Origin of the sequence: Salinibacter pepae, from assembly GCF_947077775.1 — a bacterium.
Taxonomy (GTDB): Bacteria; Bacteroidota; Rhodothermia; order Rhodothermales; family Salinibacteraceae; genus Salinibacter; species Salinibacter pepae.
The window spans coordinates 2,217,989-2,275,659 of record NZ_CAMTTE010000001.1; the positions used below are offsets into that span (position 1 = coordinate 2,217,989).

The window sequence follows — 57,671 nt, forward strand, 5'->3', positions numbered from 1 at the left end:
CGACACGAGATCCTGATTCTGTTCCCGCGATCCGTCTGTATCGCGTCGAAGACCGCTTTGTCGCCCGATTCGTCGGCGCGGCGACGTTTTCCATCGGGTCGGAGCGCATCGAATACCTCCTGCACGACGACACGTACGCGTACGCCCTGGAGCTGTGGCTGCTTGGCACCGTGCTCGCGTTTTGGCTGGAGTGGCGGGGCGTGCCGGCCCTCCACGCCTCGGCGGTTGCCCTTGGCGACGGTGCAGTTGGTTTTCTCGCCTCCAAACAGGGGGGGAAGACCACCCTCGCCATGTCGCTCCTGCAACAAGGGCACCCGCTCCTCACCGATGACCTGCTTCCCCTTGGCGTAGAGGGCGACGCGATTCGCGGGCAGCCTGGATATCCGCAGATGCGTATGTGGCCCGCACATGCCCGTCACTTCGTCGAAAATCCCGACGCCCTGCGCCGGGCCCATCCGTACACTTACAAGCGCCGCGTGCCCATCGGAACCGACGGACTCGGCACCTTCTGTGATGATGTCCGCCCGCTGCAGGCCCTTTATCTTCCCGAGCGCACCGACAAGACCTCAATTCAGATCCAGCCGGTCGCCCCAACCGAAGCCCTGAAGGCCGCGCTTCGCCACTCATTCCTCCCCCGGCTCGTTGAGGCGGCCAGCTGGCAGGCCCGTCGGTTGAACGTGCTGTCCCAGCTCGTGGAGCAGATCCCCGTGTGGCAGCTTACGTACCCGGAGGGAATAGAGCACCTTCCTCGCGTCGCGGACGCCATTCTCGACGCTGAAGCGTGAGAGCAGGTGCCCCTCGTCGCAGTCTCCTTTTGGTCTGCCTTTCGTGCCTGTATTTCTTGGAAACGAGGGGTTGACTTCCCCCTCGATGAACCGAGGAAATTATTGCTTGCGAAACAGTGAGCTGGAAATCGCAGGCTCATCCATTGTTCTTTTCACATTGAACGCGTGCTGACGTGAGCAGCACGACTGCCCTACGGGCCTAAGCGGTACGCAATAGGACGTGCCGTGGAGAATCCGGCCCAGGAATGGGGAGACGGGGCTAGTAGCAAGCCCTAAGGTGCTCCCCTTGGCGATGGCCAAACAAGGTCATTTTCAAAGAACCGCCTCAGTTCCATCGGGAAAAAGCACCCCGGACTGAAGCTACTTCAGAGATTGAATCTTTTGGCGGAGTTAAGTCCCGTGAGAGGCAAATTGCCACTGTTATCATGCAGAAACTCTACATGTCTCCTGCCGGGAAGCCAAAAGAGGTCTGCGCGATCACTGAAGGGTTCCTGTTTTACCCAACAGATAGTTTTCCAGTGAGACGGAGACATAGAGCCTGAACCACGCTTTAAGGCTCTAATCGCGATAGCCCGGTTGTTCTGCCGGGTACAAGGGACAAGGAATAGGCGGGACCTACGTTTGGCGAATGTGAATGAACCTGCGAAATCCAGGATACACTTAGCAGGATGTTAAGGTACCTAGATCTACCGATGCCTGCTGGGTGTCGGCGGAGTCCATGTAGTAGCCTTGGAGCAGCCCGAAATGGCTGACACTGGCGAAGATGGATAACGAAGACTCAAATACAAAGTACAGAAGATGACCGACGAAGTCCCAGACACAGTGATTGGAAGTCACGGCAGGAGGGACCGGATAAGTATCCGGGAATTGGTAGGGGATTCTTGCACCCCGAAATTGGAAGCCTGCCCCAGATGGGAAGGGGCTGAAGTAAGCGTTCCTGAATGGGAATGTGGTAGGTCATTGCGGAAACGTGAGGCCGATGTGCCTCAATAGAGACTTCGTAGAGAGCCGAGGTACGCCGAAAGGTGTACGCCCGGTTCGGGAAGAAGAGGTTGGAGACGGCCTTTAAGGTATCTGAAGAGATTAAACGCACCAACCTCTTACTTTCACGGCTCGATTGCCTGTACTCAGAATTGCTCCATCAGCAGAACGACACGTGCGGCGTTTCGGCGGAGAGGACTCACGTCGCACTCGACTTCCCGCCGTGAAGGAGCTGGAGGTTAACAGGTTCAGGTCCCACCATGAGCGGCAGTTCGGTAAAGCCGGAGGGGGCTGTTCCTTCGCTCATGTCCAATGCTTTGAGCCCATGGTCTACTTGAGTCTCCGATCGAAAGTAAACCCGAAGTTTGGTGAACCGTGTCACCATTGCATAATCAAAATGAACCGCTTTCGAAAAGCACGCCACCAGCAACCACCGGTCCGATGGCTTCAATTACGCTGAAAGGCCTTCCCGGCTCTCTCAAAGAGAAAATTGAAGAGATGGCTGACCGAGAGCGGCGCAGCCTCAATCAACAGGCGATTTATCTTCTCGAGCGCGCGGTACGGGAGGAGGTGGAAAGCTTCGGCCGAACGTACCGCCGCTTCCGAGAGAACCGCGGGCCCTCACCGCTTAAGGAAGAAGACCTGGAGGGGCTGCGCAGCGAAGAGGGTAGTCGGGAAGTTGATCTGTGATTTGCTTTGGGACAAGATGTCCTCTGCAGGGAGCTTTGCTGTACTGATGATCCGCTACCTTCTGGATACCAACATTGCTGGATACTAACGTTTTAAGTGAGCCAACGGGGCCCGACCCGTTAGAGGAAGTGCTGACCCGCCCACGGAGGCGAGGCGGGGAGGTGGCCTTGCCATCTGTGGCCCGGCACGAACTGACCTACGGCGCTGAACGAATGGATGATACGGTGGTAGATGGATGATAGGCGTCGATGCTCCTATCTGGCAGGTTGCATTCATGAAGTGGCGGCCCCCCATGCCGCTAGTGCTACCGTATGACACAACGGCCGCTCAGTGGCACGGTTAGGGAAAGTTAGGCGCGGGCACAGGGGCCACTGCCCGATGAAGGATTGGGAGGGCGAAGCGCCGAGACGGCTCCGGGCGCCCCTCCGGCGAGCGGCTACAGGTCGCCGTTGCGCTGCGGAATGGAGTCGGTGCGGCGGTTCTGTTCGTCGGCGCCCTTCTTGCCCCCCAGGTCGCCGACGGCCCCTTCTCCGCTCGTTGTAATGCGGCCGGGCGCGATGCCGTTGTCTTCGTAGAACTCCGCTACCGCCCGGGCGCGGTCCCGAGAGAGCGGCAGGGGCGTTGGTTCGTCCGGAGCCGCAAAGCCCTCCACGCGGACCGACAGGTTCGGGCAGTTGCGGAGCACCTCCGCGTTCTCTCGGAGCTTCTGCCGGGCCGTCGAGTCAAGTGAGCTTGCTCGCCGGGCAAAGTACACTGAGTTGAACTCCTGCACCGTCGTGCAGACGGCCGGGAGCGCACGTTCCACCGGCAGGGTAAGCGAGTCGGTGGCCGTCCCGTCCTCGTTGGACGCGACGAGGCGGACGGTGTACTCCCCAGGGGCGTCGTAGGTGTGGGTGGGAGCGGGTCCCACGCCCGAGCGCCTGTCGCCGAAGTCCCACTTCAGGGTAAGGGGCCCGGCGCCCTCCACTGTGCTCTCAAACTGAACCGGCTCGCCCGGCGAGGCCGGGTCGGGCGTGGCGCCGAGGGACACGATGCGGGGCGGGCGTGGGGGCGGGACCACGCTCACCGTCAGGGAGTCGCGGGCCACGCCGGCCTCGTTGCGGGCAGTGAAGGCGACGGTGTAGGTGCCGGGCTCGTTGTAGACATGCGACGGCGTGAGCCCGGTGGCCGTCCGCCTGTCTCCGAACTCCCACTCGTAGGACAGTGGGCGCGTGGTCTCTTCCTCGTTCACGCGGGCGGCGAAGGCAGCCGACTCGCCGGCGGTCAATTCGGCAGGGCCGCTCAGTTCTAAGATTTGGGGCGGCACCGCGGGTCGGCTGAAGGTGTACCTCAGCCCGACGGCGGGCAGGGCGCTGAGGGCGTCGGCACGGGTTGCACTGCTGATGCCGTCAACGGCGTCGTCCGGGAACGTAAAGTTGAGGCGGCCCTCCAGAAAAAGCGACATGCGGTCGCTCACGGAGGCGTCCACCCCGATCCCAACCAGATGTCCGACTCCTGGTGAGAAGCCCCCTAGTGACACGTTGAGTCCCGCGTCGACGTAGGGACTGAACGTCCACACGGAGGCCCCCACCATGTACCGGGCCAGCAGCTGTACTGTGTGTCGCGACTGGCCGAGGTCGCCGCCCTGACCCGGCGCGCTCGGGGTGGTGGTAAAGGGAATGCCGTTGGCGAAGGGGTATTGCCCAAACTGGTAGCCCAGCCCGAGGCCGAACCCGGGCGAGAACTGGTAGCCCAGCTCTCCGACGAGCACGTACGGAAAGCTCCCTCGGTCGGTAAACTTACGGGTATCAAAAAACTCCCTCAGTTCAGTCGTTTGATCGATGGACAATGTCCCGTCGTTGCCGCCCGCGTAGTCGGACAGCCCCCCACCAAGCTTGATGTAGAACGTATCGCTGGCGCGCTTGCTCTGGGCCTGGTCGGGACTTTGGGCCTGGGCCGGCGGAGAGAAGGCGAGGCCGAACAGCACGGCGGTGAGCAGGAGGCCGTAGAAGCCCTTCCACGAGCCGTCGGGACGACCGGAAGGCAGAGGCGCCTGCACGGTGGGTGAGGACGTAGGAAACGACATGAACGACTGGGGGAGATGAGCGTCGTCCGATGAGCGTGTGTCCCGCGTGGGACGCGATGTCATCGGGGGCGATCCGAGGCCAAGAGAGAGCCGTTTAAATGGCAGAGGCTATAGCAATCAGGTAACACTAACGTTCCATTCGCTCTTCCTCTTGAGCCTCTGGATGAGTTGGGAGAAGAGAGTGAGAAAATGCTAGCGGCAGTGATCTCCAGCAGAGAGCCCCAGTCTGGAAATGAAGCGGGAATAATTGCTGCCCGCAAGGCGCATCAAGATGCCCGAGTGGGCGTGTTTTCGGCCTCAAGCTTTGCCCCGAGGTCCTCAAACCGCTCGTACGTGTCGGGGGCGCCCGTGCCTCCAATCAGCACCTGCCCCCTGTGCTCGACCCAGGCATGCGCCTGGAGGTCTGTGGCCTCGTCCTTCCTCACCCCGATGTGCAGTTCGGCCGCGTCGTCCCCGCGGCGGAGCAAGAGATACTGCAGGACGAGGGCCTGCGTGAGGCAGGGCCGCTCAGGAAGGAGGCGCCGGCCCACCGCATGGGCGGCCCAGGCGGCGCGTAGGCGGTAGCGGGGCGTTGCCGCCGACCGTTGGGGAAGCCCTGTCGCCACGCGCCGTAGGACTCGGGTCATGCGGCTCAGGGAGGTGGCCGAAAGCCCGCCCCGGATGCACGCAGTGAGCGCAGCCGCGTGCAGGAGCAGCCCCCAGTTCTGCCAGGGGTGGCGCCACAGTTTCCGAAATGTGCGCACGAAAGCCCTCAAGACGTTCAGGGGGTTACTTGACAGGAGATCACTTGGCAGGAGGGTACCTGATCAGGTACTTGACCCAAAATGTGAAGAAGTCCAGAGGAGCTGTAGGGAAGTTTAGAGTATTGAGGATGCATGAGGGAGACGGAAACCCTCCGGCTCTGATCGGAAGAGAAGTCAACGCTGCCAAAGATTGGTCTCTGGCAAGTGGACTGTCGAATGTGGATAGTTGGATACCAAACGTGATTCCTTCGGTAGTTGCTCCGACGGAAAAGTCCTTATCTAAAACGACCAGAATCTGGTTCAGTCTGGCGGTTGCCTAAATCCGCGTCTCAAAGAAACGAAAAGCGATGTTCTTTCACGGCACGAACTGCCTTTGCGGGCACAGTCAAAGCCAGCGAGCAGTTTGAAAATTCTCTTCGGAACTGGCTTTGATGCTCGGCTTGTCCCGCGAATCTCCTTCGGCAAGAGTAGTGGCTCCATCTCTTGACTTCTCTTCTGGCCAATCGACTCCTCTGTCAAATCAAGGGAGCGTTCTTCCCGAGTTTAGCTGAAAAGATCAGTCAATCAGTTCAAACAATATATTTGGTTTTGGTAAGTAGAGTATACGCAAGCAAAAAATACTCATTAATGTATATATGAAAAAACTTTTAGATAAAGAAAGCTTTCTTTTCTCCCCGGTGGGTTCGCTTAATCCATAACTATTATGTACGTCAAGAAGGAATTCTTGCATCGATCGAAACGTGCCCGAGCGCGGGCGCTCACCCGCCCGCGGGGAATCCGCGAAAGATGCCGTGTTCGCTTGCAGCATTGAGGAGAGCCTGAGAATTGAGGAGAGCAAGGGCATCAGAGATGCATAGAGGAGATGCGTAGAGGCAGAGAGCGAGGTGCAGCATTAAAGCGGCGAGCCAAGGGCATGAACGAGCAGTGTTCGTTGCAGGCTCGCCTTCAAGGCTTAAATGCTGATTGGCGCTTCAAACCTGATGTTGACCTCCCCTCGCAAGAGAGCACTGTCCCTTAAAAAGAGCACTGTCCCTTGAAAGAGGTCACTGTCTCTTGCAGGAGGGCACTGTCCCTTACAGGAGGGCATTGTCCCGGAGCGTCCGGGAGCCCCGAGAACGCCCGGGTGAGAGGCGCAAATCCTGAGTCCCTCCAGACCAGTGCGGCAATTTGGTTCTGTGACGGCAATTTGGTTCAAAAAATTAATTTGGTTCAAAAACTTGGGGGCTCGGGCCGATGAACTGAGCCAGTAAAAACGCCCTGCACCTCTGAAAGACAATGCGGCAGTGAGGCTGTAGCATGTCCAGCGGGCCTCAGTGGGTACTCCTCAGCGGGTGCTCCTCAATGGGTGCTCCTCAGCGGGGGCTCCTCAGTGCACCCGCAAGGACTTGCGCGTGCCCCCGGCGCTCATGGCGCCCGCCCACCAGCGAGCGCAGGAATGCCATCAATGACAGAAATGACACTCTCCGCACCGGGCAGTCCCTCCGTTCTGGGGGAATCCTTCCGCTCCGGGCGCCGCTTAGCCCACATCCCGCGCTTCGGTTTCCGCAGTAGGCCGGCCTTCCGCCAAGACTTGAGCCACCGCTGTACGCCCCGCTTGCTCGCGCCGAAACCGGAGGCTAAATCCTTCGCCTCCGCTGTCGAGAACGGATCTTCGGGGAGCGCCTCCAGATACTCCCGCTGCCGCTCGGTGAGGTCCCGTTTCCTCTCGTTAAGTTTCGCCTGAGATCTGGCCTTTTCCTGAAGCGCCTTTTCCTGAAGGCATGTGTCCTGTGGGCCGTCGTCTCCTTGAAGGCGAGCCCCGACCTCGATGGCATGGAGAAGGTATGTCAGAGACAGGCGAATACCCGCCTCCATGTCTTCAGCCCCCAGCTCAATGGACTGGGTTGAGGCCGGTGGAACCCCGCTCTCCGCAAGCCGAACGCCCCGGAGGACTACGGCGATTTTCACCGCCTGAAGCCCCGCCCGAGTGAGGGAGGCCTGCATGGAGCGGGGCACGCTCTCGTCTTCACGCCACTTCTTGGTGAGGGAGCGGAACGCCCGGGTATGCGCTTCCTGCAGGGCACCTGGTACGCTCACCCAAAGCGGCGTCTCCCTCGCGCCGAGCTGGCGACGTGCCTCCCGAAATTTTTGCCCGGCGCCCCGGAGGCTCTCTTCCAGGCTTCCTCTTCTTTCTCCAGACTGTAGATCTTCAGACTGTGGGCCCTCAGACTGTGGACCCTCAGACTGTGTACTTTCAGACTGCGGGCTCCGGAACTGCGGGCTCCGGAACTGCGGGCTCCACTCAAACTCCCGGTCAAACCGGTAGAAGAGAAACCGGCTGAAGAGCCCATTTCCCGTGCCGGGCGTGCTGCCACTGCCGGACATGAATCCGCCAAGCGCGGCCGGCGTGCCGGCCAGTGCGATGGAGGGAGCCGGGTGGGGAATGGTCACCGCGCCCTTCGAGGACCGGCTCATCCTGATGGCCTCGTTCTGAAGCCCCTTCAAGAGCACGTCGGTGAACGATCCCCAGGAGCTTCCGAGGGCCCGGCTGAGCGCCTGGAATTCCGTTTCGAAGATGACCCCATGCGGAATCTCCTCAAGCCGCCGCTTGAGGGCAGCGGCGCTGCTGTCCGCGGCGAGGAAGAGTTGCCGTCTGCCAGCCCGAACGCCGGGCCGTTCCCGACCAGGAGGCTCTTCTTCAGGTCCTTCTTGACCAGTGGACGACCCCTGCGGAGAGGCCCTGCCTTCTGGATAGGCCCCGCTCTCCAAGGAGGCCCCGCTTTTCGGGGAGGTCCTGCTTTCTGGGGAAGTCCCGCCACTGGACGTACTGTTGGACGGCCGGCCGTACTTGCGGGCGTGGCGGAGCGCGCTCTTTCCGGATGCCGGCGGGGCGACCACTGCACTGTAGAGATTGGGGCTTACCCCGGTCCCTCCGTAGCGGAACCGGACGTTTGGTAGTGCGCCGGCCCACACCGGAAGCGCGCCGGTGAGGAAGACGTCCCGTTTCCTGAGGTCGCCACGCTGGCCAATACGGAAGGCCGGCTCTGCGAGAAGCTCAGGCAGAAGCTCCAGGATGCGGCGGGAGAGGTATCCCTGGCGGAGACTCTCAAGTTCTCCGGAGCTGCTAGCGTCTCCGGAGCTGTCAGTCCCCCCGAAGCTACTGCTGTCCTCATCATAATCGGCGGCTGACTCAAGGGCTGGGGGCGGAATGAAGGTGTCCGGTGGGCCCTGAGGTTGCGAGGTGTCAGAGAAAAATGGGTTCTCGGAAGAGGTCGTCATAGGTAAACTCGGCTGCTTGAAAAAGACGAACGGGTTGGCGGTCTTGCCATCTGGATGGACCGGCAATCCGGGTGGATTGGCGTTCCGAGTGGCGCATATTCGCTACCTACACCCAAGATCGGAGATGGCAAAGACATCGTTGTTGACCCCCGTTTTTGCTTTTCGGTTACCGATCGCTCAGGCGCCAGCTGAATGTTTCTGCGGGCGGGTGCCGCCTGCACCTCTCATCGAAACTGGCGTGCCGACCGGCGTCCCGCAGTCCTGTACCTGCCGAGAGGCGGTCTTCAAGGATGTCAGATTCGGAAAGGATATCAGATTTGGACAAGTTCTCCCAAGCACCTAAGCGAGAATAAACCCAAGCGAGAACAAGGCGCCCGACAGTCGAAACTCGCGCCATCGGCAAGGACGTGTAGGCAGGAAGGAGGCGGGGCAGAGCCGCCGCTGAAGGTAGGGACGGGGTATCAGGCGCCGCAAAAAATGAATAATAGACAAATACGCGCACGCGCCTTGAAGAGAGTGCTTTTCGCTCTTCCTAGCGAATACCATGGCCTGAGGGTTGAGGAAGCGTGGTGTCCTCTCAAGCCCTCTGAGCTCCGCCTGAGGAGGGGCGTGTGACAAATTTTGCACCTCCCGATAGAAAATACGATTGTTCCGAAGGGCAAATTCGTCCCATCCGCTCCGCTCCCCACTTAAGCTCGTCTCTGACCGGTACGACTGGCCGCCGACACCGGCTCCATTCGGTATAGGCTCCGTGGGATGGTTTCCATGACACGGTCTCCATTCTGCGCGAGCCACGACTGATCCGGCCCAAGCCTGCGTGCCCCGAGCCTGTCCATCACCCCAAGCACCACCATGGTCGGATTGCCTCAGTCGGATTGCCTTGGCCAAACTGCGATGCCGTCCTCACGCCTGATGCTACCGCTGCCACTGTGAATCCTGCCGAAATGCAATTATCAGGAGGGCCCTCCCACCATATCGGTGACAGGAGGCCCCGTGCTCCGGGCAGCTCGGCGCACCTCGGTGCCTCTTGACTCGATACTACCAGTCAATGGACCCATGTTTAGACCAATGAACACCCCAACCGAAAATGACGAAAGCTCTACTCCCCCAAACGGCGGTGGCCCAAATGGTAGCTCGAATAAGAGTGACTTGGAGAAAGAAAATGATTCGGGAAAGGAACGGAGCCCGAGAGAAGAAGGCGCGGGCCCGGGCGCTAAGGAAGTCGCTTCGGGAGCTGGGGGCCTTGCGGCAGAGCGCGAGGTTACCTCAAGAGAGTGGCGCCGCCTGCGCGCTCCTTTCTCCCGAGAAGCTTATGTCGTGGGCAGTCGGGCGACCGGCCGGACCGCGGCGAACCTTCCGTTGGGGGCATACTCCGAGGAATCACAGCCCAACGAATCCCAATCTGGAAGTGGCGGCGGGAGCCCCAACGAGACCCGGAATCAGGCGGTCGTCGACCTATGGCTCCGGGCAGAGGCAATCCGCGACCGGCTCGACCTAGTCCTAGGGCCCGGGCGCTACGGCTACCGCCTGGAGGCGGGGCCGGAGGCAGGCGGTACCTTTTCGATGCGCTGCCATCTCCGGATCGGGCCCGGGCGGCGAACTGGCATCGGAACTGGCCGGAGCCTCCAGCAGGCCGGAAAGGTCGCGCTAGCAAGTGCGGCGGAGGCCTTCGGAATGGGTGCCTCCGGGAAGATCGCCGGGCCGCTCGTGGCCGACAGTGAGAGTTGGCACCAGCTGCCCGGCCCGGTGCTCGAGCGGCTCGAGCGCCGAGAAGAGCTGTCCTCGTGGGCGCCGGGCTCTTCTGGGTCTGAAGACAAAGGACAGGCTTGAAGGCCACAGGCCACGAAGATCACGGGCTAGAACGCCCCGCAGGCCAGAAAGCCACACAGGCCAGAAAGCCTGTAGGCTAGGAGGCCTGAAGCACTGGAGGCGGGCTAGCAAGGGAGAGCCGCAGGCGGGGGCGGCTCTTTTTTTGTCAAAGGCTCTTCTTGTCAGGAATTCTTTTTGTCAGGGGCTCTTTTCGCCGTAGTTCGTCGTTCGCTGCAGTTCGTTGAGGGTTCCGTGCCGCCGGTCACTTCCTTTATCATCGATCCACGACTGGCAACTGAGGAAAAGAGCCCTCAGCCGAAAACAGGCGGCAGCGGCCCGCCCACCAAACAGTGAAATTTTCTGTTTGAGCTGTACTCCGTTTGGTCCACGGCTGTGCCCCGTTTGGTCCACCAGCCTAGCCTGTGCGGCGATCCAAGAGAACCATGAATGTAGAGAGCGGGAGCTCCTCGGGAAATCGCCAAAAAGACATCGCCAAAAAACGGTCACAGCGCCGGTGGCGCCAGCAGCAGGACTGTAAAGAAAGCAGGGCACACGCGGCATCTTGGTCGCGGGCGATACTTATCTTGGTCGCGGGCGATACTCTGAGATGGCCCGCTTCTCACGTCTCCCAAGAACCCACCCTGCCCTTCTCCGTTTTATTTTTGCGCTCAAACAAATTCCTTGGTGCCATGCCTACAACTGCACGAGTAGCAGATCACCAAGAACGCTGGCACGAGATTATCTCCGACCCGGGCCTCCGAGAGCTCCCGTACACTGTAGAGACCAACCACAGAGGCCAGATCGTCTTGAGCCCGCGCAAGAACCGCCACTCCGTCGCCCAGGAGCAGATTCAAGGCCTACTCGATGAACATGCGCCTGGTGGGCTTCAGCCAACTGAATTTGCAATTGCGACGGCTGGGGGCGTGAAGGTAGCCGATGTGATCTGGATGAGCCCAGGCCGATGGGAGCACATGCAAGAGACCGGCGATCCCTCTACCCTCGCACCGGAGATCTGCGTGGAGGTGATGCCTGAGTCCAACGACTGGGAGTCCAACGACTGGGACGAGATGCACTCCAAGCGAACCCTATACCTGGAGGCTGGGGCCGAGGAGGTGTGGGTCGTCACCGAAGAGGGCGCCGTGCGGTTCTTCGCCGACGAAGAGATGGAAGCGTCCGAGGTCCTGCCGGAGTTTCCAGAGCACGTGTAGCGGACCTCGCTCCTGGCCAAGCCGGAGACTTGTTCGTCCGCCGTGGAACGGCGGTGGGGAGGCGGGAGACCAGCCTGCACCGTCTGGCGGATGCCCGGAGGTCTTGATGGAGGATGGCGGGCTGCCCCGGCTACCCCTGCAGGAACGAACCCGCGCCGCCGCACCTCCGTTTCATTAACACTTTGAACAGACGCAGCTGCCCCCCATGCCAACGACTACAACACGAGCTGAGAAGCACCAAAAGCGGTGGCAGGAGATCGTTGCCGACCCAAGTCTGCAGGAGCTCCCTCACAAAGTCGAAACCAACCAGAGAGGCCAGATCGTCTTGAGCCCGCACAAGAACCGCCACTCCGTCGCCCAGGAGCAGATTCAAGGCCTACTCGATGAGCATGCGCCCGACGGGCTTCAGCCGACTGAATTTGCAATTGCGACGGCTGGGGGCGTGAAGGTAGCCGATGTGATCTGGATGAGCCCAGGCCGATGGGAGCACATGCAAGAGACCGGCGATCCCTCTACCCTCGCACCGGAGATCTGCGTGGAGGTGATGCCTGAGTCCAACGACTGGGAGTCCAACGACTGGGACGAGATGCACTCCAAGCGAACCCTATACCTGGAGGCTGGGGCCGAGGAGGTGTGGGTCGTCACCGAAGAGGGCGCCGTGCGGTTCTTTGCCGACGAAGAGACGGAAGCGTCCGGGGTCTTGCCGGAGTTTCCGGAGCACGTGTAGCTGGCTTTTCCCGTGGCCGAGCCGGAGACTTTTTCGTCCGCCGTCTCCAGGGCAGAAGAATTCCGTAGAATCCCGAGCGCGAGCCTCAACTCGACCTCGACGAAATATGCCGAGTGAAAGTAAGAGGTTGGCGCGTTTAATCCCTTCGGATACCTTAGAGGCCGTTTCCAACCTCTCCTTCCCGAACCGGGCATACACCTTTCAGCGTACCTCGGCTCTCTACGGAGTCTCTCTAGAGGCGCATCGGCCTCACGTTTCCGTGATGCATCTACCACGTTCCCATTCAGGAACGCACACTTCCGTCCTTTCCCATCTAGGGCAGGCTTCCATCTTCGGGGAAGGTCAGTCCCCTACCGGTCCCCGGATACTTATCCGGTCCCTCCTGCCGTGGGTTCGAACCACTTTGTCAAGGACTCGTCGATCATCCTTTGTACTTTGTATTTGAGGCTCCGCTGTCCACCTTCGCCAATGGCAACCATTTTCGGGTTGCTCCAAGACTACTACGCAGGCTCCGCCAACATCCGGTGGGCATCGGTAGGTCTAGGTACCTTCACATCCCATCGGATGCATCCTGGATTCGCAGGTTCATTCACATTCGCCAAACGTTAGGTCCCGCCTCCCACATGTCCCTTGTACCCGGTAGTACAACCGGGCTATCGCGACCGGAGCCTTAAAGCGTGGTATAGGCCCCGTGCCTCCTTCAAAAGGAGACTATCTGTTGGGCACCCTGATTACGCCCTTCAGTAGTCGCGCAGACCTCTTTTGGCGTCCCGGCAGGAGACATGTAGAGTTTCTGCATGATAACAGTAGCAATGTGCCTCTCACGGGACTTGTCTCCGCCAAAAGATTCAATCTCTGGAGTAGCTTCAGTCCGGGGTTTCTTTTCCCGATGGGACTAAGGCGGTTCTTTGGGAATGACCTTGTTTGGCCATCGCCAAGGGGAGCACCTTAGGACCTGCTACTGGTCCCGTCTCCCCCTTCCTGGGCCGGATGCTCCACGGCACGTCCTATTATGTGCCGCCTCAAGCCCGTAGGGCGATTGTGCTGCTCACGTCAGCACGTGTTCAGTGCGAAAGAACAATCTCTGAACCTGCGATTGTCCAGCTCACTCAGGGGTTGAAAAACCACATCGCCGCAGGCGGCTTGAAGAAAGGCGTAACCAATATCTTTCTACTCAGCCGCCCTTGGCGACATGGACGCTATTTCTACACCTGTTCGGATCTACCTGTTCATCTGCCAGCGCAAGAACCTGTCGGTTCGGAGGCCGACTCGCTGCGGGGGCCCAGCGGCAGAGCAACAATAGCGGTCCGGAGTTTACCGACGAGGAGGTACTGACGATTTACGTGTTTGGGCCCGTCGAAAAGCGCTCGACCATCAGCGAGATTCACGAGTACGTGGAAGATCACTTTTCGGGCTGGTTCCCTAATCTGCCCATGCAGAAGAGCTACAATCGGCGTCTGGGTTGGCTGAGCGCCGTTTTTGCTCCACTGGCCCGAGAGGCTCTCTCGATGATCGATTCCGAGAATACCCGTGGCAAGGCGCTTCGCATCGCCGATTCCATGCCGACCTGTGTGGCAAAAGGACAGCGATCTTCACAGGCGGAGGTTGCCTCCGATCGGCTCGCTTCGGTCGGCTACTGCTCCTCGAAATGTGTCTCCTTTCACGGCGCGGGAGCTCCACCTTGTCGTCGAGCACAGGTCCGAGCAGCTTCCCGTTCCGGAGCGGGCTGGGCTGACGCCGGGAAGCGAAAACGACCTCCGCGCTCTTCGGCGCGTGTTGTCGACGATCGAAGGTGGAGTCCTCTGTGGGGACAAGGCCTACTGTGACGGCCCTCTCAAGGAGAGGCTCGCCGAAGACCAGGATCTCGACCTGCTGACGCCAGTCAAGAAGGAAAAGGGTCAAAAGACTCTCTCGGCGGCTGATAAGCTCTACTCGGAGGCCGTAAGCCGGCTTCGACAGCCAATCGAGTCGCTTTTCAACTGGATCGACGAGAAAACTGGGATTCAGCGGGCCTCAAAGGTGCGATCATACCAGGGATTGCTCGTACATGCCTTCGGTCGACTCGCTGCCGCAATGCTCCTTTGCTCTCAACCTCTGATTCGCATTACAAGACCAGCTGAAACCAACCACAGGCCCGGAAGGTACGTCTTACTTGCAGTAAGAGATAATACTTTTTGTAAAGCAAAACTGCCCAATGCCAACCTCTACGCTCACGACTCGGGGCCAGACGACAATTCCGAAGCCGATTCGGGAGGCTCTTGGTCTCCAGCCCGGCGATCGCGTTGAATTTATCCTTCATGGCGACCGGGTGCTTCTCCGCCGCGCAGGAGCGGATCTCTCAGCCCTCGACGGCATGTTGGACCGTTCGGGACAAGAACCCGTCTCCACTGGGGAGATGGACAATGCAATCGGAACGGCCATCAGCGAAGGCCACAGCGCCTCCAGAACCGGAATTGAGGCAAAGACAGAGGACGACCATGACCGGAATTGACACGAACGTCCTCGTTCGGTACATCACTCGGGACCATCCCGAGCAGTACAAGGCCGCGAAACGACACCTTGAGTCCAACTGCACGCAGGAGGACCCCGGCTACGTGAACGTGATTGTCCTCTGTGAGCTTGCCTGGGTACTCACGACCGCATACGACGCAGCATCAGAGGAAGTCGCTCGGGTTATCGATCAACTGCTCCGGACCCGCCAGCTACAGATACAGTGCCGGGATCAGGTTCGCTCGGCACTCGCTGAACACAGAGATGGTAGGGCCGGCTTTCCGGACTGCCTGATTGGCCACCTCAACCGGGAGGAGGGGGCCGGCGAGACGGTGACCTTCGATCAGGACGCCGCCCAGATGGGCCGGTGGCGCGAGCTGGAGTGGTGAACGGTGGCGTCTTTGTACGGTGGTTTCCTCATGCGGTGGCTTCCTCGTGCAATGGCATCTTTGTGCCGTACCGTCTTCCTGACGGAGAATCATTCGGCCCACGGCGCTTCGGGCCTCAATCTCAAAGCGTACACTCGTCCTTCGGCGACGAGCCAACTGGCCCTACCTGAAGACGGCAATAGCGATCACGGCACGGGCTTCAGCGGGGATAATTACAGCGTGGACGACCGAGGAGGGCACCGAGGAAATACTCCGGGCGTGCCTGGTTTGCGGGTGCTGGCGGGCATTGCGGAGCTGAATGCATGTCCGAGACTGTAGCTTGGGGCCCACAGGGGCCTCTTGCACACAGGGAGCATATTCAGCAGGAGCACATTCAGCAGGAGCACCTCGGACGGGGCAGCACGACGGCGGCCGTCAGCACGTCTTCCACGAGGAGGCGGCAGGAGGTCTCGTGCTTTTCAGGGAAGAGCAACGTCGGGGAAGCTGGAGGCTCATCCCGACGCTCAGGGCAACCCGGTCCCCGAACGTGTGCGTGCTCAGCACGCTGACCCAGGCCGGCGTGATCGTGACGGGGATCGGGCCCGGCACGACGGCCGAGAGCCCGATGCTTAGGTCCTGCCCGTACCACATGCCCATCACGTTTATAGTTATAGTATTGGGTTGAGCGCGAGAAGGGCCGTAAAACTCCCGGCTTTAGCCGAGAGATATACGGACCTTTCTCGCCCAGCGGAGTGAGAATGAATTGATGCTCTCCCGAAACTTACAGCTACTAACTATGTTGCTGTAAAAAACATGGCTCAAAAGAAAGGCTTCAAGTATCGGTTCTACCCGACCGATAAGCAGAAGGCGGTTCTCGCCAAAGTCTTCGGGCACACCCGGTACGTATGGAATTGGGCTTTGGAGCTTCGTACCGATGCCTACTACGAAGAAGGTGAGAGCCTGAGCTACACTGATACCGCCAAGCGTCTGACCGACCTCAAGAAAGAGAAAACTTGGCTCCGCGAGGTCTCGTCGGTGGCGCTTCAACAGAAGCTCCGCGACCTCGACCAAGCCTTTCAGAATTTCTTCGATGGGCGGTGTGGGTATCCCAATTTTAAGTCGAAGCACGATAAACAGGCTGCTCGCTTTGCCTCCAACGCCTTCACGCTTCACGGCAAGAAACTGTCGGTGGCGAAAGTGCCGGGAAGCCTGAACGTGCGTTGGAGCCGTGATCTTCCCGACGAAGCTAAACCGACCTCGGTCACGCTCACGAAAGATCCGGCAGGTCGGTACTTCGTGAGTATCACTTCCGCGGTGCCTGAACCGGACCCAGAGCCAACAGTCACCGACGGAGATGGCAACCAGAAGTCGGTCGGCATTGATCTGGGCATAGCCGACATCGTTGTCACCTCCGACGGTTGGAAATCGGGCAATCCGAGGCATTTGGAAAATGACCTGTACCGTCTTCGCAAAGCGCAGCGCCGTCTTTCTCGTAAGGAGAAGAATGGATCTGACGGTCCGAGCGAGAACTGGAAGAAGCAAAAGCGGCGCGTAGCGAAAATCCACGCCGAGATCAAGGACAAACGAGAGGACTTTCTTCACAAGCTGTCTCGACGGGTCGTTGACGAGAACCAAGTCATCGCCCTGGAGAGCTTAAGCGTCAAAGGAATGCAGCAAAACCGAAGTCTCGCTCGACCCATCAGCGACACCGGATGGTCGACGCTCGTCCGGATGATCGAGTATAAGGCCAAGGAAGCTGGCCGGACGGTTGTCAAGATCGACCGCTGGTTCCCTTCGACCAAAAGATGTTCTGAATGCGGCTACGTCACCGAGAGCAAGCCGCTGTCGGTGCGGTCGTGGGACTGCCCTCGTTGTGATACCACCCACGACCGGGACATCAACGCCGCCAAAAACATTCGTACCGCTGGGCTGGCGGGAGCCTTCCAAAAGGCTAATGACTCTGGAGGACACAGTAAGACGCGGGACGCCTTCCGGATCGAACGGTTCGGGGCAAACGCGCATGGTCCTGTGAATGAGTAATTCTGAGTACGGGCACGAAGCGACAGCTTCTATGCCCGTCGCGTGAGCAAGAATCCCCCGGATTTATCCGGGGGAGAAGTCAAGGCGAAGCAAATAAGGTTTGACTCTGATGCACGAAGCGCCCTCCAGGAGGGCGTGGACCAGATGGCGAAGGCCGTCAAGGTCACGCTCGGCCCGAAGGGACGGAACGTCGTTCTCGACGAGTCCTTCGGCGCCCCAAACATCACGAAGGACGGCGTTACAGTCGCGAAGGAGATTGAGCTGGAGCAGAAGCTTCCAAACGTCGGTGCTCAGGTGCTGAAGGAGGCCGCGTCGAAGACCAACGACGACGCCGGCGATGGCACGACGACGGCGACCGTGCTGGCTCAGTCCGTCATCAATGCCGGCCTGAAGAGCGTCACGTCCGGCGCCAACCCGATGGACGTGAAGCGCGGCATCACCGCGGCGGCCGAGGAGGTCGTGACGCACCTTCGCAACCAGAGCGACCCGGTCGAGGGCAAGGACCGCATCTCGCAGGTCGCCACGATCTCGGCCAACAATGACGATTCGGTCGGCTCCCTCATCGCCGACGCGTTTGAGCGCGTCGGGCAGGACGGTGTGATCACCGTCGAGGAGGCCCACGGCATCGAGACGTACCTCGACGTGGTCGAGGGCATGCAGTTCGACCGCGGCTACCTCTCCCCCTACTTCGTGACCGACTCCGAGGAGATGGAGGCGGTGCTCGAGGATGCCTACATCCTCATCTACGACGACGAGATCGGCAACATGCAGGACCTGCTGCCGATCCTCGAGAAGGTCAGCGAGACGAACAACCCGCTGCTGATCATCGCCGATGACGTGGAGGGAGAGGCCCTCGCCACGCTCGTGGTCAACAAGATGCGCGGCACGCTGAAGGTCTCCGCCGTGAAGGCGCCCGGATTCGGCGACCGCCAGCAGTCGATGCTCGAGGACATCGCCGTCCTCACCGGCGGTACGGTCATCAGCGAGGAGAAGGGCTACCGCCTCGAGAACGCCACGCTCGACTACCTCGGGCAGGCCGACCGCGTCACCATCACCGAGGACGACACGACGATTGTTGGCGGCGAAGGCTCGGAGGAGGAGATTGAGGCCCGGGTCAACCAGATCCGGCAGCAGATCGCCAACTCCACCTCCGACTACGACCAGGAGAAGCTGCAGGAGCGCCTCGCGAAGCTCGCCGGCGGCGTGGCGGTGCTGAACGTGGGCGCCGCGACCGAGCCGGAGATGAAGGCCCAGAAGGCGCTGGTGGAGGATGCGCTCAGCGCGACCCGCGCGGCCGTCGACGAAGGCGTGCTTCCGGGCGGCGGCGTGGCCTACCTCCGCGCCCTTGAGGCCATCGAGGAGGTCGAGGTCGAGAACGAGGACCAGGGGATCGGCGTCTCGATCGTGCGGGAGGCCCTGGAGGCCCCGCTGCGCCAGATCGCCGAGAACACCGGCCACGAAGGCTCGATCGTCGTCCAGAAGGTGAAGGACGGCGAGGGCGACTTCGGCTTCAACGCCCGCACCGAGGAGTACGGGGATCTTCTCGATCAGGGCGTGCTCGACCCGACGAAGGTCACGCGCTCTGCGCTGGAGAACGCCGCGTCCGTGGGCGGCATGCTGCTGACCACCGAATCGGTCGTCGCTGACCTCGAAGAGGAGGATGACGACGGCGGCGGTGGCGGCGGTGCCGGCGGCGGCATGCCTGCTGGCGGTGCCGGCGGCATGGGCGGCATGGGTGGCATGGGTGGCATGATGTAACGCCCATCCGCTCCGTGTGCCGCGACTGCCCCGCCATGGAGCACTCTCCTACGACGAAAGCTGCCCTTCCCGCTTCTTGGGAGGGGCAGCTTTTTTTGTTTGTCCCATTCCGCTTCTGCCTCCCGGACGAAAAATGCCCTGGCAGCCCGGTCTGGTCGCTGGGGAATAACGAGCACCGGGGGCGGTCACGGTCAACGCGAGAAGTCCAATTCGAGACATCAAGACTGGGAAGCAAGACTGGGAGGCTTCAGGATTGGCGCCGAGCGCCTCATGCCCGGCGACGATGCTGACTGGGGCCCGGCGGTGTCCATCTGCTCACGTTCTGGCCCAAACGAACCGATTCGGGGACGCGGACCATCATGCCCCACAGAGATCCCCTTCGGCCCCCCGGGGCTTCGTGCCCGTCCCGTCCGGGTCCGTTTGTGTGTGGGGCTTGTTTCTGGTAAATTTTGCGGGCCTTCCAGAATTCAAGCTCGTTCGTCGACACACCAATTTTCGATACATGCCGGTGCGCTCGTCCACGTTTCACTTGCTCCCTGCATCCCGCCTGGGCTCCGCAGTCCGCCCGTTCTGCGCTGCCCTTGTCCTGTGCCTGTTTTGGGCCGGTCCGGCCCCGGCGCAGACCGTTCCGGATGCCCCTGCGCCCGAGGAGGCCCCGAACGTTATCCTCATGATCCCCGATGGCTTCGGGCCCGCCAGCGTGACCATGGCCCGGGACTACCTCCGGTGGCGCGACGGCCAGAAGGAGCTTCCCTACGACAGCCTCCAGGTGGGGAGCATTCGCACCTACGCCTCTGACAGCTACATCACCGACTCGGCGGCCGGGGGCACGGCCCTTGCCACGGGCACGAAAACCTACAACGGGGCGGTTGCGGTCGATACCTCCCGCCAGGCGGTGGCGACGCTGCTGGAGGGGGCCGAGCGGCGCGGCATGTCTACCGGGCTTGTCGTGACGAGTCGCCTGACCCACGCCACCCCTGCGGTCTTCTCGTCCCACGTGCCGGACCGCGGCCAGGAGAACCGCATCGCTCGCCAGCAGCTCAACAAGGACATTGAGGTCATGCTGGGTGGGGGCCGGCGTCACTTCCTGCCGCAGTCGGCTGAGGGAAGCGCCCGGGAGGACGGCCTCGACCTTCTGCGGGCGGCCCGGGACCGGGGGTACGAGGTGGTCCAGACGGCGAGCGAATTGAGCCGAGCCGGCCAGGGCCAGACGCCGGAGGATCGCCTTCTGGGCCTGTTCAGCCCGGGGCACATGGCCTACGAGATCGACCGCGACCACACCCAACAGCCAAGCCTTGCGGCGATGACGGAAACCGCCATCGACCGCCTGTCTGGCAGCCGGGAGGGGTACTTCCTGATGGTGGAGGGCAGCCGCATCGACCATGCCGGCCACGGCAACGACGCCGCTTCTCACCTCCGAGACATCCTGGCCTTCAACCGGGCGGCAAAGAGCGCGCTGGAGGCTGCCCAGGAGGACGACAACACGCTGGTGGTCATCGTGTCGGACCACGAGACCGGCGGTCTCACGCTGGGCCGAAACCGGGACGGAGAGGGGATCTACTCCTGGCGCCCGGAGACGCTGGCCGCCGTGGAGGCCTCCAGCGGCGCCATCGCCGACAGCATCCGGTCGGTCCGCTCTACCGGGGCAAGCGAGGCGGCAAAGCGGAAGCGCATTGCCGGCACGTTGACCCGCCTGACCGGCGTCCAGGACGTGCCGACGGGGATCGTCTCCAACCTGATGGCGGTCGAGGGGCCCTACGCCGTCGGGCAGGCCGTCTCTCCACTTGTCAACCGGCAGGCCCTGGTCGGGTGGACGAGCCACGCCCATACGGCGGTCGACGTGAACCTCTACGCCTACGGGCCCGGGGCAAACGCGTTTGTCGGCCACCACGACAACACCACCATTGCCCAAAAGATTGCAACCCTCATGGACGTGGATCTGGAGTCGCTCACCGGTACCCTGCGTGCGGGGCGGGACGCCCGGTAGCTGCTGCCCGGCGCTGGGCAGCGAAATCCCCAAGCCGGCCGAGGCTCCCCTGTGGCTCCCCCCCAGGCGGGCTGGATCGTCCGACGCACCGGTTCCCTGATCGGCGCCGGCGCCACGTTGGGCCGGTCCCGGCCCCGGAACCACCGGTCGAAGTGCGCGGTCCGGACGATGAAATCGTTCCGGCGTCAGCCCTTCTCGTAGAGCAGCGCCAGGAAGTCGTCGTTGGAGAGGCCCCCGAGCAGGGGTGACACGTCCACCCCTGCCAGCTTTGCTTGAAGGGCCTCCGGCGCGTACGGGGTGCCGCGGAGGTGGTGCTCCAGCGGGGCCGTGGTGCCCCAGGTGCCCAGAAAGTCGCCGTAGATTTGAATGCGGTCGATCGTGCCGTCCTCGATGCCCATCCGCACGTCGACCTCTCCTTCTTCAAAACGCTCGCGACGGCGCACGTCGAAGGGCGGGGACGCCCCCACGTTCCACGTCCATCGGCGGTACTTCTCATCAGCGAGGGCCTCCACGGCGTCCCATTCGTCGCCGCGAAGGGTGTAGACCGGCGTCTCGTCCTGGGGAAAGAGGCCGTCGATGAGGAGGCGCCGGAAGGTGGGCACATCGTAGACGCGCCCGCCGACCTCGGAGATGTTGGCCACGCGCTTGCGTACGGACTGGTGTGCCTTCGAGTCGATCTTGTCCGGCGTCACGTCCAGGGCGCGGGCGAGGGCCTTGCGGTCGGTGTTGAACATGAGCGTGCCGTGGCTGAACATGCGCCGGGGGGTGGAAAACTGCGCGTTCCCGGAGATCTTGCGGCCGTCGCCCGCCACCAGGTCGTTTCGGCCCTCCAGTTGGGCCTCCACGCCCATCGAGGCGAGCACGCGGCGCAGGGGGCGCGTAAAGCGGTTGAAGCTGTGGAGGCGATCCGGCTTGTAGTCCGTCATGAAGCTGAAGTTGAGGTTGCCCTCGTCGTGGTACACCGCTCCGCCCCCGGACATGCGGCGCACCACGCGGACGTTTCGGTCCGCCACGTAGGCCCGGTTGATCTCTTCGAGGGTGTTTTGGTTGCGCCCGATGATGATGGACGGCTCGTTGACGTAGAAGAGGAGATACCGGTACTGCGGGTCCAAATTCCGGAGCGTCCATTCCTCAAGCGCAAGGTTAAGGGTCGGGTCCGTCACGCCCTCGTTGTCGATCAGGACCAGGGGGGCGGCCCGGGCGTTGTCGGGCGATGGGGGCGACGCATCGGGGGCCGAAAGCTCGGGGGCCGAAAGCGAAGACGACATGGGGAACGGACAGGGGCGGATGCGAGAACCACCGAGGAGGGGCCGAGCAGCATCTACGTCCCGGACATCGACTCGTACTCAGCCTGCTGGGCGGGCACGATGTACTCGTTGAAGTACCAGCTCGTCAGCTCTTCGAACGAGAGGTAAAAGCCTGTGCCGAGCACGACCACGAGAAGGGCAAAGAGCGCAAGGTTTTTCCGTTTGCGGCCCGGGTCAATCGAGCACTGGTTCTGCCGGCGGTGGTAGAGCCACGTGCCGACGAGCCCAACGAGCGCGGCCACGCCCCGAAGGATCCAGGCGCCCAGTCCCGCCGATCCGTCGGGGGCGTAGAAGAGATCGGCGAAGGAGATGGCGTAAATGCCCCCCATCAGGCCCACGGCAAACAGCACGGCCGGCGCCACGCAGCAAAGCATGCCGGCCAGGCCGACCGAGGCGGCCACCTTGAGGCCCCAGTCCCACAGGCTGGGGGGCGACTCGTCAGTGCGGTCCTCCGTCGTAGTTGAGCTCATGGAGCAATAGTGGGGTTTGAACCAGTAGCTGACACGCAGACGTCTGGGGAGGCACACGCCCCGACGCGAGGAAAGAGCGGCGCGCCGGGGCGCGCTCTTTCCCCGCAGCGTTTTGGAAAAATGAGGATGGGCGCGTTACGGCACCACCTGCTCGTCGCCGTCGTAGACCCGGAGCGCATCGACCGGGCATACGGCACAGGCCTCCTTCAGCCGCTCCGGATCGATGTCCGGGGGCTCCTCCTGGAAGCGCACGAGGTTTTGTTCATCGATCTCGAAGATTTCGGCGGCGAGCCCGACGCAGCTGCCCGACCCGATACACAGGGTCCGGTCGATTTCAACGGTCAGGCCCGCAATGTCGCGTGTCATCGTTCAGGCTGTTGTTGGTGAGAGGTGCGTCTCCTACTCAGAACGGTCCGCCCCCCCCTCCCCCCCGGCGGTGGGGCGAGCAGGCGCGGCGGGGTCAGCTAATCGACTGGAACGTGGAGGGCAGGCCCCCGGCGTTGGGCGACGAGTTGAGGTCGGGGCGACTCGGGGCATCCGACGGGGGCGCCTCGTCGGTGCAGTACGCCTGGAGGGCCTCGACCAGATCCGCACTGATCGCCGCCGGCTCTCGGCCCTCAATGTGCTTCCGCTCGATGACGTAGACCGGCTGGCCGTTTTGGAAGAGGGCCATGAACGGCGAGGACGGGGGAATGCCGGGCAGATGCGTGTCCCGGACGTAGTCGGTCGCCGCCACGTCCTGGCCCGCGAACACCGTCACCGCGTGGTCCGGCGCCGGGCCGGTTTCCAGGGCCTGCGCCACGGCCGGCCGGGCGCCGCCCGCCGCGCACCCGCACACGGAGTTGATGATGAGGAGCAGGGTCTCGTCCTCGGCGGCTCCGAAGGCCGCGTCGACGTCGTCGGGGCTTTTGAGCTCGTCGATGCCGAGGCGCGTGAGCTCCTTGCGCATCGGCTCGACCATGGACTTGGGGTAGGGCATGAGACCGGAAGTGCGAATGATCAAACGGTAGTGAGAATGAGCGTAGAGGCTCCGCCAAGGGCCTCACTGTTCTTCGTTTTGATCGGGTGTGCAACCGGGGCCGCAACCCATCCCCGAGGGGAGGGGAGGGGAGGGGGACTGGTGTCTTCCGGGCCCCGCTCGGGCCCCTCACACGTCCCACGTCAGGATGTCCTCCTCGGACTTTTCGGCGTCCTCCCACGCCTCCGCGTCGTCGAGGGGGCCGGTTTTTTCCGTCACGTTGTAGCCGAGATCGCGCCACTGGTTGGCCAGATACTCGTTCCACTGCGTGTAGTGCTCCCACTCCTCGGGAAGCTGGTCGTCCGGGTAGATGGCCTCGACCGGACAGACGGGCACGCAGGCGTTGCAGTCGATGCACTCGTCGGGCTGAATCGCCAGAAAGTTCGGGCCCTCGTAGAAGCAGTCCACCGGGCAGACCTCGACGCAGTCGGTGTACTTGCAGTTGATGCAGGGCTCGGCGACGACGTACGGCATACGGAGGGAAAACGGCAGGCAGTTTGTTACAGTCTCACGGCCGAAAAGCCAGCCAGGGCCATCAGGGTGTTCTCCGGGCGTCGCCGGACGACGCGCAGTCACGGAGGGCCCGAAGCCCGTCCGCGCTCACGGCGAGCAGCTGGCGCCGGCCGCGTCCGGCCTCCAGGAGAACGGAGGTCGGGGCATGGCGGCGCAGGCACTCCAGCACCGAGGCGGGGCTGAGCCGAAAGCGTGCTGAGAATCGCCGGAGCATGCCGATGGCTTCTCCGTCTTCGGCAACGTGGAACGGCGGGATTTGCATGCTCGACGAGGGATCGGGTTTGTGCACCAATGCGCCTATCAAAGAGAAAAGAGGCGCCCGTATTTTCAACATTTACGTGCCGAGTTCCTTTTAATTGATACTCTCTACATAAAACTGTATCCTGTCGGCACGCATACGCAGGCGCCCGGCCCCGCTGTAATTGCCCCTCATTCATCTCGTCCCCATGCCTGTCCTCGACCTCCTCAATTCCGAGACAAAGCGTCGGCTTCTCCGGCTCATGAACCGTCTGGGCGAAATCACCCTCAACGACGCGATGGAGACGATCGACCGGGCGCGCCCGACGCTGCGGGACCACCTCGATCAGATGGGGCGAGATGGACTCGTGACCCGTCGTTCCAAGCGGGAGGGACGCGGGCGCCCGAGCATGTGCTACCGCATGACTTCGCTCGCCGAGCGGCTCTTTCCCCGGCGGGAGGGCGCGGTCTTTGCCGAGTTTCTGGCGTACCTGGAGGAGCAGGGACGGGATCAGCTCATTGAGGAGTTCTTCCAGTCGTTCTGGGACGACCGCCTGGACGAGGTGGAGCGCCGTCTCCCCGGATCATTGGAGTCGGCGGACACGCGGCAGATCGTTGACGTTCTGAAGGCGGTGCTCGAAGAAGCTGGTTTTATGCCCGAGGTGCGCGTTGAGGAGGACAGGGTCGTCGTCGAGGAGTGCAACTGCCCGTTCGCGGAGATTGTCGGCACCACCGAGCTTCCCTGCGCGTCGGAGACCTGCTTTTACGAGACCCTGTTCGGGCGCGTGGAGCGGACGCGTCACATTCCCGATGGGGATGAGGCCTGTGCCTATGAGCTGCCGGTCCTCCAACAGCAGTAGCGGCAACGGCAGCGGTGGCAACGACCGCAGTGGGCCTCCTTCTCTGGAGCGACTCTCCGGGGCGGACCCCGAAGTGCACCCAGACGCCTGATGGGCACTGTGGGGCTCCACCCCCCACCAACCTGACGCGCAGGTCGCAGGGGCCTGTCGGAATCCCCTCGGTGCGGTAGCGCCCGTTGCTGCGGGGGGCAACCTGCGCATCAACGAGCTGCCCCGTCGCGCCCGGGAGCGACTCGCCGTCTACTGACGTCACGACGCCCCGGGGCGTACCGCTGGCGCTGGGCGGCAGGGGGGCTCGTCTGCGCGGACTGAAGCATGCCGACCCCGATCGGGGGCCGGCCCGAATTGCCCACGGCAGGCGCCTACGATTTGATTTTGATGGAGACAGACCGAGCGCCCCGCGCATGCATTAACATCTACACACAGATCTCGTCCATCCAGATGCAACCCATCCAGACGTAGTCCATCCAGATGCCATCCACGAACCCACCCGCACCCGCCATGGGGGAGGCCGACACGGCAGAGGCCGATGTCGCAATCATTGGAACAGGCTTCGCCGGGCTCGGCGCAGCGATTCGGCTCCTGCAGGAGGGCATGACGAACATCGTCGTGTTTGAGCGCGCAGACGAGGTTGGGGGCGTCTGGCGGGAGAACCGCTATCCGGGCTGTGCCTGCGACACCGCCTCGCACCTCTATTCGTTTTCCTTCGCGCCGAAGGCGGACTGGAGCCGTCGCTTCGCGGGGCGGGATGAGATCTTTGCCTACCTGAAGCAGTGCGCGACGCAGTTTGGCGTGCGCCCGCACATCCGGTTCGGGCACGCGGTCCGTCGCGCCGCGTGGGACGAGGAGGGCCTCCGCTGGCACGTCGAGACGTCAGAGGGGACCTACATGGCGCGGGCGCTCATCTGTGGCGTCGGGGCCCACTCCCAGCCCCTCATCCCCGACCTGCCCGGGCAAGAGCGCTTCGAGGGCAGGGCGTTTCACTCGTCCGGCTGGCCCGAGGACTTTGACCCGTCCGGGCGCCGCGTGGCCGTCGTCGGCACGGGGGCCTCGGCGGTGCAGATCGTGCCGGCGCTGCAGCCGCACGCCGAGCACCTGACGCTCTTCCAGCGCACGCCGGCGTGGGTGGTCCCGCATGGCGACCGGGAGATCCCGACAGCCGTCCACGACCTGTTTCGCCGCGTGCCGGTGCTTCTGCGAATCTGGCGCTTCGTGCTGCACCACCTCCGCGAGGCCACCGGCTGGCTCTTCTGGGACCGGCGCGTCGCTCGCCTCGTGGAGCCGCTCGTCCGGTACTGGATGCGGAGCCAGATCTCCGACCCCGATCTGCGCGAGACGCTGATCCCCGACTACGCGCTCGGCTGCAAGCGCATTCTCCACTCGGACACGTACCTCCCTGCGCTCTCGGAGCCCAATGTGACCGTCGTCGACGGGGCCGCCCGCGAGGTGCATCCGGGGGGCGTGTCCGGGCCAGAGGGCGTGTCCGGGCCGGCGGGCCCCCGCGACGCGGACGTGATCGTCTACTGCACGGGGTTTCGGTCGACGAAGATGCCGCTTCGCCACAGCATCTACGGCCGGGAGGGGCGGTCGCTGGCGGAGACCTGGGGCGATTCCCCGCGGGCGCACCTGGGCACGACGGTGGCGGGGTATCCGAATCTGTTTCTTCTCCGGGGCCCGAACACCGGGCTCGGCCACAACTCTATTCTGCCGATGATTGAGGCGCAGATCGAACACATCCTCGGCGCGCTGCGGCACATGGGCGACACGGGGGGCGCCGCCGTCGAGCCGCGGGCTGCCGCGCAGGCCCGCTTCGTGCGCCAGGTGGACCGCTGGTCGGAGGGCACTGTCTGGACCGACGGCGGGTGCCGCAGCTGGTACCTCGACGCCACGGGCCGCAACGCCGTGCTGTGGCCGCGCTCCGTTGCCGCCTTCCGCCGCCGCGCTGCCGACTTCGACCCGTCGGAGTACGCCACGATACGCCACGCCCGGTCCCCCACTGCGGCGCGCTAGGAGCGGCCCAAAGCGGCCCGGATCCCCGCGCCCAGCCTGAGCCGCAGGCAGCCTGCCGTGGTGTGCTGGGCCCTCACGGCAGATGCCCCCCGTCCCGCCTGCCGCTGGACGAGATGGAGGGGAAAGCCGTCGATCAGGTGTCGGTGGGCACACAGGTCCCCCATGACTACTCCTTGAACGTGTGCACGCGGCCGAAGAGGTCGTGCGGGCCCCAGATGCCGCTGCGCAGGCATTCCAGCTGAACGATCTGGCTGTGGTCCACGAAGAGGTTCACCTCCGGGCCGTAGTTCTGCACGTACCAGGGAAAGACGTGCGGGTCGGCCGCCTCGAACATGATGTGTTCTAGCCCCAGCTCGTCGATGAACTGGGCGGGCACCTCCGTGCGCATCTCCGGCACGTTTTCGGTAATGCCCTCGCTCTCCATCATGATCTGGTAGGCGCCCGCGTCGAGAAACCGCCGGGCCTGCGCGATGGCCTGCGACGGGTCCTGCTGGCCAATCTGCTCCAGCTCCTCGGTCGTGGTGGCCCCGCCGCCGGCCCCGTGCTGAATGCCGACCTCCGGCTTGGCCTTGAGGCCGGCCTCCTGCACGGCCTCGATCAGGCGCAGCCAGTCGTCGGTGGGCAGCGTGATGAAGCCCGCGGAGACCTCGACGATGTCGAAGCCGAGCCGGGCACACTCGTCGATGTAGCTGTGCACCGCGTCGGTCCCTTGCGAGAGCACGTACTCCATGAACCCGCCCGTAGAAACGAGCACGTCGTGCTCGTGGGCCTTGTCGAGGAGGGCTTGCACCTCCTCCTCAGGCATCAGGCTGAAGGAGCCGCCCGCAAACTTGAGGCTGTCGACGTAGTGGCCCATTGTGGAAAGCACATCATCGAGGTAGTTGGGGCCCATCGGAAGGCCCACGGTGCTGCAGGTGCTCGGGGTGATGGACGCCCACTCAATCGCAAGGCCTCCACCGTTCCTCGGTCGCCTTTTCTCGGCGATTGCTGAGGTCGGATTGGGTAGCAGAGCCCACCAGTCGAGGGGGCCAGCCGACGACAGGGCCTGACCCCTTGTGCCTATTTCTTCTGCAGGGCCCCCGTTCGGGTCCGAAGCCACAGGCATATGCACCGCGCTGTGGGGAAAACGGGCCGGCGGCCGGTTCTACCGATGAAGAGCGGCCGGGAGAATCGGCTTTCCTGTCGTAATTTGTATTTACATATCTTAATAAATGTTCCTCCCGCGACGTCTTGTGGTGTGCCGGTGAACGTGCTGTGCTGTGGCCCACCGCAATAACCCCGGTAGGGGTGTCCGAGGAGAAAACACGAAGCGACAAATCGCCCCCATTGTGGCGGGATTGCAAGATCTGCGGACGGGACGTGCATGCGGTCTGGCTGTCTCATCCGGGTAAGCAGCAGGCCGAAGACCAGGCCTTCAGGTCCGCTGTGGACGGCAATCGAAGTGGGGAGGTCCCCCAAGCCTCCGCTGGGCCCGTCCGACTTGGCGGCACGATGCAGGAGAAGCTCTTCCCACCGTGGAGGGGACGCGGGGAACGTCCATGCAACCTCCGCCCATGGGTTGCGTTGCCTCCCGTCCGTTACGTTGTAACATGTAAATACATTTTTAGGCATGACTAGCAACAACACCTTCCGCACTGCACTCTTCCTCACGGTCCTTGGATTGGGGATGGGGGGCCTAGGCTCCGCACAGGCCCAGGACAGTGGTAGCGCGTCCGCTGAAAGCGCGTCCGCTGAAGATGTCTTTGTCGTCGTCTCCTCGGGAGAAGCCCAGACGCAGATGATGGCGATGGTGCTTGGCAATCAGGTGGCCGCCAAGGGGGCCTCGGTCCGGGTTCTCCTGTGCGACGCGGCCGCTCGGCTGGCCGTGCAGGGCGAATCGTTTCCAACGTTTGAGCCGGCAGGGCGCACCCCACAGAACCTGCTCCAGGGGCTGATGCAGAAAGGCGCCACCGTCGAGGTCTGCGCCATTTTCCTCCCAAACACCGAGTACGAATCCTCGGATCTCCTGGACGGGGTCGGGGTGGCGAAGCCCGGGCCGATTGCCGATCACATGCTGAAGCCGGGCGTTCGATACTTCACGTTTTAGATTGCGTTAGATTGCGCTGCGCAACTTAGACTGTGCTGCGCAACAGGTCGCATCGACACGGCGGGCGCTCATTGTGGAATGGGTCACCATCGGCCGCGTGCTGAATCAATCGTGTGCCGATCGGTCACAGGCGACCGGCCTCTCAACAGGACCTCCGCGTCTGTTGCGGGCTGCCGGGCGGTACGTCGCACGGCTGCGCCGGCAGATGCACACGCCGCAGGATGGGGTAGCGCTGTTTGTGGCGGAAGGGACGCGGATTGCCCGTCGGCTCCTCACCGAGGACAAGCACCCTGGTGCCCGGGTCCGTGAGGCGTCCCTGCCGGGACGCGCTGCCCGACGCATTTGCCGTGGTTTCCCAGGCCTCGGTCCACCCGTAGAGCCATTTCGCGTCGCTGTTGACGAGGCGCACGCAGCCGTGACTCGTGGGGCCGCCCGTGGGCATGGCGTACTGGTGCAGGTGGATGCCCCGCCCGTCGTGGATGTTCATCACCCAGTACATCCACCACTCTTCCCCGGGCGGACTTTCGGACGAGAGCCGCTTCTTCTCCTTCCAGTTCACGTTGAAGCGCCCGTTGGGCGTGGGCGTCTCCAGCGCGCCGGTGTTGATGATGCCCCAGCGCTCAAGGCGGCCATATTCGTACGCCGCCCATCCCTGCACGTCTTTGTTCAACACCAGCAGTTTCTGTTTCTCGTGCCCGCCGACATAGTAGCGTGGAAACGGCGAGTACGCCCGAAAGTCCAGCCCGAAGCGGGTGGGGACCACCAGCGTATCGCCCACGGAAAATTGCCGCCGCGTAGTGCGGTTCAGAAGCGCGACGGTGCGGGCGCGCCGCCGCCCGGCAGCCACGTCTCCGTCGCCCAGGTGCCGGTAGAGCCGCTGCCGCGCCACAATGGTGTTGGTGTGCTCGGCGCCAAACGCGTAGTAGTTGTAGTGCACCGCCGGCAGGTCATTGAGGGCCTGCCGGTTCCGGCTGAGAAGATTGCCGACCGCCTCCTGGTCAACCAGGCCCTGAGCGGGGGCCAGCAGGGGGCTCCCGATCGCGGCAAAGAGAACTAAGCAGATGCCCCCGAGACGGGGTGGCGGGATGGTCATGGAACGCGGGCGGGACACAGGACGTGGGCGATGCAGGGACGCTGAGATGTCATCAGCTACTGCCCTCTCCCTTAGAAGGACGGCCCCGCGCGACGGGTGCAGACGACGTCCCCCGCGAGACGTTCTGCGGGGCAGCGTCTTCGGGGGATTGGGAAAGCCCCTCCTCAAGGAAGGCGTCGAACGCCTTGGGGGAGGCCATGCCGCTGTGCCGGGCCGCCAGGTTTCCCGCCGGCGTGACCACCGCGTAGCTCGGCAGGGCCACGGTCCCAACCGTCTGTTGCTGGTAGCGCCGGAGCGTGGGGCCCTTGTCCGCATCGTCGGTGTAGAGGCGCAGAAGGACAAAATCGGTGCGTAGGTGCTCGGCCACCGCGGGTGCCGGAAAGACATTGGCCTCCATCTCGCGGCAGTTGGTGCAGGTGTGCCCGCTGAAGTCCACAAAGACGGGCGTTCCGCGCTCCTTGGCCTCGGCCCTCGCCGCGTCGATATCGTTTTGGTGCCAGTCCAGGGCGCCCACGGCCGTCGTTTCTGCTCCGCTACGCGCCGGGAGGCGGCCCACGTCGGTGGCGTGGCGCGGGGGAAAGTAGGCGTCGAGGCTGCCCAGCCGGGCGCCGAGGAGCCCCGGCGTCATGTAGAGCGCGAGGCCCAGGAAGAGCGCGGCGGCCAGGACGCGGCCCACCCCCACGCGCCGTGGCCCCTCCGCTGGCGGGTCGTGCGAGAGCCGCAGTGCGCCCAGCAGATACGCGCCGGCCAGCGCAAGGAGCACGATGGTAAAAGCAATCACAAGGGGACGCGAGAGCCACACGGCGCCGCCCCATACCAGGTCCGCGTTGGAGAAAAACTTCAGCGCGGCGGCCAGCTCCACGAAGCCGAGGGTGACCTTGAGCGCGTTCATCCAGCCGCCCGACGAGGGGAGCCGTTCCAGGGCCTCCGGAAAGAGTGCGAAGCCGACGAACGGCAGGGCCAGTACCCCACTAAACACGAGCATTCCCAGTACGGGATACAGCCACGTTCCCTGCGCGGCCGCGGCGAGCAGGCCGCCGACGAACGGGGCCGTGCACGAGAACGACACGACCGTGAGGGTGAGCCCCATGAAGACCGCCCCCGCATACCCGCTCTGCCTTTCCGACTGGCGGTTCAGGTAGTTCGTAAGGCCAGTCGGCAGCCTCAGCTCAAACAGCCCCAGGAGCGAAAGCCCAAAGGCGACAAGGACCGCGCCGATGGCGAGGTTGGTCCACGGGCTGGCGGCGATGGCCTGCGCCCCGGCCGCCCCCAGCAGCGCCGCCGCCAGCGCCCCGAGGCCGGTAAAGGCCCCGACGATCGTGAGGCCGTAGACGCCCGCCTGCCGCATCGACTGCCCCCGCCCCGATCCCTTCGCGAAGTACGAGACGGTGAGCGGCACCATAGGGAAGATGCACGGCATGAAAAAGGCGCCCACGCCCGCCCCCACGGCCAGCAGCAGGAACCCCCAGAGCCCCCCACGTCCGCCCACGGCCCCACCCGAGGCCACGCCGCCGGCACTGGAGGCGGCCGCCTGAGCGTTGTCCGACGCCGTGGGGCCCGGTTCCACGAGGTCGCCGTAGTTCACGACGGCATAGGCGCCCCGTGGGGCCCCCGACTCGACCTCAATGGTCATAGAGACCGGCTTCGTCGTCGGGGGCATGCACATCTCGTCGCTACACACCATGTAGCGCACCGACCCGCCCACCACGTAGGTGCCCGGCTCTACCTCCTTCCCGACCCGAAGTCCGGCGCGCACCTCGGCCGACTCTTCGTAGAAGAACGCGTCGGCCTCGAAATTGGGATCATACTTCTGAGTGGGATCGGACTGGCGCAGCGTGCCGGTCGTGTCGATGCCCGCCGGCAGTGAATCGAGCGACACCGAGAGCGGCTGCCCGGCCGGGGAGTCCAGCGCGTACATGTACCAGCCTGCCTCCACCTCTGCACGCAGGCGGGCGGCGAAGTGCTCCCCGGCCCGCAGGGTCCGAGGCGCGGCCTCGGCACTCCAGGTGGCGTCGCCCCCACCCCCCATCTGCCCGCCACCGGGCGTTGAACCGCCCTGTCCCGCCGCCGTCTCCGGCCTCAGAAGTATTGGCCCCAGAAGCAGTAGCAGACCCCCCAGCGTCGCCGCAGCTGCTAGGGAGATGCGCCGTCGAAAGAAAGAGCGCGAATCTCTCATCGTAGAACGTCGGGTCGATTCGGATGCAGTGCAGCGCTGAGCGTGTGCACATTCTCGTCAGCGCGAGGCCGTCGGTTCAGCCGTCAGTTCGTCGAGCACAATCTCCAGCCGGCCCTTCAGGAGGAGTCCGGTGCGCCGGTAGCGAATGCGCCCCTGCCGGTCGATGACGAAGGTGCGCGGCACCGCCTGCGACCGCCCGTACTTCTCCCACGCAACCGTCTGGCTGGCGAGCTGCGGATAGTTTACGTCGTACTTGCGGGCGAAGGCGCGTACGGCCTCAAAGCCCCGCTCGTCGATCGACAGCCCGACGAACGTCACGCCCTCATCCGCAAATTCCTTCTGCAGTTCCACAAACCCTGGCACTTCGGTATGACACGGGTCGCACCACGTGGCCCAGATGTTCAGGACGACCACCTCGCCCCGGTGCTCGGAGAGCCGAAAGACCTCGCCGTTCATCTGCTCCAGGGCAAAGTCCGGGGCCATCGGGCCGGTCTCCTCCACCGTCACGTCCGGCTGCATGTCCTGCCACAGGAGCGCCCCGACGACCAGCACGGCGCCCCAGGGCCAGTGCCGGCGGAGAAAACGCCCGGCGCGGGTGAGGCTCTCTAGGATCACGGCGCGCACGGGGCGCGTCTCCAGCGGCTGATCTTCAGAGGGGGGCTCGGGCGAGTCGGTTGGGGGCGTCATGCTTTGCTGGACCGTTGGGGGACAGTTCGCGGGAACGGGGCGGGCCGGATCACGGAGACTGCTGGCGGCCTTGGAGGCGTTCACCCAGGCTGTAGGGCCCCGCGCCGTGCGTGGCGAAGAAGAGCAGCCCGCCCATGATGGCCACGTTTTTGAAGAGCGGCCCCAGGGTGGGGCGCCCAATTTGAATCGTGATCGTGATGGGAATCACGACCAGAATAAGGAGCAGGGCCGCCCAGCGCGTCCGGTAGCCAAGCAGGAGCCCGAGGCCGCCAATCAGCAGGGCCGCCCCGGCCAGAAGCACGAGGGGGCGTGCCGGGGCGACCGCCGTTGCCAGAAATCCGTACTGGGCGTCCAAGAGTCGCTCTACGATGTGCCCCGTGTTGAGGAGGTGGCCCGTGCCGGCCACCAGGAAGATGAGACTCAACATCCCCCGAAAGAGAGCGGTAGCGCCGGGCCGGGGCCAAGCACGCGTGTGCACGGACGAGTTGCGTGCGGAAGAGCCGGTCGGAGTGGTCATGGAACGAGAGACCGCATGGGTGTGTGGGGAATGACGGACAGGGGGAAGCCCTCAAAGGTCCACCGACAGGTACCCGGCGGCCTCGCGCTTCAGGGCGTGGGCAAGGCCATTCGGCACCACCTCCACCGCCGAAGTTAGGCGGTCGGGATCAATGCCGCGGTTTTCCAGGGACATGCCGCAGGCCAGCACGGACGCCCGGCCGGGAGCCTGCTCCTCGATCCGGCTCGCGAGGGACGTGCCGCGTCGCAGATTGCCCGCGGCCTTTCCACATACCACAATCTCGACCGGCGTGGTGGCGAGCGACTCGGAGGCCTCCAGGTCCCGGACGGTTTGGACGGCGGCGCGGACATGCTGGGGCCGGCGCACCAGCATGACGATGCCGGGCGGGTCGTCCCCTCCGGTCACCGCATCGGGCACGGCGGACGCCTCTGCCGAGTGACCGGCCGCGGGAGCCCCAGTCGCGAGGGAAAGCCCCGGAATCAACAGACCAAGCGAGAAGAGGACAGAAAGGGAGAAAGAGCGCATAAGACTGTAGAGGCACATGCGACTGTCGTCGGGAGTATCGAGAAAATTGAGAGATCGGGGTCAGGTGCTCGTCTTCAGGCGCTTCAGGAGGGGCTGTAGTTGACGTCGCAGCTCGGCTTCCGGCAAGAACCCAGGGCGGGCGTACCGAATGGTGCCCTCCGGGCCGACGACGAAGGACATCGGCAGGGCCCGGACGCCGCCGTACGTGCGCGTGAGACGTTCGCTGCCCACCACGAGCGGATAGTTGATGCCCATCTCCTCCGCGTAGGGCCGCACGGCCGCGAAGCCCGTATCGTCAAGGGAGACGCCGACGAAGGTCACGTCCTCCGGCCCGAACTCCTTCTGAAGCTGGATGAAGCCGGGGATCTCCTTGCGGCACGGGGGGCACCACGTGGCCCAGAAGTTTACGACCACGATCTCACCGCGATGGTCGGAGAGCCGAAAGGTCTCGCCGTTCATCCGCTCCAGCGAAAAATCCGGAGCGGCCTCGCCCTGCAGCGGGTGCTGTGCAGGCGTGCGTCGGGCCGGTGGGCGCTCTGCAGGCTGCGAGTCCCCATCGGCCGTCGGGGACTGCGGGATGGGCTCCGTGATCGTCACGTAGAGGAGCCCGACGCCGAGGAGTGTAAAGGTGAGCGCACCGATGCCGTACAGACGGGCCTTCCACGTGGGGGAAAGCATACGCTTCTCCGCTTGGTGAAGGAGGATGCGTGGAGGACGGCCACAGACGGGCCGAGGCACACGACGGGCGCCGGCCCACAGATCAGCCAACGATCGGTTGCTGACAGTGAGGGCCCGCGGGCTCGCGACAGGCCGGCGGCCCCGACCCCAAAAAGGGGAGGCAGTGACGTCTGCAGGGTCGGAGCGCGAACAGCCGGCCGGACGAGCCAGCGGAGAAGAGATTACAACCGCAGCACGACGCTGCGCAGGGTGCCCATGGACTCCTGGGCGGGAGGCGAATCAGAGAGGTGGCCCTGGGGGGAGTGGGCGGACGCAGAGCCCAACCAGGGCGCATGGGGAAGCGTCCAGGCCACGGACGCGTCCCGCGGCACGGAGGTCTCCCGCGGCTGGATCACGTCGTCGAGCGGACGGACCGGGCGAACCGTTGCCCCGGTAGCGCCCCAGGACCGGGTCGAGCCCGGCCCGCATCGTGGCCCTGGGGGCGTTGTCTCCCGGACTGAAGGGACAGTCTTGGCGACCTCAGACGCTTCTGAAGTAGAAGCGTCGGAGGGGGTGTTCGCAAGGGACTGATGGGGCGCCGCAGGCGCGCCGCTGGAGTACTGCGGGGGCGCATTGCCGTAGCACGGCGCAGCGTCCCCCATAAAGGAGCCCCCAAGTGCGATGAGCACCGCTAAGGGGGCCACGAGAAGCCGGCCCAACGACACGCCACTATTTAAAAACGAGCGGGCACTCATTTTAGGCAGAAGGAATTACCGCCAAGTTGTAGGGGACGTACATTACTCCTGAAAGCAGGTTTTCGGGTCACTTTTTATTCAAACTGTGCTTTTTTGCTTGTGCGGAGGCGCCCAGTTGGCTAGGTCCCCCACGAGAATTGTTGCTTCCAGGCAGGCGCCGATGAAAGCTCGCTGGACCATCGCCAACGGAGACGCTCTTGGGCCGCCTGGTTGCCCTCATTCCCTCTTCCTGGTGCAGATGTCTCACCACGCGTCCCGTGCCGCGTAGCTTCCCGCCGTAGGACGCAGGCCCTTCCTGCAGGGCCCAATTGAAAAACAGTTTCCGAGCTTCTCCTTCCTCGGCTCACAAAACCAGAGCAGTTGCGATTGTCTTCCGGCCCCTTCGACGAGCGACTTCTCCATTCTCACGGCGGGGTTTGAGCTGTGCTCCGCCCGGCAGCCTCCTGTCGTCAGACGGGCTGAATTCCGATGATGCGTTTTCCGCAATGGTGGAAGATGGTGCTCAATCAGAAGCTGTTTCCGGTAGATATTCAGCCGAGACGCAGGGACGACCGTACTCCCCAAACTGACGTTGGTCCGGGTCCTACAGGACGGGATAGCTGAGCATCTTGGCGCTGAGGCCCGAGGTGGTCCCTGGCTCGTCGGTCCCCCTTCGCGCCTTCGGGGCGCGGCTTTAGCGGAAGGGAGAAGAATCCTTTGTCGGAAGCGGGCCAGAAGAGAGTCCCCAGACAGGCACGGAGAGAGGCGACCTGGCGGGGGGCGGAGACTCGCGGGGGGCGGAGACGAGGCCCCGGACCTACGGCGCAATTGGGGTTTCGTCGGCCTCCGGCTCGTCGGCCGACCGGTCCTGCACGGCGTCCGGAGAGGCACCGTCGCCGCCGACCGAGGCCGGGTCGCCCCTGGTGATGATGTCGACGGGCACCGGGAGTTCGGTGTCGGCAAGCCCCCCGGCCGGTTGCGGGCGTGCGTCCGTCTCGTCGGCGGCCGGAACGGGCGTGAGGCACCCGAGGCGCCAGGCCCACACGACGGCAATCACCGCGGTGCCGCCGGCCAGGAGGTAGCCCCACACCGCCGGCAGGACCCCCATCAGTACGGCCGCACTCCCGAACCAGGCCCCAACCCCGTAGAGGGTGAGCACGGCGCCCTGCTCGGTGCCGCGGTCGACCAGGCGGTGGTGCACGTGGCGACGATCGGGCGCGAAGATGGTGCGGGCCGAGGCGAAGCGCCGGACGATGGCCGTTCCGGTGTCCAGAATCGGCACGCCCAGAAGAACGGGCAGGATGAGGAGGGCGACGGCCGGGTCGGTGTGGAGGGGGCCCTGGAGCGTATACCCGGCCAACAGGTAGCCCAGGAGGAGGCTGCCGGAGTCCCCCATGAAGATGGTGGCGGGCTTGTAGTTGTGTGGCAGGAAGCCGACCAGCGCCCCCGCCATCACGATGCCGACGGCCGCCAGGGCGATCTCGCCCTTTACCCCGAAGAGGGCCGCGCACGCAAGAAAGGCAATGCCGATAATTCCCGTCGCGAGGCCGTCGAGGCCGTCGATGAGGTTGACCGCGTTGATGATGCCGACGATCCAGAGCACCGACAGCGGGATGATGTAAAGCGCCTCGCTGAAGGGAAGGGCCCCCGCGACGACGTCGGGGGAGAGTGCGCCAGCGTGTCCTCCGGAGAGGGGAAGAATCGTGCCCGAATGGAGAAGCAGGTAGGCGGCGACCAGCTGAAACGAAAATTTGGCCTTCGCGTCGAGGGCGTGCCGGTCGTCCCAGTACCCCGTGGCGAGCATGATCGCCGCCCCGCCCCAGAACGAAAGAGACTGAACGGCGCCGGGGAACGGGCCCCAAAAGCCCCAGAGCACTCCCAGCCCCACCGCCAGCCCCGCAGCGATCGCAACCCCGCCTCCCGTGGGGGTGACGCGTTTGTGGACCTTGCGGGCCTGCGTCGGACGGTCCAAGAGGCCGAGGCGCGGGGCCTGCTCGCAGACGAGACCGGTAAGGAGCACCGTCACCAGAAACCCGGCGACCACGCTTCCGACAAGCCCGAGGAACAGAGGTGTGCCCATGAATCGCTACGTGAGTGCGGAGGGGGGATGCGGGCGGCCAGGAGCAACGAAGATGTGTGCGTCGGGGCCCTTCAATTCCCCAGTTGCCTGCCGAACTGATGCGCATCTGAATCTGCACTGCTAAGAATAGGGCGGCATGCGCGCGGACCGATAAGCATATAGAGAGGCAGCGCGCCTATCTTTGGAGCACGCCGGTTGTACAAGGTCCGCCCCACGCATGGTAGATTTGGATTATGCCTCTGGCGGAGAGGCGGAACCGCGAAGGGACGAGCCAGAAGCGAGGGGAGGGGGACGAGGCAATTGCGGCGAACGAGGCCCCAAACGGCGCCCTCCCGGTCGTCCCCGGGCGTGTGGGCCCCGACGAGGCGCCGTCCTGCTAGGAAAAGGATTTCGAAATGAAAGCGCATCGGGCAATAGGGAACGAATCAGATGCTCCGAATACGCAGCATCAGTTAATCCTTTGGAGCTAGTTAGGCAGAGAGAGGTGCCTTCCTAGAGGGGCCGTTTCGCCGATAGGGGCGGCTGTGGCGGCAGAGACGCGGCCCTGGACGATCCCTGTCTTCTGTGCTTTTCCGCCCTGCCGCGTTGAAGCCGGGCGTTTTTTTCGCTCAAGAGAGCATCAGGAATAGATATTGTGATCCATAAGATTGAAGTCTGAAGACCTAAAGGATCACAGAATACGATGCTCGCCCGCCTTTCTGCTTCGGTGTGTGCCGCCCTGCTCGGGATCGGCGTCCTGGTGCCCGCTGCGGCCCTGGGGCAGTCGTTCACCTACGCCGAAGAGTGCATCACGAACGTCGACAACGCGACGGTGCACGTCCCGTCGACGGCAGACCCGGCCCTTCCGGACGGCACGCCCGTGGCGGCGGGGGACACAATCGCGGTGTATACGGCCGACGGGACGTGTGCGGGCTACGGGGTGTGGACGGACGGAGAGGGGGCGACGCTCGCCGCCGCGGGGTCGGATTCGATCGATGTCTCGCCGGACGGGTACGCGCCGGGCGCGTCCCTGCAGTTTGAGGTTTTTGACGTCTCGGCGGGCGCTGCGGTCGACGTTGGCTCGGGCGCCGCGTTTGCGTCGTGCGACAGCGTCGGGGTGCCGGTCTGCGCCGAGGGGGTTTACGAGCCGGGGACGTTCCATCAGGTGACAGGCTTCCAGGCCGACCCGTCCGAGACGGTGACCCGCACGATCACGATGGCGGAGGGCTGGCGCTTTGTCTCGGTGCCCGTAGAGTCGGGCGCGACGTTCGGGTCCCTTTTCCAGGGGTGCTCGGGGGGGTTCGCGTACACGCCAGGAAACGGATACACGCCACTGTCGGACGGGGACGCTGTGCCGGTAGGGATGGGGATTGCCGTGCAGTGCCAGGCGGACACCACGAGCGTGACGGGAACGGTGCCCCCGACGACGGTTCAGGTGGAGGCCGGATGGAATCTGATCGGCAGTGTCGAGGACACGGTGTCGGTCGGTGCAGTGACCGCCTCCCCGTCCGGCATCGTGACGTCGGACTTCTTCCGGCTACCGCCGGGCGAGGGGTATACGTCCACGGCGGCACTGCGTCCCGGCGAGGCGTACTGGGTCAAGGCGACCGAGGCTGGGACGCTCGACCTGTCCGGGGCCGCGGGGACGCTGGTGGCCGGATCGGAGACGTCCAAGAACGACCCGGCGGGCGTGGTGCGCCTCTCGATTGCAGACGCGGAGGGGCAGCAGTATACGCTCCGGCTGGAGGAAGGCCTGACCGACCGGCAGCGCAGCCGCTCGGAGCTGCCCCCCGTTCCGCCGGGCGATGTGTTCGACGTGCGGTTCGCAAGTGGACACGCGGCGGCGGCGTTCGCGTCGGGGAAGGCGTCGGCACCGGGGCATGCCGTGCAGCTTCAGGGCGCGACGTTTCCCGTAGAAGTCCGGCTGAAGACCGGCGGAAGCGACCGACGGGTTGAAATCGCCGCCGGGGGGGAGCGCCACGCGTTGTCGGCGGCCCAGCCGGCCGCGCAGATCCAGCAGTCCACGGACCGGATCGGGGTCACCGCCGCCCCGACCCCGGACGAATTTCGGCTCGGAAAGGCCAGCCCCAACCCGATCCGCCGGGGCGCCGAGCTGGAGTACACGCTTCCGGAGGAGTCGGAGGTCTCGATCGCCGTCTACGACGTGCTGGGACGGCGCGTTGCTCGCCTCGTGGACGAGAAGCGCCGGACCGGGGTCCATCGGGCCCGGATCGACGCCGGCACCCTCCCGAGCGGGAAGTACTTCGTGCGCATGCGGGCCGGGACGTTCCGGCAGACGCGCCAACTGACGGTCGTGCGGTGAGTCGGCCCCGGCAGGGACGGTCGTGCGGCAAGTCGGCCCCGGCAGGGACGGTCGTGCGGCAAGAGAGAGGGGGCTCGTCCACTCCCACACGGGCCCCTGCGCAGCAGGCCCTCCCTGCGGAGGCGCTACCCCCACGGAGGCGCTACTGCTCGCGGAGGTCCACGACGACCGACTGGGTGTCCTGGGGGGCGACGGTGACAGGCCGGCTCGTTTCCCCGAGTGCCGGGTGGCGGGCGGTGATGGTGTAGGGGCCGGCCGGAAGGGTCGTGTCGTACCAGACATCCGAATTTTCAGCGCGGCGCTGGTCGTTGATGTAGATGGAGCCCCAGGGGCGGACCAGTACGCGGAGGTGTCCGGTCCGCCGCTTCAGCGTTGCCGTCACCGTTGCGGTGTCGGTGGCGCTGACGTCGACCCGCCGGGTCACGGTCTTGTGCCCGGGACGGGAGAAGGTGACCGCGTACGTCCCCGTCGTGACCTCGGTGAGGGTCGCCGGCGTCGCCCCGACCTCCTCGCCATCGAGCGCAACCGTCGCCCGGTCGGGCGTCGCCCGCAGCACGAGGGTGCCGGTGACCGGCGCGATGTCGCCGCCCGCGGGGGCAGTCGACGGGTCTGATCGGCTACTGGCTGGGGGCCCATCGGAGGCCGAGCCCGGCGTCTCGTCGCCGGGGCCGGGTGGGCTGGGCGAGGGGGAGGAAGGGGACGGCTCGCCGGACGACAGGCCGGCGGGGGCGCTCCCCTGCGAGCGGGCGGCGGCCTGGCCCTGCGCGGCGACCGCTGACTCGTCCCGAGAAAAGCGGGGGCTGAGCGCGGCGGACTGGCCTGCGGACAGCGTGATCACGGTGTCGCGGCTTCCGTAGTCGGCCCGGTCGATGGTGACCAGGTAGGTCCCGGGCGGGAGCGGGTGGTTGTCGATCGGGGTGACGCCGGCCGTGTCGGCGCCCACGATCACCACGGCGCCGGGGGGCTGGGAATCGACCGACAGGGTGGAGGTGGGCTCGTCGTCGGCCGTCGGGGGCGCGCCCGGGTCGGGCGTGAGGCGCGTGGGGGCGAAGTAGATCAGCAGCCCGATCGCGAGGGCGATTGTCCCCGCCGTGATCGAAAACGCGTAGCGGCGCAGCAGGCGCAGTGCCCCGCCCCTGCTCTCCTGTGGGGACTGGTACGGCTCCCAGGACGCAGAGCCGGCCCCCGAACGGGCAGCGTCATCTGGCTCCGGAAACGGGGCATCGTCGGCCATCCGTGTGCCGAATGCGACGTTCGTGGAGAAGAATGACCTGAGTCCTACCTCGGGCGCGAGGAAAGGTTCGTCGTGCAGGCTGGGGAGCGGCCACGAGCGCGGCCACGAGCCCGACGAGAAGACGGATCGAGTCGGTCCTGTCTGGCCGAGTGGAGGACCTCTTCTCAACGGACGCTTGGGCCACGCCCCTGGACATCGTGGCGCCAGCGTGGGAGAAATCTGGCTCCTCCATCAATCTGGGGCCTTCATTTTGCCGTCACCCCACCCGGGCGAAGCCGAGGCCGTGCTCCGCGTAGTCCTCCCGGTAGCGGCGGCGGAGCCGCTCGTGCTCGTCGGCCCGCAGGTGCGGGTCCTTCTCGATGAGGGCGAAGGCGGCCTCGCGGGCGACCTCCAGAATCTCATCGTCCTCGGTGAGGTCGGCAATCTTGAGGTCGGGCATGCCGCTCTGGCGGGTGCCAAAGAAGTCCCCGGCGCCCCGGATCTGGAGGTCCGTCTCGCTGATCTCGAAGCCGTCGTTCGTGCGGGCCATCGCCTCCAGGCGCTGCTTCGCCTCCTGACTCCGTTTGTAGCTGGCCATGAGGACGCAGTAGCTCTGCTGGTCGGACCGCCCCACCCGGCCGCGCAGTTGGTGCAGCTGGCTGAGCCCGAACCGCTCGGCGTGCTCCACGAGCATCACCGTCGCGTTCGGCACGTCGACCCCCACCTCGATCACGGTCGTGGCCACGAGGAGGTCGATGTCCCCCTCCGTGAACCGGCGCATCGTCGCGTCCTTGTCGTCGGCCGAGAGCTGGCCGTGGACGAGCCCGACCGTGTAGTCCGGGAATTTCTCCCGCAGCGCCTCCGCCCCGCTCTCCGCGTCCTTCAGGTCCATCTTCTCGCTCTCCTCCACGAGCGGGTACACCACGAACGCCTGCTCGCCCTGCTCCAGCCGGTCGCGCAGGAAGGCGTACACCTCCCCCCGGCGTTTCTCGGCCCGCAGGCGCGTCTCGACCGGCTTGCGGCCCGGCGGCATCTCGTCAATCTTCGACACGTCGAGGTCGCCGTAGAGCGTGAGGGCGAGGGAGCGGGGAATGGGGGTGGCCGTCATGAGGAGCATGTGGGGCCGCTCGCCCTTCTCGAACATCTCGGCCCGCTGGGCCACCCCGAAGCGGTGCTGCTCGTCGACCACCGCGAGGCCGAGACGGTCGAACGCGACCTCGTCCTGGATGAGGGCGTGCGTGCCGACGGCGACCGGGCTCTCGCCGGTGCGGACGGCCTGGAGGGCCGCCTCCCGCTCCGCCTTCGTCTGGCTCCCAATCAGCAGGCGGGGCTCCAGCCCCAGCGGGCGGAGGTAGTCCTGCAGGTTGGCGTGGTGCTGCTCGGCGAGGATCTCGGTGGGGGCCATGAAGGCGCTCTGGTAGCCGCTGTCGTAGGCGTGCATCATGGCGGCCACGGCGACGACCGTTTTGCCGCTGCCCACGTCCCCCTGCAGGAGGCGGTTCATCTGCGTGCCCGTCTGTACGTCGCCAATGATCTCGCGCAGGGCCCGGGTCTGGGCGCCCGTGAGCTCGAAGGGCAGCACCTCCCGTACAAACTCGCGGGTGTACGCGCCGGGGTCGTCGAAGGCGGGCCCCGCCACCTCCTCCTGTTGCTCGTGCATCTGGGCCAGCAGGAGCTGGATGAAGAAAAGCTCCTCGAACTTGAGCCGCCGCTGCGCCCGCGAGAGCTCCTGCTGGGTCTTCGGGAAGTGAATGGCCCGCAGCGCCACGCGGCCCTCCATGAGGGCGTACTCGTCCATGATCCAGTCGGGCATTGTCTCCGTGAGCTTCAGGCCGTGCTCCTTGAACAGGTCGTACAGGACGCGGCGGACGGTCCGGCTCGTGAGGCCGACGTTGCTCATGGCCTCCCCGCCCGGGTAGAGCGGCACGATGCGGCCCGTGTCGAGGAGGGGGCCCTCGTCGTTGAGGCGGTCGAAGTCCGGGTGGGTCATCGAGTGCCAGCGGCCGTACTTCTCCACCGTGCCGTGGAAGGCCACGCGGTCGCCCTCGTCGAACGCCTTGCGTACCCACCAGACCCCCTGAAACCACGTCCCCTTCATGCGCCCGCCCTGCTCCCCCTCCAGGATGATTTCGAGCCGCTTCTGGTTGTTGCTGGGCACCACGTTGACGGAGCGGACGGTCCCGACGACCGTGACCGAGTCGGGGCCCTCCCGCAGCCGCCGCACCGGGGTTACGGTCGTGCGGTCGAGGTAGCGGCGGGGGTAGAAGCGCAGCAGGTCGTGCACCGTGCGCACGCCGTGCTGCTCGGCCCACACGTCGGCGCGCTTCTCCCCCACGCCCTTTACGTAGCGGACGTCTTGCTGAAGGAAGTCCTCACTCATGCCTGTAGGGTATGGGCCAGGTGACGGGCCGACCGATCAGTGGGGATGTGCGAACGATGTGTCTGGTCCTTCTCACACGAACAGTGGGGTGGCGTTCCGGGCAATCGTGCGGAAGAGACGGAAGAAAACGATAACGATGAGATGATGATTTTCCCGCCGCGGCCCTGCATCTTGTGGCCGCGAACTGTCTTTCGCCTGCCCTCTCTACCGACATGTCTCCATCCCGCCGCGACTTCTTGAAGTACCTGGGCCTCACCGGGGCCGCCCTCAGCGCGCCCGGCGTGGCCGCCGCCTCGCCCCGCCTGGGCACCGACCGCCGGGCCGTGACGGTCACCGGCCGCGTGGCGGGCCCCGAGGGCGGCATCGAGGGGGTGCCCGTCACCGATGGCGTCGCCGTCACGCAGACCGGCCCCGACGGGCGCTACGAGCTGGCGGCCGCGCCCCGCCGGCCGTTTGTCTACCTCTCGGTGCCGAGCGGGTACCGCCTACCGACGCACGACACCGGCACGGCCCGCCTCTACCGATCCATCGACGCGTCCGGCGGCGGCACGGCGACGGCGTCGTTTCGGCTCACGCCCCTCGACCGCGACGACGAGCAGCACGCGTTCCTCTTCCTGGCCGATCCGCAGGCCCGGACGGCGGCGGAAATGCAGCAGTTCCGGGACGAGACGGTGCCGGACGTGCAGGAGGCCGTGCGGGCGCTCGGGGACCGTCCCGTCTTCGGGGTGGGCGGGGGCGACCTCGTGTTCGACGACCTGTCGCTCTTCTCCGGCTACGAGGCGGCGGTTCAGGAGATGGGCATCCCGTTCGTGCAGGCGGTGGGCAACCACGACCTCAACTTCGACGCGCCGGGCGACCCCGGCTCCACGGCCACCTTCCGCCGGCACTTCGGCCCCGAGTACTACTCGTTCGACCGCGGGGCCGTCCACTACGTCGTGCTCGACGACGTGTACTGGCCGGGGAGCGACGGCTTTGGGCGGGAGACCGGTGACTACCACGGCCACCTCGACGCCGCCCAGCTTGCGTGGCTGGAGCAGGACCTCGCGCTCGTGGAGGACGGCCGCCCCGTCGTCGTGTTCACGCACATCCCGCCCCTCAGTACCGCCTACGAGCGGCGCGGGGAGGCGAGCCCGTCGGTCCGCGGGCGGATTGGAAACCGGGCCGCGCTCTACGAACTGCTCGATCCGTTCGACGCCCACATCGTCAGCGGGCACGTCCACGAAAACGAACACCGCTTTGCCGACGGGCCGCACGAGCACGTGGTGGGCACGGTGTGCGGCGCCTGGTGGACCGGCCCGGTCTGCTACGACGGCACGCCCAAGGGCTACGCGGTCTACGAGGTGGACGGGGAATCCGTCGCGTGGCGCTACAAGGCCACCGGCCGCGCCGCCGACCACCAGGTGCGGGCGTACCCGGCGGGGGCCGACCCCGAGGCGCCGGGCGAGTGGGTGGCCAACGTCTGGGACGCCACCGAGGACTGGACGGTCGTCTGGTACGAGGACGGCATCCGCACCGGCGCCATGGCCCGCCGCGTGGGCCTCGATCCGATGAGCCGGCGCCGCCACGACGGGGACGACCGGCCGGAGAAGCACCCGTGGGTGGAGCCCCAGCCCACCGCCCATCTGTACTACGCGCCCGCCAACCCCGACGCGAATCGGGTGCGCGTGGAGGCCACCGATCCCTTCGGGCGCACCTACGCGGCCCGCCCCTCCTCACACAGGGGATGAACCCGCCGGCTTGTCGGAAGGCCTCTCGCTGTCGGCGTTGCGGCCGTCGGGCGGGGCGTGAGGAGGACGGTCAGGGCCGGTCCGTGACCGTGACCGTGTCCGTCACGGCGGGCCGGCTGCCCTGGGGGACCCGCACGGCAAGGCGGCCCGGCTCAAACGGCGGGGAGGCCACATGCGTCGTGTCGAGCGGCACGATCGCCATCGTGCACGCCCGGTCGTCCGCGGTCGGGGGGCGGACCAGCGGCGTCAGCGTGAGCCGGCCAGGCGTGCGGCCCTCGTCGATCCGGGCGAGCGAGTAGCAGCCGTTGGGGCCCACGGTGCCGGACAGGTGGATCCGGAGGGTGTCGGAGGGCGCAATCTGGGCGGGCACGTTGATCCGCGCAACCCGGGCCGTATCGGGGACGGGCGCGTCGGTCGTCGTGGGGGGCTGGGCGGTGGTGGCAGTGGAGCCGCAGCCCGCTCCACTGAGGAGCAGAAGCCCGACGAGCATTGCGGCCGGTGCGGGGCAGCGGAAGCGCATGGGGCGACGTGGGGGCATGGTGGCGGAGAAGGGCGAATCTGAACGTACAACGCGGCGGGGCGCGTCACCGCCGGACGAGGTGCACCGCATGACTCAAGGAGGCCCCAGCCCAGGCGGGCGCAGACGGCCGTCGGGTCGGGACCGAGAACAATCCGGGCCGAGTGGGAGCCCCGCAACGGGAGGAGTGCCGTTCCCCCCGGCGGGCAGCAGAGGGGAAAAGGGCAACGGGCCCACCCTCGGCCCCGGCTCACTGCACCTCCACCTCGTCGCTGATGTCCAGCAGGTCCTCGGGGACGGAGGCGGGGACGGTCCAGAGGTAGACCGTTTCCTGCCCAATCTTGCCCGGGCCGAGGTCGATGACCCGGTCCGGCTCCCAGTCGCCCATCCGAAAGTCGTGCGAGACGATCCGGTCCCCAGGCTCCAGTGTCCGGAGCAGCTTCGGGCGCAGCTTCACGTTGATCTCCGGCCACAGGTACAGGGTCACGACCGTCGCCTCGCCTAGGTCGGCCTCAAACAGGTCGCCCTGCCGAAACTCGACCAGGTCGGAGACCCCGGCCGCCTCCGCGTTCTCGCGGGCCTTGGCGACCAGCTCCGGATCGATCTCGACGCCGATGCCGCTGGCGCCGTGTCGTTGGGCGGCGGCAATCGGGATGCGCCCGTCGCCGCTACCGAGGTCGATCACCACGTCGTCGCTGGTCACCTGGGCCGCCTCGAGCATCCGGTTCACGACGCGCTGCGACGTGGAGACGTACGGGACGTCCTTCTCGACGGTGTCCGAGTCGGAGATGACGGCCGACTCGGTCAGCGGCTCCTCCTGCAGGATCGGCGGGAGCGGGTCCACGGTTTGACCGGTCCCCCGCAGGGGCAGAACAGCCCAGAGCACGAGGAGGGGCGCGACGAGAGAAATCGTTGTGGGACGCAAACGGGACATTGCTGAGGGGGCGAGAACGATCGGCAGAAGAGCGCGAGCGAGAAGCGGGGCTGGGGGCATCGGAGAGCCCCCGGATATTGCCCCTCCCAAACGAGGCGGACGGACAGACAGGTCCCGACCCTCGGACGCTCGGCGTGCGGGGCGGAACGGGCAGCCGATGGGGCGCGTCGCTGTTTGGGCCCTGTTGTCGGGGGCACGCCCCCAAACGGGGGCTCGACACCCCACCCCAGCGGGCGGATCACGGAAAAGTAATCGAATCCCACGAGACCGATCCGTATAATGCCGTTGGCTCGTTTTCCCTCCTCCACGCAGACACGGCCAAACACGAGTCGCGTCCGACAGTCGAGCCGTGCCCGCACAACTGGGCGCCGGGCCTGGGCGGTGCACGCGTTGCGCTCTTGTTCTCCTGGAGAACGGGAAGGCCCTGCCCGCTGTAACCCATCAAGGCCGGCAGAGACAGAGTGAAAACCGGCCGCGTTCTTCTGGACGGCGAAAGAAGAACGCCCCACGACCAGGCAGTGCCATCCGGGGAGCGACCCGCCCCGGATGGCAGTTTGATGACACCCCCAACACACAGCACACCATTCCATGGCGACGGACCTCCTTGAGGAGACAGACATCGAGACCCAGACGATCAACACCATCCGGTTCTTGTCGGCCGACGCGGTCGAGCGGGCCCAGAGCGGGCACCCAGGGACGCCGATGGGGCTGGCGCCGGTGGCCTACGTCCTGTGGACCCGCCACCTGCGGCACAATCCGCAGGACCCAGACTGGCCGGGGCGGGACCGGTTCGTGCTGTCGGCGGGCCACGCCTCGATGCTTCTGTACAGCCTGCTCCACCTGACCGGCTACGACCTGCCGATGGAGGAGCTGAAAGGCTTCCGGCAGTGGGGCAGCCGGACGCCCGGCCACCCGGAGGCGCACCTGACGCCAGGCGTGGAGACGACGACCGGCCCGCTCGGGCAGGGCTTTGCCAACGGGATCGGGATGGCGATCGCCGAGCAGCTCCTGGCCGACGAGTTCAACGAGGAGGGCTTTCCGCTTTTCGACCACCACACGTATGCCATCTGTTCGGACGGGGACCTGATGGAGGGCATCTCGCAGGAGGCCGCCTCCCTGGCGGGCCACCTCGGGCTGGGCAAGCTGGTGTACCTCTTCGACGACAACGACATCACGATCGACGGCTCCACGGACCTGGCCTTCACCGAGGACGTGGCCGCCCGGTTTGAGGCCTACGGCTGGCACGTGGCCCACGTGGAGGACGCAAACGACCTGGAGGCGGTCGACGGCGCGATCGAGGAGGCGAAGGCCGAGACCGAGCGGCCCTCGCTGATCCGGGTCCAGTCCCACATCGGCTACGGCAGCCCGAACAAGCAGGACACCGCCGCGGCCCACGGGGCGCCGCTCGGCGAGGAGGAGCTTCGCGGGGCAAAGGAGGCGCTCGGCTGGCCCACCGAGGAGACGTTTTACGTCCCCGACGCGGTCTACGACCACATGCGGGCGGCGAAGACGGAGGGGCAGGAGGCCCAGCGCGAATGGGAGGGCCTCCGGGCCGACTACGAAGAGGCCCACCCCGAACAGGCCGCCCGGCTGAAGCGCTGGATGAACCGGGAGCTGCCGGAGGGATGGGAGGAGGCCCTTCCTGCGTTCGAGCCGACGGCGGACACGGGGGAGGAGCGGGCCACCCGCAAGGCGAGCGGGCTCACCCTCGAGGCGCTGGCCCCGGAGGTGGGATACCTGATCGGCGGCTCGGCGGACCTCACCGGGTCGAACAAGACCGACGTGGAGGGGCGGGGCGACTTCCAGAAAGACAGCCGAAGCGGGCGGTACTTCCGGTTCGGGGTGCGGGAGCACGCGATGGCGGGACTCGCCAACGGGATGGCCCTGCACGGAGGCATCCAGCCCTACGCCGGCACGTTCCTCATCTTTAGCGACTACCTGCGTCCGTCCCTGCGGCTGAGTGCCCTGATGGAGCAGCCGGTCGTGTACGTGTTTACCCACGACTCGATTGGGCTTGGGGAGGACGGGCCGACGCACCAGCCGGTGGAGCACCTGATGGCGCTGCGGGCAATCCCCGGGGCGACCCTGATCCGGCCGGCCGACGCGAACGAGGCGGCCCGGGCGTGGGCGGCGGCGGTGACCCGGACCGGCGGGCCGACGGCGCTGGCCCTGACGCGGCAGACCCTGCCCATTTTCGACCGCACCGAGCTGACGACGGCGGAGGGGCTCCACCGCGGCGCCTACATTCTGCGGGAGGCGGCGGGGCAGCCGGACGCGGTGCTGATGGGGACCGGGAGCGAAGTCCAGCATGCCCTGCAGGCCGCCCGCGCCCTCGAGAAGGACGGCATCCAGGCGCAGGTGGTAAGCATGCCGAGCTGGGAGCTTTTCGAGGAGCAGTCCGAGACCTACCGGCGAAAGGTGCTGCCGCCGTCGGTCGAGGCGCGCGTCTCGATCGAGGCGGGCGTCACGCAGGGCTGGGAGCGCTACGTGGGCCCCGAGGGCACCGCGATCGGGGTGGACCGGTTCGGGGCGTCGGCGCCGGGGGAGCGGGTCATGGAGGCGTACGGCCTGACCGCCACGCGGGTCGCCGAGGAAGCCCGCTCGCTGGTGCGGGGGTAGGGCCCCGAGCCCCCCGCCCCGCACGCCGGACGGGCGCGATCGGCCCGTCCCTGCACCCTCAGCAAGACGCATTTTTTAGGTCAACCAACCCGACTCGCTATGAAGTTCTTTGTAGACACCGCCAACCTTGAAGACATCCGTGAAGCCAACGACATGGGCGTCCTCGACGGGGTGACCACGAACCCCTCCCTCGTGAAGGCGGAGGGCAACGTGGACTTCCACGAGCGCGTGCTGGAGATCTGCCAGACCGTGGGCGGAGATGTCTCCGCGGAGGTGACGGCGACGGAGTTCGACGGCATGATGGAGGAGGCCCACACCCTGGCCCAGATCCACGACAACGTCGTCGTCAAAATCCCGCTCATCAAAGACGGCATCAAGGCGCTCCGCGCCCTGGACGAGGAGGGAATCAAGACAAACTGCACGCTCTGCTTCTCGCCGACGCAGGCGCTCGTGGCGGCGAAGGCGGGGGCCGACTACATCAGCCCCTTTATCGGGCGCATCGACGACATCTCGTCCGACGGCATGGGCCTGATCGAGGAGATCGTGCAGATCTACGACAACTACGGGTTTGAGACGGAGATCCTTGCCGCGTCGATCCGACACCCCACCCACGTGAAGCGGGCGGCCCTGGCGGGGGCGGACGTGGCGACGATGCCGTTCGAGACGATGACGAAGCTGCTGGAGCATCCGCTCACGGACCGCGGGCTGGAGCGCTTCCTAGACGACTGGGAGGACTACAAGGAGGCCCGAGACGAGGCCCCCGCGACCACGACGGCGTAAGACGTCTCCCCTGCACGTCTCCGGCGGCCCGCCGACACGTTCACGATCGCGCTGCCGGGAGCGAGCGCCGGACCCACAGCCTACCAGAAGAACGCGTAGAGCGCGGCGGTGATGGCGAGGATGCCGAAGGCCGCGACGTTGTAGATGGGGTCCCGTTCGCGCTCGATGCCCCCGACGTCGATCGCCTTCGGATGGTCCTCCCCCTCGTTCTCCAGCAGGGAGATCGCGACGATCAGGGCGACGGAGAGGAAAAACACGATCAGCATCCGGTTCAGAAACGCGACCCCCGGCGCCCAGAATTTGAAGGCCGCCGAGAGCGGAATGCTCAGGACCGCCGACACCAGGGCCGCGTTCGGGGTGGCCTTGCTCCAGAACAGCCCCAGCACGAAGATGGCGAGGACGCCCGGGCTCACAAACCCGGTGTACTCCTGAATGTACTGGAAGACCTGGTCGAGGTCGGCCAACTGCGGGGCCAGGGCGGCGGCCACCACAATGCAAATCAGTGCGACCGCCCGCCCAATCCGTACCAGGCGCCGCTCGGACACCGCCTCCTGGCTGGTGTAGTTGCGGTAGAGGTCCATCGTGAAAATTGTGGAGGCGCTGTTCATCATCGACGCCAGCGAGGAGATGATCGCCGCCACCAGCGCCGCGAAGGCCAGCCCGCGAAAGCCCGACCCCACGTACTCCCCCAGCAGCCAGGGATAGGCCTCGTCGCCCCGCTGGATGGGGGCGTCCAGCGCAAACGCCACGATGCCCGGCACCACCACGATGAGGGGAAGGAGCAGCTTCAGGTAGCCGGCGAAGGCCAGGCCCCGCTGGGCCTCCTTCAGGCTCTTGGCGGCCAGGGCCCGCTGGATGATGTACTGGTTGCAGCCCCAGTAGAACAGGTTGGCCACCCACAGGCCCCCAAACAGCACGCTCAGGCCGGGAAGGAGCTGGTAGGCGTCTTTCAGGGCCCCCTCGTCGTTGCGGTACATCAGCTCCCCCTCGAACAGGATCATGTTGAACCGGCCCGAGGCGTCGCTCATCAGCTGCGTAAAGCCCCCGACGACCCCGGCCTCGCTGCCGCCGTAGGCGTCGAGCGCGACCCAGGTCGTGAGAAGCCCCCCGCCGACCAGCACCACCACCTGAACCACGTCGGTCCAGGCCACGGCCTTGAGGCCCCCGTACAGGCTGTAGGCGGTGGCGACCGCGGCCAGCCCGAGGACCGACGCCCAGAGCGGGAGGCCCATGATGACGTTGATCGACAGGCCGCCCATGTAGAGCACCGACGTCAGGTTCACGAACACGTACACCAGCAGCCAAAAAATAGCGAGCAGCATCCGCACCCGCCCGTCGTAGCGCTCCTCCAGGAACTGGGGCATCGTGTAGATCTCCTTCTCCAGGTAGATGGGCAGGAAGAACCAGGCGATCACCAGCAGCGTCACCGCCGCCATCCACTCGTAGGAGGCGATGGCCAGGCCCACCCGGAAGCCCGAGCCGCTCATGCCGATGAACTGCTCGGCGGAGATGTTGGCCGCGATGAGCGAGGACCCGATGGCCCAGAACGGAAGCGCCTTGCTGGCCAGGAAGTAGTCGGCGCTGTCTTTCTCCGTTCCCTCTTCCTCCCGGGACACCCAGAGGCCGAGCCCGACGATAACAAGCAGGTAGACGCCGAAGATGATGTAGTCCAGCGTCGTAAACGCGACGGCGGCGGGGTCCATGTATCAGTGCGCAGTGGTGAAACGGACGGAGAGCAGGGCACGCGCGCTTCCGATTTGGAGCGAGCGCTCCTAAAAAAGCGCTCCCGAGGCGCAGGCGCAAGGCGACGGGCGGCCGTTGCGGAGGGCAGAACAGCAGTGCGGCCCCCAGGGCCGGGGCCGCAGCGCGCAACAACGAGTCGGAGCTTGTCGGCGAGGGCGTCGCACCGCCGGTGTGGATGCCTCGTGTGGGGCCCCATGCCCTTGCCCCCGAGGGGAAAGCCTGCGGAAATGAAAATAGACGGAAGGCGGGTGCCTGGACGAGCCGGCGGCGAGAGGCAGTGGAGCCGGACGGCCCGCCGCCTACCTCATTTCCTCCGGAACCGACAGGTCGTCGAGCCCCTCCACGTCGTCCCCCACGGCCTCGGCGGCGGTCGTGCCGGTGTAGACGAGGAAGTTGAGGCCGCGGTCGAGCAGGCTCTGGGCGAGGAGCATGCTGGCGAGGGGCGCCTCCGGAATCTGGAGCGGCCCGGACAGGCCCACGCCCGCGCTCATGAACACGAGGCCCCGGGACGGCACGAACGGGACCTGCTGGATCACGATGTACAGCGCGAGCAGCGTGATCCAGGTGCCCGCCGAGACCCCCGGGATGACCACGGCCCACTGCGTCACCTGCAGGCCGTTGTTGAGGACGAAACGAACAAAGTGGCCGGCGGCGAAGAGCCCCAGCAGCGACGAGGGGAGGGACAGGATGGAGCGCCGGAAGGCCACGACGGCGCTCACGAGGATGATCAGCACGGCCACGCCGGCCCCGAGCGTGTAGGCCTCCGACGGCAGGTACTGGCGGAGCAGCTCAATCTGGCCGGTGAGGAAGAAGACGGCCAGCAGCCCGAAGGCCACGCTGGTGGACGCGACCGAGGAGATGACCACGTTGTCCTTCACGGTGCGGAGCACGGTTCCCGTGCCCAGGTTGGTCTCGCGGCGGGCCCACAGGTAGAAGTAGGCCTCCCCGGAGTAGCCGAGCACGTCGTTGTTCAGGACCCGTTTTCGGAAGAGGACGGGCAGGAGGTCGCGGTACTGGGCGCCCCAGGCCGTCCCGTAGAGGACCGCCTCGGTGAGGGGCAGGGTGCCGTACATGAGCAGCAGCAGGACGTAAAACCAGGGCGTAACGGGGAGGGCGCGTGCCACCTCCCCCCACCCGATGGCCGTAAGCTCGTAGGCCAGGTACGCCACGATGCCCCCCACGAACAGCCAGCGGAGGCCGGTCCGAACCCACGCCCCTACGGGGCTTTCGGTGAACCGAGTCCAGCGGGCACGGAGGGTGGAAAGGGTCTCGTAGAACCGCTGGAGCATGAGGGCCCGAAGAGCCGAGCGAAAGAAGAGGAGAGAACTACCGAGGTCAAAGGGGGGCGCGCTGCTTCAACGTCTCGTGCAGCGCAGCGGCGCGCCGTCGCGTTTCCGAAGAGAGGGCGGCGGTCTCGACGGAATGGGAGCGGGGCGGACGCACCTGATCGGCCTGACCGGTGAGGGCGGATGGGTCCACAGAAATGAGATCGGCCAAACGAGAAAGGGTGGTGCGCGGTTCGTCAACGAGGCGGTCGTACGCGAGAAGGACCGTATTTTCGTCGGCGTGGGCCAGCACGTGCTGGTAGGCCGCGATCCAGTACCGGACCCAGAAGGCAAGGGTCGTCGGCTCGGGGGCGTCGTCGACCCAGCCGTCGAAGTTTACGGGGCGAAGGCCGTGCCCAAACTCATGGTGCCCGATGGCTTCCATGTATTCCCGCACGAAGTCATCGTCGTCGTGCAGCTGGAGGAAGCGTTCGTGCTGCTGCAGCATCGAGGCCGCCTGCTGGAGCGGGGCACGGAACGGGACCACGAACGTGCCGGCCTCAAGCGGCCGGGGGAGGGCTCCGAGACGGGCAATGTTGAGGTTGTTCTTCGAGAGGTAGCGCAAATCGGCCGAGGGGGCGTCCCGCCGTACGGCCACGACCTTGCGCATGTGGGACTCGTAAAACGTGTCGAACGCGGGGTCGTGGTCGTCGGCCGACCAGGGCTGGATGCAGTGGCCCCGATACGCGTCCGGCCAGAAGTGCTTCCAGATCATTTCCTCGAAGGCTTCGGGGCTCTTGCCCGACACCTGAAGCCCGTCGCCGTGTGCCCGTTCGGCCGTCTGGGTCCCGCCGTCGAACTGGTCGGAGAACCGGTCCCAGAACAGCGGGCACAGCAGAAACGGCATGTCCTGATACGTGTGACTCGCGAACCGGCCCGTGTTCCACAGGAGGCGCAGCACAATGGTCGTGCCCGAGCGGGGGAGCGCCGTGATAAAAACCGGATCGTCGACCGAAATCGAGCTGAGGGTGTCCCGGTACAGAATGTTCTCTACGTCGGACAGGGCGTGCTGGGCCGTGCCGGCGCGGAAGGCCGTGCGGTGGAGAAGCCGGTCGAGCCATCCGTAGCGGTCCTCGAAAGTCATGATGCACGGGTGCGTTGAACGAGGACGTATGCGAGCAGGCCGACCGCCGTCGTCACGGCGAGAAAATCAATGCGCTGCAAGGTGGCAAAAGTCTCACCAAATGAGCCGATGCCCGCACGGCCAAGAAGCCAGACGCCCCCCAGAGGAAGCCCCAGTGCGAGGGCGCTCCCTCCCACCAGGCGGCCCAGAAGCCCGAAAAGCTTCCGGGCGCGATTCTGCAGGGCCGTTTCCTTCGCCGCGTCATCCAGGGAGTCGTCCCGAAGCACCCGAAGACAGGTGGTGCTGTGCCGCCCCACCTGGCGGGCGTGCCCGGGGAGGCGGAGGCGTTCGATGATGAGGGCAAAGCCGACCACGACGCCGGCGGCGAGAACAATGTTCATTCGACCGAAGGATCTGCGTCCGAGGAGGAGGCCGCTGGGGCCGCGTGCTCCGGCTCCTCGTCGGTCGTGCTCTGGAGGAGACGCTTCAGGGGAAACCAGATGAAGCCGAAGAGAGAGGCGAGCAGGGCCGCAATCGCTGCGAGAAGGGCCCCGATGCCCGAAATCACGCTTCCGGGCCCCCCGTACGCGTGGGCGCTGTCCGGGAGCGCCAGGCAAAGGAGCGTGAAGGCGACGAAGGCGACGAGGAGTCGAGGGGCGGATCGTGTGGTCATGGTGGTGTCGGTTGAGCTATTGTGGTGTGGGTGTGCGAACGAAGTCTTTCGAGGCGCAGGGCCACTCGTTGATCTCATCGGGAGACAGGTCGTACCGGGTGCCCTCCTGCACCGCAGGGACCGTCGAGCCCTCGTGGGGAGGATGGATCCACTCCCAGACCGTACGGCCGTCTGGGGCGACCTCCATGACTCGTCCCGCATGGTGCTCAGTCAGAAGCAGGTTGCCATTATCGAGCAACTGCCACTTCCCCCCCTTTTTGGTGTGGAAGGATTCAGACTGAGGCGTCGGGAAGATTTTTCTCGTGGAGTCAGTGTGAGGTTGAATTCCGATGATGCGGGTTCCCCCCTGCACAGTCCCCCGCTCGGTGAAGTCCCGGTTATTATCAAACACCCCGATCCAGCCGTCGCCGATGAAGTCGGGGTCGTGCTGCATGATAAAAGGCTCAGACGCGTGCCACTTCACCGTTTCCGTCTCGGGGTCGAGGACGAACACGAGATGGACGTTGCGCAGAGAGACCAGGAGGTCCCCAGCCTCGAACAGCGGGTACGCGTCGGCCATGGAGGGAGGCAGGGGCTCCACGTCATTCAAGTGCGTTGGGTCTGTGCTGGGCAGGTCAGACTCGGGGCTTTCCTGCTGTCCTGATATGTATGCCTTACTGACGTAGCGGGCCAAATCACTGCCGTACAGTATGTCGAGGACACCGATGGTCTGGAGCACTTGGCCCTCCGGTGAGATGCGAGTAAGCCGATCGAAGTAGGCGGCCTCCAGTCCGGGATACCCGTCTGGATAGGCACTGCTCGTGCGACGAAGAGACTGTGTAAGGTCAGAAACCCAAAACGACCCATCCGCGGCCCGGTCGATGGAGTGGTGGGTGCCAATGGGCAAACGCCACTCTACGTTGCCGCAGGCATCCACACGTGCCGTTCCCCCGTGCTCCACGTTGAACAGCACGTCGCCGTTGGGAAGCAGGTGGGATCCGTGAAGGTAGTGCTTTCGGCTCAGGTCAAGAGAATCGGCGAAGAGGGCCGTCTCGTCAATCCGCCATTCGTGGAGCACGTCGCCGGTCCGGTTGATGAGCCGAACGCGAGGCGACCATCCCTCCGGGCCCTTCCACGTGGAGGTAAGCAGCGTGACGCCGTCCTGCATCGCATCGGGCCGTTCGAGCCGGACGCCGCTGCGGTTGTGTACCCTGGGCTTTAGGAAGGTCGGGGGCTCGACCGTCGATCGGGCCTGCATCCATGCCTGTTTCAGAACATCATTGGGAGGCACCCGGGCCGCCCGCACCGCGAAGCCAATCAAAAAGGCCAGCAGTGCCACCGAGGCAACAAACCAAACTTTCAAAAATTTGCTCGGCATCGGGTGAGACGGGAAGAGGGAGCGAATTTTATGGAAAACTGGTACGCCGCTGCGACAAAAATATGTAAAGCAGGGCCACGAAGGCAACTGTTGTTACAGGGACGTTGTGTCCGTTCGCGGAGAAGACGAGGGGACGGCGGCCGCTCGAACCGGGTCACGTGGCGTTGAGAACCTGTTTGGCGGATGGATATTCAGCCGAGACACAGCGGGCAACGTGCATGAACGGAGCCCAAACGAGCCCTGTAGCGGGGGCCGAGCAGAAGCGAGGTCATGCCTCTGATGCGCTACCGGGCGATGATGCGCCACCGGGCGAGTGCAGAAGCCGTTCTGCGCTGGGAACGCAGTGACCGAGTAGTGCCTGGGCTGCACGCGATCCGCGACATCGCAGGCCATAGACAGCCCGCCAAACAGGTTCTGAGCCCTTTACGGACGGGGCCAGTGCTACGCCACCTCCGACAGCACCGCGTGGACGTTCCGGGCCACCTCCTGCCAGTTGGCCGTGCGCCGGGTGCGCGTGCGGCCCTGGCGCCCCAGGGTCGCGAGCCGCTCCGGGGCGTGCAGCAGAGAAGCGAGGGCGGAGGCCAGGGCGGTTGGGGCGGCCGGGGGCACGAGCAGGCCGGTCTCCCGATCCACGATCGCGTCCGGGATGCCCCCAGAGCGTGCCCCGACGGCGGGGGTGCCGCAGGCGTTGGCCTCCAGAAAAACGAGCCCGAATCCCTCCACGTCGGGCGGGGCCTCGCGGGCCGGCATGACGAAGAGGTCGGCCGCGGAGTAGTAGGCGGGCAACGCGTCGTCGGCCACGTGCCCGACGAAGTGGACCCGGTCGGACACGCCCCGGCGAACGGCCAGCCGCTCCAGCCGACTGCGGGCGGGGCCGGTGCCGGCGACCACGTACCGCACCTCCGGCACGGAGGCGGCGATGCGGGGAAGGGCCCGGAGAACCGTGTCGACGCCCTTCCGCGGGACCAATCGCCCGACCGTGAGCAGCATCGGGCGGGCCCCGATGCCGAGGCGGTCGCGGAGCGCCCTGCCCCCTCGGGGACGAAAGCGCTCCGGGTCCGTGCCGTTCGGCACCACGCGGAGACGGGCGGGCGGGACGCCCTGGTCTTCGAGGAGGCCCGCCGTATACCGACTCACCGGGAGGAGGGCGTCGGGCTGC

Annotated in this window: 45 protein-coding genes and 1 pseudogene (2 of these 46 running past the window's edge); 18 read left to right on the forward strand and 28 right to left on the reverse strand. The window is 65.4% G+C overall.

Annotation, left to right across the window (positions count from 1 at the left end; genetic code table 11):
- Both OJA40_RS09305 and OJA40_RS09310 read left to right on the forward strand, forming a co-directional pair.
- Positions 1 to 785: the 3' portion of a hypothetical protein gene (locus OJA40_RS09305; protein ID WP_259110665.1), read on the forward strand. It extends 181 nt beyond the left edge of the window; 785 of the gene's 966 nt are visible here — the last part of the coding sequence; the start codon falls outside the window, past its left edge; it ends in the stop codon at positions 783 to 785.
- 1,422 nt (positions 786 to 2,207) lie between these two features.
- The gene (locus tag OJA40_RS09310; protein ID WP_263810432.1) at positions 2,208 to 2,456 is read left to right on the forward strand and encodes a hypothetical protein; all 249 of its coding nucleotides are present in this window, start codon (positions 2,208 to 2,210) and stop codon (positions 2,454 to 2,456) included.
- A 436-nt stretch (positions 2,457 to 2,892) separates the two neighbouring features.
- Here OJA40_RS09310 and OJA40_RS09315 read toward each other — a convergent pair whose 3' ends face one another.
- The 3 genes from OJA40_RS09315 to OJA40_RS09325 form a co-directional block, all read right to left on the reverse strand.
- Positions 2,893 to 4,521 (reverse strand): PKD domain-containing protein, encoded by a 1,629-nt coding sequence (locus OJA40_RS09315; RefSeq protein WP_263810433.1) that lies wholly within the window; start codon positions 4,519 to 4,521, stop codon positions 2,893 to 2,895.
- Positions 4,522 to 4,787: 266 nt separating this feature from the next.
- On the reverse strand, positions 4,788 to 5,264 hold the full coding sequence (locus OJA40_RS09320) for a lasso peptide biosynthesis B2 protein (protein ID WP_259110659.1): 477 nt from the start codon (positions 5,262 to 5,264) through the stop codon (positions 4,788 to 4,790).
- Between the two features lie 1,404 nt (positions 5,265 to 6,668).
- Complete coding sequence (locus tag OJA40_RS09325) at positions 6,669 to 8,522, reverse strand: YfjI family protein (RefSeq protein ID WP_259110656.1); 1,854 nt, start codon at positions 8,520 to 8,522, stop codon at positions 6,669 to 6,671.
- 1,359 nt (positions 8,523 to 9,881) lie between these two features.
- Between OJA40_RS09325 and OJA40_RS09330 the strand changes: the two genes are divergently transcribed.
- From OJA40_RS09330 to OJA40_RS09365, 9 genes and pseudogenes are all read left to right on the forward strand, one after another.
- A complete protein-coding gene (locus tag OJA40_RS09330) occupies positions 9,882 to 10,352 on the forward strand; it encodes a hypothetical protein (protein WP_251931656.1) in 471 nt (156 codons plus the stop codon).
- A 668-nt stretch (positions 10,353 to 11,020) separates the two neighbouring features.
- Complete coding sequence (locus OJA40_RS09335) at positions 11,021 to 11,539, forward strand: Uma2 family endonuclease (protein WP_259110654.1); 519 nt, start codon at positions 11,021 to 11,023, stop codon at positions 11,537 to 11,539.
- A gap of 205 nt (positions 11,540 to 11,744) precedes the next feature.
- A complete protein-coding gene (locus OJA40_RS09340; protein WP_263810435.1) occupies positions 11,745 to 12,266 on the forward strand; it encodes a Uma2 family endonuclease in 522 nt (173 codons plus the stop codon).
- 1,192 nt (positions 12,267 to 13,458) lie between these two features.
- A pseudogene (locus tag OJA40_RS15605) lies at positions 13,459 to 14,348 on the forward strand (transposase); the annotation flags it as partial.
- A 112-nt stretch (positions 14,349 to 14,460) separates the two neighbouring features.
- Entirely contained in the window at positions 14,461 to 14,757 is a 297-nt protein-coding gene (locus OJA40_RS15610; protein WP_272504034.1) for an AbrB/MazE/SpoVT family DNA-binding domain-containing protein, read from the forward strand.
- Positions 14,744 to 15,145, forward strand: coding sequence for a PIN domain-containing protein (locus tag OJA40_RS09350; protein ID WP_011403014.1), 402 nt, complete (start codon positions 14,744 to 14,746; stop codon positions 15,143 to 15,145). Before OJA40_RS15610 ends, OJA40_RS09350 begins: the two co-directional genes overlap by 14 nt.
- Positions 15,146 to 15,937: 792 nt before the next feature.
- The gene (locus tag OJA40_RS09355) at positions 15,938 to 17,164 is read left to right on the forward strand and encodes an RNA-guided endonuclease InsQ/TnpB family protein (protein WP_011403015.1); all 1,227 of its coding nucleotides are present in this window, start codon (positions 15,938 to 15,940) and stop codon (positions 17,162 to 17,164) included.
- Positions 17,165 to 17,206: 42 nt separating this feature from the next.
- Entirely contained in the window at positions 17,207 to 18,922 is a 1,716-nt protein-coding gene (gene groL, locus OJA40_RS09360) for a chaperonin GroEL (protein WP_263810437.1), read from the forward strand.
- Between the two features lie 670 nt (positions 18,923 to 19,592).
- Positions 19,593 to 20,909 (forward strand): alkaline phosphatase, encoded by a 1,317-nt coding sequence (locus OJA40_RS09365; RefSeq protein WP_263810439.1) that lies wholly within the window; start codon positions 19,593 to 19,595, stop codon positions 20,907 to 20,909.
- A 185-nt stretch (positions 20,910 to 21,094) separates the two neighbouring features.
- On the opposite strand, the gene lplA is transcribed toward OJA40_RS09365, so the two are convergent.
- The 6 genes from lplA to OJA40_RS09395 form a co-directional block, all read right to left on the reverse strand.
- Complete coding sequence (lplA, locus tag OJA40_RS09370; RefSeq protein WP_263810440.1) at positions 21,095 to 22,177, reverse strand: lipoate--protein ligase; 1,083 nt, start codon at positions 22,175 to 22,177, stop codon at positions 21,095 to 21,097.
- A gap of 53 nt (positions 22,178 to 22,230) precedes the next feature.
- The gene (locus OJA40_RS09375) at positions 22,231 to 22,686 is read right to left on the reverse strand and encodes a hypothetical protein (protein WP_208426878.1); all 456 of its coding nucleotides are present in this window, start codon (positions 22,684 to 22,686) and stop codon (positions 22,231 to 22,233) included.
- 135 nt (positions 22,687 to 22,821) lie between these two features.
- The gene (locus OJA40_RS09380; RefSeq protein WP_263791952.1) at positions 22,822 to 23,052 is read right to left on the reverse strand and encodes a ferredoxin; all 231 of its coding nucleotides are present in this window, start codon (positions 23,050 to 23,052) and stop codon (positions 22,822 to 22,824) included.
- Between the two features lie 94 nt (positions 23,053 to 23,146).
- Positions 23,147 to 23,665: a BrxA/BrxB family bacilliredoxin gene (locus tag OJA40_RS09385; RefSeq protein ID WP_208426876.1), complete on the reverse strand. Its 519-nt coding sequence runs from the start codon at positions 23,663 to 23,665 to the stop codon at positions 23,147 to 23,149.
- Between the two features lie 168 nt (positions 23,666 to 23,833).
- The gene (fdxA, locus tag OJA40_RS09390) at positions 23,834 to 24,178 is read right to left on the reverse strand and encodes a ferredoxin FdxA (RefSeq protein WP_208426875.1); all 345 of its coding nucleotides are present in this window, start codon (positions 24,176 to 24,178) and stop codon (positions 23,834 to 23,836) included.
- A 61-nt stretch (positions 24,179 to 24,239) separates the two neighbouring features.
- Positions 24,240 to 24,479: a hypothetical protein gene (locus tag OJA40_RS09395; protein WP_208426874.1), complete on the reverse strand. Its 240-nt coding sequence runs from the start codon at positions 24,477 to 24,479 to the stop codon at positions 24,240 to 24,242.
- A gap of 184 nt (positions 24,480 to 24,663) precedes the next feature.
- Between OJA40_RS09395 and OJA40_RS09400 the strand changes: the two genes are divergently transcribed.
- Positions 24,664 to 25,314 (forward strand): helix-turn-helix transcriptional regulator, encoded by a 651-nt coding sequence (locus OJA40_RS09400; protein ID WP_263810441.1) that lies wholly within the window; start codon positions 24,664 to 24,666, stop codon positions 25,312 to 25,314.
- Positions 25,315 to 25,815: 501 nt separating this feature from the next.
- A complete protein-coding gene (locus OJA40_RS09405; protein ID WP_263810442.1) occupies positions 25,816 to 27,324 on the forward strand; it encodes a flavin-containing monooxygenase in 1,509 nt (502 codons plus the stop codon).
- Between the two features lie 166 nt (positions 27,325 to 27,490).
- Here OJA40_RS09405 and OJA40_RS09410 read toward each other — a convergent pair whose 3' ends face one another.
- Positions 27,491 to 28,216, reverse strand: a complete 726-nt coding sequence (locus OJA40_RS09410; RefSeq protein ID WP_263810443.1) for a phosphosulfolactate synthase — start codon at positions 28,214 to 28,216, stop codon at positions 27,491 to 27,493.
- 717 nt (positions 28,217 to 28,933) lie between these two features.
- Between OJA40_RS09410 and OJA40_RS09415 the strand changes: the two genes are divergently transcribed.
- Positions 28,934 to 29,410, forward strand: a complete 477-nt coding sequence (locus tag OJA40_RS09415; protein WP_263810444.1) for a DsrE family protein — start codon at positions 28,934 to 28,936, stop codon at positions 29,408 to 29,410.
- Between the two features lie 142 nt (positions 29,411 to 29,552).
- Here OJA40_RS09415 and OJA40_RS09420 read toward each other — a convergent pair whose 3' ends face one another.
- The 7 genes from OJA40_RS09420 to OJA40_RS09450 form a co-directional block, all read right to left on the reverse strand.
- Complete coding sequence (locus OJA40_RS09420) at positions 29,553 to 30,503, reverse strand: L,D-transpeptidase (RefSeq protein ID WP_263810445.1); 951 nt, start codon at positions 30,501 to 30,503, stop codon at positions 29,553 to 29,555.
- A 52-nt stretch (positions 30,504 to 30,555) separates the two neighbouring features.
- A complete protein-coding gene (locus tag OJA40_RS09425) occupies positions 30,556 to 32,532 on the reverse strand; it encodes a protein-disulfide reductase DsbD family protein (RefSeq protein ID WP_263810446.1) in 1,977 nt (658 codons plus the stop codon).
- A 204-nt stretch (positions 32,533 to 32,736) separates the two neighbouring features.
- Positions 32,737 to 33,366, reverse strand: a complete 630-nt coding sequence (locus OJA40_RS09430) for a peroxiredoxin family protein (protein ID WP_208427138.1) — start codon at positions 33,364 to 33,366, stop codon at positions 32,737 to 32,739.
- A gap of 49 nt (positions 33,367 to 33,415) precedes the next feature.
- Positions 33,416 to 33,844 (reverse strand): DoxX family protein, encoded by a 429-nt coding sequence (locus OJA40_RS09435; protein WP_272506866.1) that lies wholly within the window; start codon positions 33,842 to 33,844, stop codon positions 33,416 to 33,418.
- A 90-nt stretch (positions 33,845 to 33,934) separates the two neighbouring features.
- Positions 33,935 to 34,408 (reverse strand): DsrE family protein, encoded by a 474-nt coding sequence (locus OJA40_RS09440; protein WP_208427136.1) that lies wholly within the window; start codon positions 34,406 to 34,408, stop codon positions 33,935 to 33,937.
- 60 nt (positions 34,409 to 34,468) lie between these two features.
- The gene (locus OJA40_RS09445; RefSeq protein WP_263810448.1) at positions 34,469 to 35,086 is read right to left on the reverse strand and encodes a peroxiredoxin family protein; all 618 of its coding nucleotides are present in this window, start codon (positions 35,084 to 35,086) and stop codon (positions 34,469 to 34,471) included.
- A gap of 1,530 nt (positions 35,087 to 36,616) precedes the next feature.
- On the reverse strand, positions 36,617 to 37,879 hold the full coding sequence (locus tag OJA40_RS09450) for an MraY family glycosyltransferase (protein WP_263810449.1): 1,263 nt from the start codon (positions 37,877 to 37,879) through the stop codon (positions 36,617 to 36,619).
- A gap of 682 nt (positions 37,880 to 38,561) precedes the next feature.
- Between OJA40_RS09450 and OJA40_RS09455 the strand changes: the two genes are divergently transcribed.
- Entirely contained in the window at positions 38,562 to 40,181 is a 1,620-nt protein-coding gene (locus OJA40_RS09455; protein ID WP_208427133.1) for a T9SS type A sorting domain-containing protein, read from the forward strand.
- A gap of 142 nt (positions 40,182 to 40,323) precedes the next feature.
- Here OJA40_RS09455 and OJA40_RS09460 read toward each other — a convergent pair whose 3' ends face one another.
- Positions 40,324 to 41,415: a PEGA domain-containing protein gene (locus OJA40_RS09460; RefSeq protein WP_263810450.1), complete on the reverse strand. Its 1,092-nt coding sequence runs from the start codon at positions 41,413 to 41,415 to the stop codon at positions 40,324 to 40,326.
- A 256-nt stretch (positions 41,416 to 41,671) separates the two neighbouring features.
- Positions 41,672 to 43,774 carry an ATP-dependent DNA helicase RecG gene (gene recG / locus OJA40_RS09465; RefSeq protein WP_263810451.1) on the reverse strand — a complete coding sequence of 701 codons (2,103 nt, stop codon included), beginning with the start codon at positions 43,772 to 43,774 and terminating at the stop codon, positions 41,672 to 41,674.
- A gap of 212 nt (positions 43,775 to 43,986) precedes the next feature.
- On the opposite strand from recG, the gene OJA40_RS09470 reads away from it, so the two are divergent.
- Positions 43,987 to 45,501 carry a calcineurin-like phosphoesterase C-terminal domain-containing protein gene (locus OJA40_RS09470; protein WP_263810453.1) on the forward strand — a complete coding sequence of 505 codons (1,515 nt, stop codon included), beginning with the start codon at positions 43,987 to 43,989 and terminating at the stop codon, positions 45,499 to 45,501.
- A 70-nt stretch (positions 45,502 to 45,571) separates the two neighbouring features.
- Here OJA40_RS09470 and OJA40_RS09475 read toward each other — a convergent pair whose 3' ends face one another.
- Together OJA40_RS09475 and OJA40_RS09480 are read right to left on the reverse strand one after the other, a co-directional pair.
- Positions 45,572 to 46,021: a hypothetical protein gene (locus OJA40_RS09475; RefSeq protein ID WP_263810454.1), complete on the reverse strand. Its 450-nt coding sequence runs from the start codon at positions 46,019 to 46,021 to the stop codon at positions 45,572 to 45,574.
- A gap of 247 nt (positions 46,022 to 46,268) precedes the next feature.
- Positions 46,269 to 46,952, reverse strand: coding sequence for an SAM-dependent methyltransferase (locus OJA40_RS09480; RefSeq protein WP_263810456.1), 684 nt, complete (start codon positions 46,950 to 46,952; stop codon positions 46,269 to 46,271).
- 588 nt (positions 46,953 to 47,540) lie between these two features.
- On the opposite strand from OJA40_RS09480, the gene tkt reads away from it, so the two are divergent.
- Entirely contained in the window at positions 47,541 to 49,571 is a 2,031-nt protein-coding gene (gene tkt, locus OJA40_RS09485; RefSeq protein WP_263810457.1) for a transketolase, read from the forward strand.
- Between the two features lie 99 nt (positions 49,572 to 49,670).
- Positions 49,671 to 50,351: a fructose-6-phosphate aldolase gene (gene fsa / locus OJA40_RS09490; RefSeq protein ID WP_208426677.1), complete on the forward strand. Its 681-nt coding sequence runs from the start codon at positions 49,671 to 49,673 to the stop codon at positions 50,349 to 50,351.
- An 80-nt stretch (positions 50,352 to 50,431) separates the two neighbouring features.
- On the opposite strand, the gene OJA40_RS09495 is transcribed toward fsa, so the two are convergent.
- The 7 genes from OJA40_RS09495 to OJA40_RS09525 form a co-directional block, all read right to left on the reverse strand.
- A complete protein-coding gene (locus OJA40_RS09495; protein ID WP_263810458.1) occupies positions 50,432 to 52,054 on the reverse strand; it encodes a sodium/sugar symporter in 1,623 nt (540 codons plus the stop codon).
- A 339-nt stretch (positions 52,055 to 52,393) separates the two neighbouring features.
- Positions 52,394 to 53,383 (reverse strand): hypothetical protein, encoded by a 990-nt coding sequence (locus OJA40_RS09500; protein WP_263810460.1) that lies wholly within the window; start codon positions 53,381 to 53,383, stop codon positions 52,394 to 52,396.
- A 46-nt stretch (positions 53,384 to 53,429) separates the two neighbouring features.
- Entirely contained in the window at positions 53,430 to 54,503 is a 1,074-nt protein-coding gene (locus OJA40_RS09505; protein ID WP_208426680.1) for a sulfotransferase, read from the reverse strand.
- The gene (locus tag OJA40_RS09510; protein ID WP_208426681.1) at positions 54,500 to 54,883 is read right to left on the reverse strand and encodes a hypothetical protein; all 384 of its coding nucleotides are present in this window, start codon (positions 54,881 to 54,883) and stop codon (positions 54,500 to 54,502) included. Before OJA40_RS09510 ends, OJA40_RS09505 begins: the two co-directional genes overlap by 4 nt.
- Positions 54,880 to 55,155, reverse strand: coding sequence for a hypothetical protein (locus tag OJA40_RS09515; RefSeq protein WP_263810462.1), 276 nt, complete (start codon positions 55,153 to 55,155; stop codon positions 54,880 to 54,882). The genes OJA40_RS09510 and OJA40_RS09515 overlap by 4 nt, the downstream gene beginning before the upstream one ends.
- Before the next feature lie 16 nt (positions 55,156 to 55,171).
- Positions 55,172 to 56,497 carry an arylsulfotransferase family protein gene (locus tag OJA40_RS09520; protein WP_263809619.1) on the reverse strand — a complete coding sequence of 442 codons (1,326 nt, stop codon included), beginning with the start codon at positions 56,495 to 56,497 and terminating at the stop codon, positions 55,172 to 55,174.
- A gap of 456 nt (positions 56,498 to 56,953) precedes the next feature.
- Positions 56,954 to 57,671: the 3' portion of a glycosyltransferase family 4 protein gene (locus OJA40_RS09525; RefSeq protein WP_263810463.1), read on the reverse strand. The gene runs 428 nt beyond the window's last position; 718 of the gene's 1,146 nt are visible here — the last part of the coding sequence; its start codon lies off the right edge, out of view; the stop codon is at positions 56,954 to 56,956.

Bases quoted from the DNA above. Each gene is read 5' to 3' on its own strand.
- OJA40_RS09440 (WP_208427136.1), bottom strand. From the start codon at position 34,408: ATGCGCTCTTTCTCCCTTTCTGTCCTCTTCTCGCTTGGTCTGTTGATT.
- OJA40_RS09325 (WP_259110656.1), bottom strand. From the start codon at position 8,522: ATGACGACCTCTTCCGAGAACCCATTTTTCTCTGACACCTCGCAACCT.
- OJA40_RS09395 (WP_208426874.1), bottom strand. From the start codon at position 24,479: ATGCAAATCCCGCCGTTCCACGTTGCCGAAGACGGAGAAGCCATCGGC.
- OJA40_RS09385 (WP_208426876.1), bottom strand. From the start codon at position 23,665: ATGCCCTACCCCAAGTCCATGGTCGAGCCGATGCGCAAGGAGCTCACG.
- fsa (WP_208426677.1), top strand. From the start codon at position 49,671: ATGAAGTTCTTTGTAGACACCGCCAACCTTGAAGACATCCGTGAAGCC.
- OJA40_RS09510 (WP_208426681.1), bottom strand. From the start codon at position 54,883: ATGAACATTGTTCTCGCCGCCGGCGTCGTGGTCGGCTTTGCCCTCATC.
- OJA40_RS09350 (WP_011403014.1), top strand. From the start codon at position 14,744: ATGACCGGAATTGACACGAACGTCCTCGTTCGGTACATCACTCGGGAC.
- OJA40_RS09430 (WP_208427138.1), bottom strand. From the start codon at position 33,366: ATGACGCCCCCAACCGACTCGCCCGAGCCCCCCTCTGAAGATCAGCCG.
- OJA40_RS09420 (WP_263810445.1), bottom strand. From the start codon at position 30,503: ATGACCATCCCGCCACCCCGTCTCGGGGGCATCTGCTTAGTTCTCTTT.
- lplA (WP_263810440.1), bottom strand. From the start codon at position 22,177: ATGTCGTCTTCGCTTTCGGCCCCCGAGCTTTCGGCCCCCGATGCGTCG.
- OJA40_RS09475 (WP_263810454.1), bottom strand. From the start codon at position 46,021: ATGCGCTTCCGCTGCCCCGCACCGGCCGCAATGCTCGTCGGGCTTCTG.
- OJA40_RS09415 (WP_263810444.1), top strand. From the start codon at position 28,934: ATGACTAGCAACAACACCTTCCGCACTGCACTCTTCCTCACGGTCCTT.
- OJA40_RS09500 (WP_263810460.1), bottom strand. From the start codon at position 53,383: ATGCTCCAGCGGTTCTACGAGACCCTTTCCACCCTCCGTGCCCGCTGG.
- recG (WP_263810451.1), bottom strand. From the start codon at position 43,774: ATGAGTGAGGACTTCCTTCAGCAAGACGTCCGCTACGTAAAGGGCGTG.
- OJA40_RS09400 (WP_263810441.1), top strand. From the start codon at position 24,664: ATGCCTGTCCTCGACCTCCTCAATTCCGAGACAAAGCGTCGGCTTCTC.
- OJA40_RS09405 (WP_263810442.1), top strand. From the start codon at position 25,816: ATGGGGGAGGCCGACACGGCAGAGGCCGATGTCGCAATCATTGGAACA.
- OJA40_RS09380 (WP_263791952.1), bottom strand. From the start codon at position 23,052: ATGACACGCGACATTGCGGGCCTGACCGTTGAAATCGACCGGACCCTG.
- OJA40_RS09515 (WP_263810462.1), bottom strand. From the start codon at position 55,155: ATGACCACACGATCCGCCCCTCGACTCCTCGTCGCCTTCGTCGCCTTC.
- OJA40_RS09495 (WP_263810458.1), bottom strand. From the start codon at position 52,054: ATGGACCCCGCCGCCGTCGCGTTTACGACGCTGGACTACATCATCTTC.
- OJA40_RS09445 (WP_263810448.1), bottom strand. From the start codon at position 35,086: ATGCTTTCCCCCACGTGGAAGGCCCGTCTGTACGGCATCGGTGCGCTC.
- OJA40_RS09340 (WP_263810435.1), top strand. From the start codon at position 11,745: ATGCCAACGACTACAACACGAGCTGAGAAGCACCAAAAGCGGTGGCAG.
- OJA40_RS09315 (WP_263810433.1), bottom strand. From the start codon at position 4,521: ATGTCGTTTCCTACGTCCTCACCCACCGTGCAGGCGCCTCTGCCTTCC.
- OJA40_RS15610 (WP_272504034.1), top strand. From the start codon at position 14,461: ATGCCAACCTCTACGCTCACGACTCGGGGCCAGACGACAATTCCGAAG.
- OJA40_RS09470 (WP_263810453.1), top strand. From the start codon at position 43,987: ATGTCTCCATCCCGCCGCGACTTCTTGAAGTACCTGGGCCTCACCGGG.
- OJA40_RS09335 (WP_259110654.1), top strand. From the start codon at position 11,021: ATGCCTACAACTGCACGAGTAGCAGATCACCAAGAACGCTGGCACGAG.
- OJA40_RS09375 (WP_208426878.1), bottom strand. From the start codon at position 22,686: ATGAGCTCAACTACGACGGAGGACCGCACTGACGAGTCGCCCCCCAGC.
- OJA40_RS09455 (WP_208427133.1), top strand. From the start codon at position 38,562: ATGCTCGCCCGCCTTTCTGCTTCGGTGTGTGCCGCCCTGCTCGGGATC.
- OJA40_RS09425 (WP_263810446.1), bottom strand. From the start codon at position 32,532: ATGGGGGGTGGGGGCGACGCCACCTGGAGTGCCGAGGCCGCGCCTCGG.
- OJA40_RS09355 (WP_011403015.1), top strand. From the start codon at position 15,938: ATGGCTCAAAAGAAAGGCTTCAAGTATCGGTTCTACCCGACCGATAAG.
- OJA40_RS09480 (WP_263810456.1), bottom strand. From the start codon at position 46,952: ATGTCCCGTTTGCGTCCCACAACGATTTCTCTCGTCGCGCCCCTCCTC.
- OJA40_RS09460 (WP_263810450.1), bottom strand. From the start codon at position 41,415: ATGGCCGACGATGCCCCGTTTCCGGAGCCAGATGACGCTGCCCGTTCG.
- OJA40_RS09310 (WP_263810432.1), top strand. From the start codon at position 2,208: ATGGCTTCAATTACGCTGAAAGGCCTTCCCGGCTCTCTCAAAGAGAAA.
- OJA40_RS09365 (WP_263810439.1), top strand. From the start codon at position 19,593: ATGATCCCCGATGGCTTCGGGCCCGCCAGCGTGACCATGGCCCGGGAC.
- OJA40_RS09410 (WP_263810443.1), bottom strand. From the start codon at position 28,216: ATGGGCCCCAACTACCTCGATGATGTGCTTTCCACAATGGGCCACTAC.
- OJA40_RS09505 (WP_208426680.1), bottom strand. From the start codon at position 54,503: ATGACTTTCGAGGACCGCTACGGATGGCTCGACCGGCTTCTCCACCGC.
- OJA40_RS09450 (WP_263810449.1), bottom strand. From the start codon at position 37,879: ATGGGCACACCTCTGTTCCTCGGGCTTGTCGGAAGCGTGGTCGCCGGG.
- tkt (WP_263810457.1), top strand. From the start codon at position 47,541: ATGGCGACGGACCTCCTTGAGGAGACAGACATCGAGACCCAGACGATC.
- fdxA (WP_208426875.1), bottom strand. From the start codon at position 24,178: ATGCCGTACGTCGTCGCCGAGCCCTGCATCAACTGCAAGTACACCGAC.